Origin of the sequence: Corynebacterium lujinxingii, from assembly GCF_014490555.1 — a bacterium.
GTDB lineage: Bacteria > Actinomycetota > Actinomycetes > Mycobacteriales > Mycobacteriaceae > Corynebacterium > Corynebacterium lujinxingii.
The window spans coordinates 1583747-1641417 of record NZ_CP061032.1 but is presented as its reverse complement, the minus strand read 5'-3'; the positions used below and the strand labels follow the sequence as shown (position 1 = coordinate 1641417).

The 57671-nt window shown below is 65.0% G+C and carries 51 protein-coding genes, 1 pseudogene and 1 riboswitch (1 of these 53 cut by a window edge); of the genes and pseudogenes, 41 read left to right on the top strand and 11 right to left on the bottom strand.

Annotated elements, in window-relative coordinates:
* Nucleotides 1–40: 40 nt before the first annotated feature.
* Nucleotides 41–2077 (bottom strand): 2-oxoglutarate dehydrogenase, E2 component, dihydrolipoamide succinyltransferase, encoded by a 2037-nt coding sequence (sucB, locus tag IAU68_RS08145; RefSeq protein WP_171192809.1) that lies wholly within the window; start codon nucleotides 2075–2077, stop codon nucleotides 41–43.
* 122 nt (nucleotides 2078–2199) lie between these two features.
* Here sucB and IAU68_RS08140 point away from each other — a divergent pair, with 122 nt between their 5' ends.
* On the top strand, nucleotides 2200–2595 hold the full coding sequence (locus IAU68_RS08140; RefSeq protein WP_171192808.1) for an oxidoreductase: 396 nt from the start codon (nucleotides 2200–2202) through the stop codon (nucleotides 2593–2595).
* A 15-nt stretch (nucleotides 2596–2610) separates the two neighbouring features.
* Here IAU68_RS08140 and IAU68_RS08135 read toward each other — a convergent pair whose 3' ends face one another.
* A complete protein-coding gene (locus tag IAU68_RS08135) occupies nucleotides 2611–4092 on the bottom strand; it encodes a leucyl aminopeptidase (protein WP_171192807.1) in 1482 nt (493 codons plus the stop codon).
* Between the two features lie 73 nt (nucleotides 4093–4165).
* Between IAU68_RS08135 and IAU68_RS08130 the strand changes: the two genes are divergently transcribed.
* Nucleotides 4166–5272: a branched-chain amino acid aminotransferase gene (locus IAU68_RS08130; RefSeq protein ID WP_171192806.1), complete on the top strand. Its 1107-nt coding sequence runs from the start codon at nucleotides 4166–4168 to the stop codon at nucleotides 5270–5272.
* On the opposite strand, the gene IAU68_RS08125 is transcribed toward IAU68_RS08130, so the two are convergent.
* Entirely contained in the window at nucleotides 5269–6237 is a 969-nt protein-coding gene (locus IAU68_RS08125) for a nicotinate-nucleotide--dimethylbenzimidazole phosphoribosyltransferase (RefSeq protein WP_171192805.1), read from the bottom strand. The genes IAU68_RS08130 and IAU68_RS08125 overlap by 4 nt on opposite strands.
* Before the next feature lie 3 nt (nucleotides 6238–6240).
* The gene (locus IAU68_RS08120) at nucleotides 6241–6951 is read right to left on the bottom strand and encodes a DUF3043 domain-containing protein (protein WP_171192804.1); all 711 of its coding nucleotides are present in this window, start codon (nucleotides 6949–6951) and stop codon (nucleotides 6241–6243) included.
* Nucleotides 6952–7089: 138 nt separating this feature from the next.
* On the opposite strand from IAU68_RS08120, the gene IAU68_RS08115 reads away from it, so the two are divergent.
* Nucleotides 7090–7434 carry a HesB/IscA family protein gene (locus IAU68_RS08115; RefSeq protein ID WP_070422162.1) on the top strand — a complete coding sequence of 115 codons (345 nt, stop codon included), beginning with the start codon at nucleotides 7090–7092 and terminating at the stop codon, nucleotides 7432–7434.
* A 67-nt stretch (nucleotides 7435–7501) separates the two neighbouring features.
* On the opposite strand, the gene IAU68_RS08110 is transcribed toward IAU68_RS08115, so the two are convergent.
* Together IAU68_RS08110 and asnB are read right to left on the bottom strand one after the other, a co-directional pair.
* The gene (locus IAU68_RS08110) at nucleotides 7502–8485 is read right to left on the bottom strand and encodes a S41 family peptidase (protein ID WP_171192803.1); all 984 of its coding nucleotides are present in this window, start codon (nucleotides 8483–8485) and stop codon (nucleotides 7502–7504) included.
* A gap of 74 nt (nucleotides 8486–8559) precedes the next feature.
* Complete coding sequence (asnB, locus tag IAU68_RS08105) at nucleotides 8560–10482, bottom strand: asparagine synthase (glutamine-hydrolyzing) (RefSeq protein WP_171192802.1); 1923 nt, start codon at nucleotides 10480–10482, stop codon at nucleotides 8560–8562.
* Nucleotides 10483–10890: 408 nt separating this feature from the next.
* Between asnB and ctaC the strand changes: the two genes are divergently transcribed.
* From ctaC to IAU68_RS08035, 14 genes are all read left to right on the top strand, one after another.
* Complete coding sequence (ctaC, locus tag IAU68_RS08100; RefSeq protein WP_231698999.1) at nucleotides 10891–11985, top strand: aa3-type cytochrome oxidase subunit II; 1095 nt, start codon at nucleotides 10891–10893, stop codon at nucleotides 11983–11985.
* 18 nt (nucleotides 11986–12003) lie between these two features.
* The gene (ctaF, locus tag IAU68_RS08095) at nucleotides 12004–12435 is read left to right on the top strand and encodes an aa3-type cytochrome oxidase subunit IV (RefSeq protein WP_171192800.1); all 432 of its coding nucleotides are present in this window, start codon (nucleotides 12004–12006) and stop codon (nucleotides 12433–12435) included.
* A gap of 421 nt (nucleotides 12436–12856) precedes the next feature.
* The gene (gene ctaE / locus IAU68_RS08090; RefSeq protein ID WP_171192799.1) at nucleotides 12857–13477 is read left to right on the top strand and encodes an aa3-type cytochrome oxidase subunit III; all 621 of its coding nucleotides are present in this window, start codon (nucleotides 12857–12859) and stop codon (nucleotides 13475–13477) included.
* 62 nt (nucleotides 13478–13539) lie between these two features.
* Entirely contained in the window at nucleotides 13540–14388 is an 849-nt protein-coding gene (qcrC, locus tag IAU68_RS08085; protein WP_171192798.1) for a cytochrome bc1 complex diheme cytochrome c subunit, read from the top strand.
* Nucleotides 14385–15605, top strand: coding sequence for a cytochrome bc1 complex Rieske iron-sulfur subunit (gene qcrA, locus IAU68_RS08080; RefSeq protein WP_171192797.1), 1221 nt, complete (start codon nucleotides 14385–14387; stop codon nucleotides 15603–15605). Before qcrC ends, qcrA begins: the two co-directional genes overlap by 4 nt.
* A complete protein-coding gene (gene qcrB / locus IAU68_RS08075) occupies nucleotides 15605–17236 on the top strand; it encodes a cytochrome bc1 complex cytochrome b subunit (RefSeq protein ID WP_171192796.1) in 1632 nt (543 codons plus the stop codon). The genes qcrA and qcrB overlap by 1 nt, the downstream gene beginning before the upstream one ends.
* Nucleotides 17237–17622: 386 nt before the next feature.
* A riboswitch (cyclic di-AMP (ydaO/yuaA leader) is annotated at nucleotides 17623–17764 on the top strand.
* A gap of 13 nt (nucleotides 17765–17777) precedes the next feature.
* Nucleotides 17778–18530 (top strand): C40 family peptidase, encoded by a 753-nt coding sequence (locus tag IAU68_RS08070; RefSeq protein ID WP_171192795.1) that lies wholly within the window; start codon nucleotides 17778–17780, stop codon nucleotides 18528–18530.
* A gap of 186 nt (nucleotides 18531–18716) precedes the next feature.
* Nucleotides 18717–19742: a C40 family peptidase gene (locus tag IAU68_RS08065; RefSeq protein WP_231698998.1), complete on the top strand. Its 1026-nt coding sequence runs from the start codon at nucleotides 18717–18719 to the stop codon at nucleotides 19740–19742.
* Nucleotides 19743–19749: 7 nt separating this feature from the next.
* The gene (locus tag IAU68_RS08060; RefSeq protein WP_171192794.1) at nucleotides 19750–20865 is read left to right on the top strand and encodes a glycosyltransferase family 4 protein; all 1116 of its coding nucleotides are present in this window, start codon (nucleotides 19750–19752) and stop codon (nucleotides 20863–20865) included.
* Nucleotides 20866–20900: 35 nt separating this feature from the next.
* A complete protein-coding gene (locus IAU68_RS08055) occupies nucleotides 20901–21863 on the top strand; it encodes an ROK family protein (protein ID WP_171192793.1) in 963 nt (320 codons plus the stop codon).
* Nucleotides 21864–21876: 13 nt separating this feature from the next.
* Nucleotides 21877–22620: a lysophospholipid acyltransferase family protein gene (locus IAU68_RS08050; protein ID WP_171192792.1), complete on the top strand. Its 744-nt coding sequence runs from the start codon at nucleotides 21877–21879 to the stop codon at nucleotides 22618–22620.
* Nucleotides 22617–22829 carry a hypothetical protein gene (locus IAU68_RS08045; protein ID WP_171192791.1) on the top strand — a complete coding sequence of 71 codons (213 nt, stop codon included), beginning with the start codon at nucleotides 22617–22619 and terminating at the stop codon, nucleotides 22827–22829. Before IAU68_RS08050 ends, IAU68_RS08045 begins: the two co-directional genes overlap by 4 nt.
* A 1-nt stretch (nucleotide 22830) precedes the next feature.
* Entirely contained in the window at nucleotides 22831–23343 is a 513-nt protein-coding gene (locus tag IAU68_RS08040) for a polyadenylate-specific 3'-exoribonuclease AS (RefSeq protein WP_171192790.1), read from the top strand.
* A 78-nt stretch (nucleotides 23344–23421) separates the two neighbouring features.
* The gene (locus IAU68_RS08035) at nucleotides 23422–24810 is read left to right on the top strand and encodes a class II 3-deoxy-7-phosphoheptulonate synthase (protein ID WP_171192789.1); all 1389 of its coding nucleotides are present in this window, start codon (nucleotides 23422–23424) and stop codon (nucleotides 24808–24810) included.
* Between the two features lie 97 nt (nucleotides 24811–24907).
* On the opposite strand, the pseudogene IAU68_RS08030 reads toward IAU68_RS08035, so the two are convergent.
* Nucleotides 24908–26203, bottom strand: a pseudogene (locus IAU68_RS08030) (protein kinase domain-containing protein); the annotation flags it as partial.
* Nucleotides 26204–26228: 25 nt separating this feature from the next.
* Between IAU68_RS08030 and IAU68_RS08025 the strand changes: the two are divergent.
* Nucleotides 26229–26591, top strand: a complete 363-nt coding sequence (locus tag IAU68_RS08025; protein ID WP_171192787.1) for an Rv2175c family DNA-binding protein — start codon at nucleotides 26229–26231, stop codon at nucleotides 26589–26591.
* Here the strand turns inward: IAU68_RS08025 and IAU68_RS08020 are convergent.
* From IAU68_RS08020 to IAU68_RS08010, 3 genes are read right to left on the bottom strand one after another with little or no spacing between them, the layout of a single operon-like run.
* Entirely contained in the window at nucleotides 26560–28026 is a 1467-nt protein-coding gene (locus IAU68_RS08020) for an alpha-(1->6)-mannopyranosyltransferase A (protein ID WP_171192786.1), read from the bottom strand. The genes IAU68_RS08025 and IAU68_RS08020 overlap by 32 nt on opposite strands.
* Nucleotides 28026–29114, bottom strand: a complete 1089-nt coding sequence (locus IAU68_RS08015) for a polyprenyl synthetase family protein (protein ID WP_231698997.1) — start codon at nucleotides 29112–29114, stop codon at nucleotides 28026–28028. The genes IAU68_RS08020 and IAU68_RS08015 overlap by 1 nt, the downstream gene beginning before the upstream one ends.
* Before the next feature lie 43 nt (nucleotides 29115–29157).
* Nucleotides 29158–29736 (bottom strand): GNAT family N-acetyltransferase, encoded by a 579-nt coding sequence (locus IAU68_RS08010; RefSeq protein ID WP_171192784.1) that lies wholly within the window; start codon nucleotides 29734–29736, stop codon nucleotides 29158–29160.
* A gap of 155 nt (nucleotides 29737–29891) precedes the next feature.
* On the opposite strand from IAU68_RS08010, the gene IAU68_RS08005 reads away from it, so the two are divergent.
* From IAU68_RS08005 to IAU68_RS07895, 23 genes are all read left to right on the top strand, one after another.
* Nucleotides 29892–30326 (top strand): SAV_6107 family HEPN domain-containing protein, encoded by a 435-nt coding sequence (locus IAU68_RS08005; protein ID WP_171192783.1) that lies wholly within the window; start codon nucleotides 29892–29894, stop codon nucleotides 30324–30326.
* Nucleotides 30327–30409: 83 nt separating this feature from the next.
* Nucleotides 30410–30802 carry a DUF3040 domain-containing protein gene (locus IAU68_RS08000; protein WP_171192782.1) on the top strand — a complete coding sequence of 131 codons (393 nt, stop codon included), beginning with the start codon at nucleotides 30410–30412 and terminating at the stop codon, nucleotides 30800–30802.
* Between the two features lie 421 nt (nucleotides 30803–31223).
* Complete coding sequence (mraZ, locus tag IAU68_RS07995) at nucleotides 31224–31658, top strand: division/cell wall cluster transcriptional repressor MraZ (RefSeq protein ID WP_171192781.1); 435 nt, start codon at nucleotides 31224–31226, stop codon at nucleotides 31656–31658.
* A gap of 176 nt (nucleotides 31659–31834) precedes the next feature.
* Entirely contained in the window at nucleotides 31835–32836 is a 1002-nt protein-coding gene (gene rsmH, locus IAU68_RS07990; RefSeq protein WP_171192780.1) for a 16S rRNA (cytosine(1402)-N(4))-methyltransferase RsmH, read from the top strand.
* Between the two features lie 21 nt (nucleotides 32837–32857).
* The gene (locus IAU68_RS07985; protein ID WP_171192779.1) at nucleotides 32858–33562 is read left to right on the top strand and encodes a hypothetical protein; all 705 of its coding nucleotides are present in this window, start codon (nucleotides 32858–32860) and stop codon (nucleotides 33560–33562) included.
* Between the two features lie 117 nt (nucleotides 33563–33679).
* Nucleotides 33680–35641 (top strand): peptidoglycan D,D-transpeptidase FtsI family protein, encoded by a 1962-nt coding sequence (locus tag IAU68_RS07980; RefSeq protein ID WP_407928709.1) that lies wholly within the window; start codon nucleotides 33680–33682, stop codon nucleotides 35639–35641.
* A 15-nt stretch (nucleotides 35642–35656) separates the two neighbouring features.
* Nucleotides 35657–37162, top strand: a complete 1506-nt coding sequence (locus IAU68_RS07975; protein WP_407928708.1) for a UDP-N-acetylmuramoyl-L-alanyl-D-glutamate--2,6-diaminopimelate ligase — start codon at nucleotides 35657–35659, stop codon at nucleotides 37160–37162.
* Nucleotides 37159–38679, top strand: a complete 1521-nt coding sequence (locus IAU68_RS07970; RefSeq protein WP_171192777.1) for a UDP-N-acetylmuramoyl-tripeptide--D-alanyl-D-alanine ligase — start codon at nucleotides 37159–37161, stop codon at nucleotides 38677–38679. The genes IAU68_RS07975 and IAU68_RS07970 overlap by 4 nt, the downstream gene beginning before the upstream one ends.
* 41 nt (nucleotides 38680–38720) lie before the next feature.
* On the top strand, nucleotides 38721–39827 hold the full coding sequence (gene mraY / locus IAU68_RS07965; protein ID WP_171192776.1) for a phospho-N-acetylmuramoyl-pentapeptide-transferase: 1107 nt from the start codon (nucleotides 38721–38723) through the stop codon (nucleotides 39825–39827).
* Nucleotides 39797–41218, top strand: a complete 1422-nt coding sequence (murD, locus tag IAU68_RS07960; RefSeq protein ID WP_171192775.1) for a UDP-N-acetylmuramoyl-L-alanine--D-glutamate ligase — start codon at nucleotides 39797–39799, stop codon at nucleotides 41216–41218. Before mraY ends, murD begins: the two co-directional genes overlap by 31 nt.
* A 43-nt stretch (nucleotides 41219–41261) precedes the next feature.
* Nucleotides 41262–42635: an FtsW/RodA/SpoVE family cell cycle protein gene (locus IAU68_RS07955; protein ID WP_171192774.1), complete on the top strand. Its 1374-nt coding sequence runs from the start codon at nucleotides 41262–41264 to the stop codon at nucleotides 42633–42635.
* Nucleotides 42636–42647: 12 nt separating this feature from the next.
* On the top strand, nucleotides 42648–43721 hold the full coding sequence (locus IAU68_RS07950) for a UDP-N-acetylglucosamine--N-acetylmuramyl-(pentapeptide) pyrophosphoryl-undecaprenol N-acetylglucosamine transferase (RefSeq protein ID WP_171192773.1): 1074 nt from the start codon (nucleotides 42648–42650) through the stop codon (nucleotides 43719–43721).
* Between the two features lie 2 nt (nucleotides 43722–43723).
* Nucleotides 43724–45145: a UDP-N-acetylmuramate--L-alanine ligase gene (gene murC / locus IAU68_RS07945; protein ID WP_171192772.1), complete on the top strand. Its 1422-nt coding sequence runs from the start codon at nucleotides 43724–43726 to the stop codon at nucleotides 45143–45145.
* Complete coding sequence (locus tag IAU68_RS07940) at nucleotides 45145–45786, top strand: cell division protein FtsQ/DivIB (RefSeq protein ID WP_171192771.1); 642 nt, start codon at nucleotides 45145–45147, stop codon at nucleotides 45784–45786. Before murC ends, IAU68_RS07940 begins: the two co-directional genes overlap by 1 nt.
* 132 nt (nucleotides 45787–45918) lie before the next feature.
* Nucleotides 45919–47130: a cell division protein FtsZ gene (gene ftsZ / locus IAU68_RS07935; protein ID WP_171192770.1), complete on the top strand. Its 1212-nt coding sequence runs from the start codon at nucleotides 45919–45921 to the stop codon at nucleotides 47128–47130.
* Between the two features lie 14 nt (nucleotides 47131–47144).
* On the top strand, nucleotides 47145–47870 hold the full coding sequence (gene pgeF / locus IAU68_RS07930; protein ID WP_231698996.1) for a peptidoglycan editing factor PgeF: 726 nt from the start codon (nucleotides 47145–47147) through the stop codon (nucleotides 47868–47870).
* Nucleotides 47863–48549: a YggS family pyridoxal phosphate-dependent enzyme gene (locus IAU68_RS07925; RefSeq protein WP_171192769.1), complete on the top strand. Its 687-nt coding sequence runs from the start codon at nucleotides 47863–47865 to the stop codon at nucleotides 48547–48549. The genes pgeF and IAU68_RS07925 overlap by 8 nt, the downstream gene beginning before the upstream one ends.
* Before the next feature lie 36 nt (nucleotides 48550–48585).
* On the top strand, nucleotides 48586–49068 hold the full coding sequence (locus IAU68_RS07920; RefSeq protein ID WP_171192768.1) for a cell division protein SepF: 483 nt from the start codon (nucleotides 48586–48588) through the stop codon (nucleotides 49066–49068).
* Between the two features lie 22 nt (nucleotides 49069–49090).
* Nucleotides 49091–49399 carry a YggT family protein gene (locus IAU68_RS07915; RefSeq protein WP_171192767.1) on the top strand — a complete coding sequence of 103 codons (309 nt, stop codon included), beginning with the start codon at nucleotides 49091–49093 and terminating at the stop codon, nucleotides 49397–49399.
* A gap of 121 nt (nucleotides 49400–49520) precedes the next feature.
* On the top strand, nucleotides 49521–50483 hold the full coding sequence (locus IAU68_RS07910) for a DivIVA domain-containing protein (protein ID WP_171193002.1): 963 nt from the start codon (nucleotides 49521–49523) through the stop codon (nucleotides 50481–50483).
* A 217-nt stretch (nucleotides 50484–50700) separates the two neighbouring features.
* Nucleotides 50701–53865 carry an isoleucine--tRNA ligase gene (gene ileS, locus IAU68_RS07905; protein WP_171192766.1) on the top strand — a complete coding sequence of 1055 codons (3165 nt, stop codon included), beginning with the start codon at nucleotides 50701–50703 and terminating at the stop codon, nucleotides 53863–53865.
* A 222-nt stretch (nucleotides 53866–54087) separates the two neighbouring features.
* Nucleotides 54088–55407 (top strand): HNH endonuclease signature motif containing protein, encoded by a 1320-nt coding sequence (locus IAU68_RS07900; RefSeq protein ID WP_171192765.1) that lies wholly within the window; start codon nucleotides 54088–54090, stop codon nucleotides 55405–55407.
* 27 nt (nucleotides 55408–55434) lie between these two features.
* Nucleotides 55435–56817 (top strand): DNA polymerase IV, encoded by a 1383-nt coding sequence (locus IAU68_RS07895; RefSeq protein ID WP_171193001.1) that lies wholly within the window; start codon nucleotides 55435–55437, stop codon nucleotides 56815–56817.
* Here IAU68_RS07895 and IAU68_RS07890 read toward each other — a convergent pair.
* A protein-coding gene (locus IAU68_RS07890; protein WP_171192764.1) for an asparaginase crosses the window boundary here: on the bottom strand, nucleotides 56806–57671 show its 3' portion. 28 nt of this gene lie beyond the right edge of the window; only the last 866 of its 894 coding nucleotides appear in the window; its start codon lies beyond the right edge, outside the window; its stop codon occupies nucleotides 56806–56808. The genes IAU68_RS07895 and IAU68_RS07890 overlap by 12 nt on opposite strands.

The following is a 57671-nucleotide window of genomic DNA, read 5'->3' as shown; positions in this document are numbered from 1 at the left end:
GCACTGACGTTTTGTCAGTACCGGGTTTTGCTCGGTGGGGTTAGATGTCGAGGTCAGCCTCGAAGTCGCCCTGCTCGATGCGGTCCTTGATCGTGGTGACGAAACGGCCCGCGTCCGCACCGTCGATCAGCTGGTGATCGTAGGTGAACGGCAGGTAGCACATCTGGCGGATCGCGATGGAGTCGATGCCGTCCTCAGTCACGATGACCGGGCGCTTCTCAATCGCGGCCGTGCCCAGGATGCCGGCCTGCGGCGGGGTGAGCACCGGCGTATCAAGCAGCGCGCCCTCGGAACCGATGTTGGTCACCGTGAAGGTCGCACCCGTCAGGTCGTCCGGACGCAGCTTCTTGTCGCGTGCGCGGCCGGCCAGGTCGGTGATCGTCTTCGCGATGTCCGCGAGGTTCATGTCCTGTACCTGCTTGATCACCGGAACGAGCAGACCCATCGGGGTGTCGACAGCGATACCGATGTTGACGTCCTCGTGGTAGGTGATCTCCTTCGCGTCAGCGTCGTAGGACGCGTTCACGTTCGGGTGGGAGACAAGCGCCTCAGCCGCAGCCTTGATGAAGAAGGCCAGGTAGGTGATGTTGGCGCCGTGCTTCTCGACGAACGCCGGCTTGACCTTCTTGCGCAGCTCGGCGATGCGGGTGACATCGACTTCCTGCACGTGGGTGAGCTGCGCGGAGGTCTGCAGCGACTCGACCATCTTCGCGGCGGTGATCTCGCGGATGCGGTTCACACGCTGGGTGGTGCCGATAAGTTCCGCCTTCGCCGGATCCACGGACTTGGTGGACCAGTTTGCGCGCGGACCCTTCGGCTGCTCCGCCTGCTCCTTCGACGCAGACGAGGAAGCAGCGGATGCGGCTGCAGGGGCGCCGCCCTCTACTGCGGCGAGCACGTCCTGCTTGCGGATGCGGCCGCCAACACCGGTGCCCTCGATGGTGTTCAGGTCGACGCCGTGCTTGTCGGCGAGCTTGCGCACCAGCGGGGTGACGTACGGGACGTTGCCGCCGTTATCCACCTTTGCGGAAGCGTTCTTGGAGTCAGCCTTCTTCTCGGCCTTTTCCTCCTTCTTCGGCTCCGGCTTCTTCTCTTCCTGCTTCGGTGCCGGCTTCTCTTCCTCGGCCGGCTCCTCAGCCTCGGCTGCGGCGTCAGCGTCGCCGATGATCACGATGACATCGCCAACCTCGACGGTGTCGTCTTCCTCAGCCAGGATCTCCAGGATGGTGCCCTCGACCGGGGACGGGATTTCGGTGTCGACCTTGTCGGTGGAGACCTCGAGCAGCGGCTCGTCGACCTCGACACTGTCGCCGACTTCCTTCAGCCAGGTCGTGATGGTTCCCTCGGTGACGGACTCGCCGAGCTCCGGCATCTCAACCTTGGTGCCAGCGCCCGAGCTCTTCTTCGGTGCAGCCTTCTCTTCCTGCTTCGGTGCAGGCTCTTCCTCTGCGGCCGGCTCGTCGTCCTCGTCGTCATCGGATGCGGCGACAGCGTCAGCGTCGCCGACGCGAGCGATCACGTCGCCGACCTCAACCGTGTCGTCCTCCTCAGCGAGGATCTCGATCAGGGTGCCCGCAACCGGGGACGGGATCTCGGTGTCGACCTTGTCGGTGGAGACCTCGAGCAGCGGCTCGTCGACCTCGACCTCGTCGCCGACTTCCTTCAGCCAGGTGGTGATGGTGCCCTCGGTGACGGACTCGCCCAGTTCCGGCATCTCGACGTCGGTTGCGTCGCCGGAACCGGAGCCGGAGGACTTCTTCTCTTCCTTCTTCGGAGCCTCTTCCTTCTCCTCAGCCTTCTCGGCCTTGTCGGAGTCGTCGGAAGAAGCCGGTGCCTCGCCTTCGTCGCCAATGACCACAATGACATCGCCGACCTCGACGGTGTCATCCTCTTCAGCCTTGATCTCCAGGATCACGCCGGCAACGGGGGACGGGATTTCGGTGTCGACCTTGTCGGTGGAGACCTCGAGCAGAGGCTCGTCGACCTCGACAGTGTCACCGACTTCCTTCAGCCACGTGGTGATCGTGCCTTCGGTGACTGATTCGCCCAGCTCGGGCATCTCAACTGAGTGCGCCATGTTTTAAAGTCTCCTCATCGAAACGTTGGAAGCTATACGCAATAGAGCGTACCTGTTGCGAGCCACTCTCGTGGGCCAAGGGGTGACCTAAGTTTCTCGACCAGCCCCGTATGATGTGCAACGTGTTCAACCTGTTCGGCAAAGGCAAGAAATCCACGACGTTCAAACCGCCGCGGGCCCCGGGTGAAACTATCCGCCCTGACGACGCACAATACCTGCGCGAATGGGTAGCTGGCAGGGCGTTTGTGGAGGGCTTTGTTGAGCCCGAAACGATGGTCAACGAGATGTCGGTCGTGCTTGTCGACGAGCAGGGAAACTACACCCGACGTCGCATCGGCGGGCCGAAAGGCATCGACATCGTCGCTAACGACTTGGGTATCATGCTCTACGACGTCGAGGAGACAGGCTACCCCGACCGCATGCGCAAGAAGATGGAGCAGGAGCGCATCCTGCGCAAACGGGAAGAGCAGCGCGAACGCCGCGCCAAGTTCGACCGCGGCGAAAACCCGTACTCCTAGTCTGTAGGTGCGCCCCTACTTCGCTGCCACCTGCTGCAGCGTCTCGACGATGGTGCGCACCGGGGCACCGGTGGCGCGCTTCGGGGTGTAGCCCCAGGCACCGCCGCCGTTCCAAGCAGGCCCAGCGACATCGATGTGGGTCCACTCGACGTCTTCCGGGATGAAGCGGGACAGGTAGAGCCCGGCGAAGAGCATGCCGCCGGTTCGCGCGTTATGGGTGTTGCGGATGTCGGCGATGGGGGACTTGAGCTCATCTTCCTGCTCCTCGAGCAGCGGCATGGCCCAGGCCTGTTCGCCGACGCCGCGGCCGGCCTCGGCCACGAGGTCGCGCAGCTCGTCGGAACCCATCACGCCGGCGGTGCGGTTGCCCAGGGCGACCAGCTGCGCGCCGGTCAAGGTGGCGGTTTCAACGAGGTAGTCGGGGTTGTCCTCGCAGGCGCGGGCGATGGCGTCTGCAAGCACTAGGCGACCCTCCGCGTCGGTGTTGATCACCTCGGAGGTGATGCCGCCGTAGTGCGTGATCACATCGCCCGGGCGGGTAGCGGTGCCGGAGGGCATGTTCTCGGCCAGGGGCAGCCAGGCGTCGATACGCGCTGGCAGGTTGAGGCGCGCGGCGGCGGCGATGGCGCCGAGCTGCGCTGCGGAGCCGCCCATGTCGGAGATCATGTCCTCCATGCCGGAGCCTGGCTTGAGCGAGATGCCGCCGGTGTCGAAGGTGATGCCCTTGCCCACGAGCGCGACCTTCTTCGTCGCACCCTCGGGCGCCCAGGTGAGGTGGACCAGGCGCGGGCTTCTCGACGACCCGCGGCCGACCGTAAGAATGCCGCCGAAGCCCTGCTCCTCGAGTGCGTTTTCGTCGAGCACCTCGATGTCCAGGCCCGCGGTCTTAGCAACCTCGCCCATTACCGCGGCGTAGGTCTCGGGGTAGAGGAAGTTCGCCGGGGTGTTGACCAAGTCGCGGGCGAGATTGACGGACTCGGCGATCGCCACAGCCTGCTCGAACTCAGTTTCGTCGGCGCCGACCACGGTGACTTCGGTGGTTTGGGGCAGCTCGGCGTCGGTGTTGTCATCATCAAGCGTGGCGCCGGCAGACTTCAGGCCGTTGTAGACGTAGCCGCCGAGCAGCAGCCCCTCGACAACCGGGCGGACGCCGAACTCCGTGGAGATCGTGGCCTTGTCCAGGCCGTTGAGCGTGCGGGTGGCGTTGCCGACGGCGCGGCGTACGGCCTCGTCGTCGATGTCGGCGGCGTCGCCGAGGCCGAACGTGATGACGAGGGTGTCGTCGACAAGCACGCGCGTCACCTCACCCGTGGTGCCCTTCGCGCCGACAGCGACGAGCGCCTCCAGAAGACCTTGCGGTGCAAGTTGAGTCACCGGCACCTCGATTCCGTCCTCACCGGAAGCGACCGGCACCAACGCCGCAGCTCCGGCAGGGGCGGAACCGGTGACCGCGCGGACGGTCGTGCCGCGGGCGGGAAGCGAGACATCGAACGACATAAACAACACCTTTCTGGCGAAACGGACAGGATTGTCTACCGAGGGTACATAGACACCGAGTAACGTGGACCACATGGCTAACCTCGAATTTGCAATTACCCCGTCCGAAAACCCTGCGTCCGACGCGGAACGCGAGCAGATCCTGAAAGACCCCGCGTTCGGCCAGGAGTTCACCGACCACATGGTCTCCATCGAGTGGAACGAGGAGGACGGCTGGCACAATCCGCAGGTCCGCGCCTACGAGCCGATCTCGCTCGACCCGGCGTCCAACGTCTTCCACTACGGCCAGGCCATCTTCGAGGGGCTCAAGGCCTACCGCCACGCCGACGGCCGGATCACCGCGTTTCGCCCCGAGCAGAACGCGAAGCGCCTGAACAACTCCGCCAAGCGCATGGCGATGCCGGAGCTGCCGGAGGAACTGTTTTTGGAAGCGGTGCGCCAGATCGTGGCCATCGACGAAAAGTGGGTCCCCGAGGCGGGCGGCGAAGCTTCGCTGTACCTGCGCCCGTTCATGATCGGCACGGAAAAGACGCTGGGTGTGAAGCCATCGTCGAACTTTTCGTTCTACATCATCGCCTCCCCGGCCGGCGCATACTTCTCCGGTGGGGTGAAGCCGGTCAGCGTCTGGATCTCCGAGGACTACGTGCGCGCGGCCCCGGGCGGCACCGGCGACGCGAAGTTCGCCGGTAACTACGCCGCATCGCTCATCGCGCAGCAGGAAGCGGCGGCAAAGGGCTGCGACCAAGTTGTATTCCTCGACGCGTGCGAGCGCGAGTACATCGAGGAGATGGGCGGCATGAACCTCATGTTCGTCGAAGGCTCGGGCGAGACCGCGAAGATCATCACCCCCGAACTGACTGGCTCCCTGCTGCCGGGCATCACTCGCAAGTCGTTGCTGCAGGTGGTCAAGGACTTGGGCTACGAGGTGGAGGAGCGCAAGATCACTGTCGACGAATGGCGCACTGGCGCTGAAGACGGCACCATCTCCGAGACCATGGCGTGCGGCACCGCGGCCGTGATCACCCCGGTCGGCCGCGTGCTGAGCAAGCACGGCGAATTCACCATCAACGGCGGTGAGGCCGGCGAGATCACCATGGCGATGCGCGAGCGCCTGCGCGGCATCCAGACCGGTGACGTGGAGGACACCCACGGCTGGAACACCACGCTGATCGAGGCTTAGTTTCCCATCGCCTCGCCGACCAACTCGGCGGCGAGGTTCAACTGCGGCAACGCGGCCAGGGCACCAGCGCCCTGGCCCGTTTTCATATCCAGGGTGAGCACTGGTGTGAGCCCGAGCGCTTCGAGGCAGCCAGCATGCGCGGGTTCCTCGGTGAGCTGCGCCGCCAAGATCCATTCCTTCGTGCCGGGGGCCAGGCGCTCGGCGACGTATGCGGCCACAGCCGCGTAGGTGCTGTCGATGAGCAGAGGCGTGCGACGTGCCGCGGACTGGGCGATGATGCCGGTCAGACACGCCAAATCCGGGCCGGACAATTCCGCGCAGACACGCTCTGTGTCGTTGCGAAAGCCGCGGACCCGAAACATCGCGTCACGGATCGCGGCGACTTTCACCTTCCACACCTCGTCGTTGATTCCGGAGCCGCGCCCGATTGCGTTGACCGGCTCTGTGCGGGTGAACGTGCCGTACACGGCGGCGGCGACAGTCGTGTTCGCCACCCCGATGTCTCCCGGGATAATCAAGTCTGCGCCGGCGTCGATCTCACTGTCGGCGATCTCCGCGCCGGCGGCGAGGGCAGCGGCCCACACGTCCTGGCTGACCGCCGGCTCGGTGTCGATGGCGCCGGTGGGGGTGGCCAAGTAGTCGTCGATAAGCCTGATGCTCGCGCCCGACACGCGCGCAGCCGCGCTCGCCGGACCAGCACCGCGGCGCAGCTGCTCGGCCTGCGCCTCCGCAGCGTCAGATGTCCACGCGGACACCCCGCGCGCGGCGATGCCGTGGTTGCCGGCGACAACAATCGACCGGGCGCGAGTGAACGGCTGCGGCATGTCGCGGCCCTGCGCGGAAGCGACCCACGCGCCGAGCGCCCCCAGCCTGCCGAGTGCGACGCCGCTCGTGGCGCCAGCGAGCGCATCCGCCACCGCGCGGGCATGGGCGCGCTTCGGCGGCTCAACCGGGGGAAAACGCATGGCCTAGACCTTTTCTCCGAGCGCCACCTGCGGCTTCGGCGAGCGCCAGTTGCGCGGCTGGGTCGCGCGCGAGAACGCGTACATGCCCAGGCTGAAGCCGGTCTTGGCGTCTGGGAACTTCTGGCGCACGCGACGGTTGACGCGGAAACCGATGACGAAGCCTTCGATGAAGATCGTGAGGATGAACAGCAGCGTTGCAATGGAAAGGGCAGCAGCCAGACGCGGTAGCCACGTACCCAGGAACATCACGACGACCAGGATCAGCGCGACCGGCATGACGTAGTTGTTGAAGAAGCGCTGGGAATCCACCCAGTCGCGCACGAAGCGGCGCACCTCGCCCTTGTCGCGCTCCATGAGGTAGCGCTCGTCGCCGGAGTCCATCTTCGCCTGCAGTTCGCGGTTGCGAGCGCGGTTTTCGGCGCGGACCTCCTTCTTGTGCGCCTTCCACTCCTCCTTGGACATGGTCTTCTTCAGCTCTTTTTCACGCTGGCGCATCTGCGCGGGGCTGGCGGCGTTCGGGTCGCGCACCACGCCACGCTTGATCTCCTGGTCTAGACGCTTCGGAGTCGGACGGCCCTTCGGCGGGGTGTATCCCTTCGGGTACTGCTTCTCTGCGGGCTCGGCTACCGCGGGTGCATCGTCGCGGCCGGGGAGCTCAATTTTCGACGAGCCCGAGCCGCCCGCCTCTTCATTTTTCTGCCAGGGAAGTTTCACGCCATATAGGCTACAAGGCTGCCGCGACATTCCAATAACCAGTGGGAATACATTGCGCACCGGAGCTGTTACACCGGGCGTGATGGGTAGGCGCGTAGCATGGGCGCCACTCGAACGCGTAGCACGAAGGAGTACCCAATGACTGCACCTACTTCCGCAACCGGTGTGAACCTGACCGAGGCCGCGGCCGCCAAGGCGAAGGCGCTGCTGGACCAGGAGGGCCGTAACGACCTCTCCCTGCGTATCGCTGTCCAGCCGGGTGGCTGCGCTGGCCTGCGCTACCAGCTCTACTTCGACGACCGCGACCTAGACGGCGACAAGGCCGACGAGGTTGGCGGCGTGCGTCTCGTCGTGGACAAGATGAGCGTTCCGTACCTCATGGGCGCCACCATCGACTTTGCCGACACCATCGAGCAGCAGGGCTTCACCATCGACAACCCGAACGCTGGTTCCGCCTGCGCCTGCGGCGACAGCTTCAACTAAGCGCCGTTCGCTTAGCGACGATGAAAGCTCCGCACCATCAACGGTGCGGAGCTTTCTTCTTGCCTTGTTACCGGCAGCCATGCTCCTCGGCGAGCCACGCCAGCGCGTCTGCTTCACCGCCCTCGGTATCGGGACGGATGGGATCCTCCGCGAACGTTTCGCCGGTGCGGGCGCGATCCTTCGCGATGGTGAGCATCAGGTTGCTACCGTCTGGAAAGTCGTAAACCATGTTGGCCGAGGCATAGCCGGCCGTCGGTTCACCGAAGCTGCGCGAGTGCTCCAAGCCGCGGAACGACAACATCGTTGCCTCACCGGACGAGGCGGTGTATTCGTCCACAAGCACAGCGGTCGGCGCGTCCCATTTGCCACCCGCGGTTTCCAGGGCGGTCCCTCCGCCGTCGACCGCGTTACCGCTGACGTTGACCGGCATCGAGCTGCTCGCTGTAACAAATTCGAGCACCTCACCGTCCGGAAGTAGAGGTGAGAGCCCCGCGAGCATTGGGCCCATATCGCCACCGTAGTTACCGCGCAGGTCCACGATAACTCCGCAAACCCCATCGTCCCGGGCTTGGATCAGGCCGCTAGTGAGGGTGTCCGCGTAGGCCTGAACGTCGGCGTGGCGGTCCACTCTTGGCACCGTCGCAACCGCGACGCCGCCACTGACCGCCACGCCGACAGTCTTCGTTTCAGCAACCTCGTCATCGTCGCCAGTGGCTGGCGCGAACAGTTTGGAGTGCTTGCCTCCAGCAGCCTGCACGGCCTTGTTGAGTGCGGGACGGATGTCGTCGAGCGTTTCGGCGTTCTCCGCGGCTTCTCGAGCAGCGGTGCTGGCCTCCGCAAACTCCGCAGAGTCTGCGTAGATGCCCTGGCTGGCGAGATCGAGCACCGTAGAGGTGTAGCGCTTCGGGGTGTCCGTGCCAAAGAACCGAGCGGTGCCGGTGTACATGGCGGTGGCAGTGGGACCGTAGACATACAGGGCGGTAACCGCTGCGAGAGTGAGCGCGACCATTAGGCCGCCGACCGTGAGGAGAACTTTGCGTGCTGTTGACATGCATCTCATCCAACCCGCACACGGGTCGCGGCACCACACCCCTGGCGCTACATTTGAGGTAGTGCAGGCGCTACCTAGAGCTCGACCGGGTAGTCCTTGTGCTCGATCTGCGGGTCGATGCGGTGCTCGACGAAAATGCCGTGCCAGACCATGAAGGCCAGCACCGTCCACAGGCGGCGGGAGTGGTCGGAGACACCGTCGCGGTGCTCCTTGAGCATCTCCAGGACCTGGTCCTTGGCAAAGATGTCGTCGGTAAGCGACTCGCGGATCGTGTCCTGCGCCCAGCCGAAGAGCTCGTCGCCGGCGAGCCAGTGGCGCATCGGAACCGGGAAGCCCAGCTTCTTGCGGTGCAGCACGTGCGGCGGGACGATCTGCTCCATCGCCTTGCGTAGCGCGTACTTGGTGGTGCCATTCGCGATCTTTTGATCGAAGGGGATCGTCTGGGCGACCTCGAAGACCTCCTTGTCCAAGAACGGCACACGCAGCTCGAGCGAGTTCGCCATGTTCATCTTGTCGGCCTTGACCAGAATATCGCCGCGCATCCAGGTAAACAGGTCGAGGTTTTGCATGCGCGCCACCGGGTCCATGTCGGTGGATGCGGCGTAGATCGGCGCTGTGACCTCGCGGTGGTCCCACTCGCGCTTCGCCCACGGCAGCACACGCTGGAGCTGATCGAAGTTAAAGGAGCGGGCGTTGCCGTAGTAGCGGTCCTCCATCGGGGTCGTACCGCGCTCGAGTAGGCTCTTGCCCTTCATGCCATCCGGCAGGACGCGGCTCAACCGATTCAGACCCTTGTTCAGCGCGCTCGGCAGCTTCTCAAAGGGCGCGAGCGACAGCGGTTCTTTGTAAATGGTGTAGCCGCCAAACAGCTCGTCGGCACCCTCACCGGAGAGCACCACCTTCACATGTTTGCGGGCCTCTTGCGCGACGAAAAACAGTGGCACCAGCGATGGGTCTGCGACCGGGTCGTCGAGGTACCACATGATCTTCGGGATCGCGTCCGCGTACTCCTCGGGGGAGACGATCTTCACGATGTGCTCCACACCGATCGCCTCCGCCGACTCCGCAGCCACGTCGACCTCCGAGTACCCCTCGCGCTCGAAACCGGTGGTGAACGTCAAAAGATTCGGGTTGTGGCGCTTCGCCAGTGCGGCAATCGCGGTGGAATCGATGCCGCCGGAGAGAAAGGATCCGACGGTGACGTCGGCACGCATGTGCTTTTCCACGGAACCCTCCAGCGCGCGGGCGATCCTGTCGTAGAGGTCCTGCTCCTTGCCCTTCGGCACCGGCTGGGAATCGAAATGCGGCTCGAAGTAGCGGTCGGAGTGGACCTTGCCGCCCGGCTTGATGGTCACCGTGCAGCCGGACTCCACGCGGCGGATCTCCTCGTGCAAGCTTTCCGGCTCCGGCACGTACTGCAGATCCACATAGTGCTCAATTGCGCGGCGATCAAGGCCCAGGCCTAGACCGAGCTCGTCTGCCATCTCCAGAATCGACTTCTTCTCGGAGGCGAACACAGTGCCCTTGTCGGTGGTGGCGTAAAACAGCGGCTTGATACCGAACTGGTCGCGCGCGGCAAACATCGTCCTCGTCTCGGTGTCCCAGATGACGAAAGCGAACATGCCGCGAAGGTGCTCGACCACGTTCGCGCCCCAGTGGTGGTAGCCGACCACAATCGGCTCGCCGTCGCCCTCGGTGTTGAAGGCGTAGCCGGCGGCCTGGAGCTCTTCGCGCAGCTCGACGTAGTTGTAGATCTCGCCGTTAAAGGTCAGTGCGTAGCGTTCCGGATTGTCGGCCGGTCCCCAGCGCAGCGGCTGGTGGGAGTGCTCGATATCGATGATCGCCAACCGGTTAAAGCCGAACACGGCGTCGCCGTCGTTCCAGGTGCCCGCGGCATCCGGACCGCGGTGGTACATGCATTGCAGCGAGCGACCCACAGCGTCGGTGAATTCGGGGGCGTCGCCGCGGGCAGTCAGCAGGGCAAGAAGGCCGCACATTCTGTTTAAGAACCTCTCCTATATATAAGGTGCGCCGGCGCTCACGCGCGCGGCACCGTAACGTCCATCTCAACAATAGGGTTTTGGTCCGAAAACCCGTGAACCGCGCACGGTGCGGGGTGTCCATCTTTTGCCGTGCCCCATAAGGGGGCCAACTAATGGATGAAGAATTACGGGCTCCACACGTGCGACACTTGGGCCCACTCCGAAGTGGAACGTAATGCCCAGTAAGCGGGGCTGATTAAGGCGTCGGGGCGAAGGGCTGGGGTGCAGGGGGTCGTCGAGAAGCGTGAATGGCTCCGGGATTGAGTGGGGGAGAACTGTTTGAACTATTCTGGCCCCGTAGGAATGTTCTGCCATCGGCATGGGCATTCGATGGTTCTAGTGTGGACAGGAAGGCAAACACACGTGGAAAAGGAAGTTAAGCGCGGATTCGCCAAGAAGGCTGCCGTCGCCGGTTCGCTGCTCCTCGGAAGCTTTGCGCTGACGGGCTGCGACGTTGCACCCCCGGAGTCGGTCGCGCGCATCCTCGACATGGGCTGGCCGGACCCGGTCACCCCGGAAGGTACCCAGATGTACAACTTCTGGGTGTGGGTCTGGGTCGCGGCCTGGATCATCGGCATCATTATGTGGGGCCTGTTCCTCATGTCCATCGTGCGGTGGAACCACAAGGCCCGCACGAAGCAGGGTGCAGGCGAATTCCCGAAGCAGCTGCAGTACAACGTGCCGCTCGAGCTCGGCCTGACGATTCTCCCGATCATCATCGTGATGGTCCTGTTCTTCTTCACCGTCCAGGCCCAGACGCGCACCACGGCGCTGGATAAGGACCCGAAGGTTACCGTCGACGTCACCGGCTACCAGTGGAACTGGAAGTTCGGCTACGCCGAGGTGGCAGGCGACCTGACCGCCAACGGCCAGGACTACGACGGCTTGGACGCCGAGCGTCAGGCCATCGCCGAGAAGACTAAGACGGATCCGGAGGACATGCACAACGCGAACCCGATCCACGGCTCCTCGATGGGTGACCTGTCCTACCTCAACTTCAACGAGATCGAGACCGTCGGTTCCACCGAAGAGGTTCCGGTGCTCGTGCTGCCGACCGACACCCCGATCGCGTTCCGTCTGGCCTCCGGCGACGTGAACCACGCGTTCTGGGTTCCGGAGTTCCTGTTCAAGCGCGACGTCTACGCGCACCCGGAGAACAACCAGCAGCAGCGTGAGTTCCAGATCGAGCGTATTGAGGAAGAGGGCGCATTCGTCGGCCGCTGTGCCGAGATGTGCGGTACCTACCACGCGATGATGAACTTCGAGGTCCGTGCCGTGAGCCCGGAGAAGTTCGAGCAGTACATCGAGTACCGCCGCCAGAACCCGGAGGCCCCGAACTCTGAGGCGCTCAGCTCCATTGGTGAGGCACCGTACGCAACCTCCACCCGCCCGTTTGTTACCGAGCGCGACGGTTCGCGCGACGGCAACAACACCGTCGATCCGAACGCGACCGTTTAAGAAAGAGAGAACGTAGCCATGGGAACCGGTTCAAAAGTTTTCTACGCCATTGGCACATTCCTTGCCCTGATGGCAGTGTTCTACATCCTCGCAACGGCGTGGATCGGCGAGGACGCCTACCTCTTCGGCGTCGAGTGGATTGGCGCCGTGGGCCTCGTGCTCGCAGCGGTGTTCTCCTTCATGCTCGGCGGCTACCTCAACATCACTGAGGCCCGCCAGGACGTCCTCCCCGAGGACTGGGAGGAAGCCGAGATTGAAGACGGCGCTGGCGTGCTGGGCTTCTTCTCGCCGAGCTCGATCTGGCCGTTCACGATGGCTGCCGCGATCTGCTTCCTCGGCCTCGGCATCGCCTTCTGGCAGCTCTGGCTGATCGCCTTCGGCGCGATCATGCTGATCTGGGCTACCGCACAGCTCAACCTGCAGTACGGCATCCCCAAGGAAAAGCACTAAGTGACGAAACCCCGTGACCTTCCCGGGGTGCAGCCGAGAACGCCCCTTCCGGAACATCCCGGAGGGGGCGTTTTCGTGTGCAAATGGGCCGGGGGTCAATCGAAAGTTTAGGTCCGAAGCGGGGGACGGCTGGCGGTGTGAGTTCGGCCACATCCGGGAACTATTCTGACGCGGTGAGCGTCGCTTCAAACGCGCGGTTTCGGTGATTGAAATGACGACCGAAATCGGGCGGAGTTGTGAGACGACGCAATGACCTGCGTCGATAAGTGTCGGATGTGAGGGTGAAAAAGTTCCCGCAATTTCAAAAAAGTTTTTGCGTACACCTTTGTTTGTGAACTGCGCAGGTTGAGCGCGCGTTCACAGGGAAAAGGCGGGGGTGAGTGAGATGAATATCAGGGACAAATAGGGGATAATCGCATCCGTGACGACCGCAATTTCAAACCCAAATACGGCGAGCCCGCAGAATCGCCTTCCGGCGCTGAACCGGCCAAACATGGTCAGCGTCGGAACGATCGCGTTCCTCGCCCAAGAGCTCATGTTCTTCGCCGGCTTGTTCGCGATGTACTTTACGTCGCGCGCAAACGGCCTCGCCGCAGGTGACTGGAGCAATCAGACGGCCCACCTGAACGTCCTGTTCGGTGGCATCATCACCGTCGTCCTGATTGCTTCCTCGTTCACCTCTCAGTTCGGCGTGTTCGCTGCAGAACGAGGTGATGTCTTCGGCCTGCGCAAGTGGTTCACCGTGACCGTTGTGCTGGGCGTCATCTTCCTCGGCCTCGTGGCCTTCGAGTGGACCGAGATGGTTACGGCCGGCGTAACGCCGCAGTCCTCCGTCTTCGGCTCGGTGGTGTACATCATCACCGGCTTCCACATGGCGCACGTGACCGCGGGCATCATCGCGTTCATCATCGTTCTGATGCGAGTGTCCAAGTCGAAGTTCACCCCGGCGCAGGCAACTGCCGCCATGGTGGTTTCGTACTACTGGCACTTCGTCGACGCGATCTGGGTCGGCGTGTTCATCACCCTGTACCTCGTCCAGTAGCCCACACCCCGGGGAACCCCGGGTAGCAGATGTGTTCTGAAAACTCGTAAATAAGGAACAAAATGGAAAACTCACCAAACAAGAAGCGTCGCGCACGGAAGACGCAGCGCACCCTTGCTGGTGCCGCTGCGTTGACGCTGGGCTTGTCCGGCGCGGGTCTGCTCGCTTCTGCGCTGACCCCGAACGCTCAGGTGGCCACCGCACAGCGTGACGACCAGGCCCTCGTCCAAGAGGGCAAGGAGATTTACGACGTTGCCTGCATCACGTGCCACGGCGCGAACCTGCAGGGCGTCGCGGACCGCGGTCCGTCGCTGATTGGTACCGGCGAAGGCGCCGTGTACTTCCAGGTCAACTCCGGCCGTATGCCGATGATGTCCAACGACGCGCAGGCCGAGCGCAAGCGCCCGCGTTACACCGAGAACCAGGCCCTCGCACTCGCTGCGTACGTCGCAGCGAACGGTGGCGGCCCGGAGATCGTGTACAACGACAAGGGCGAAGTGGCCAAGGAAGAGCTCCGCGGCAAGAACTACGACGGTCAGATCCAGGCTGAGGACGTCGCCCGCGGTGGCGAACTGTTCCGCTTGAACTGCGCGTCCTGCCACAACTTCACCGGCCGCGGCGGCTCGCTGTCCTCCGGTAAGTATGCGCCTCACCTTGATCCTGCCAATGAGCAGGAGATCTACCAGGCCATGCTGACCGGCCCGCAGAACATGCCGAAGTTCTCCGACCGCCAGCTCTCCGCCGACGAGAAGAAGGACATCATCGCCTTCATCAAGTCGACGAAGGAAACCCCGTCGCCGAGTGGCTGGTCCCTCGGTGGCCTCGGCCCGGTTTCTGAAGGTATGGCGATGTGGATGATCGGTATTTCCCTGGTCGCCGCCGTTGCTATGTGGATTGGATCCCGTTCATGAGTGAAGTGAAGAAGAATTACACGACTGAAGAGCTAGACCGCATGAACAATGCGGAGCTCGCCGCACTTGGCACGGAGCTTGACGACGTCACCGTCGCCTACCGCAAGGAGCGCTTCCCGGTCGAGGGCGATCCCCGCGAGAAGTCCGCAGAGCGCGGCATCAAGATCTGGCTGACCCTGGCCGTTCTGTCTGCAATCGCGTTCCTCGGCGTTTACCTGTTCTGGCCGTGGCACCCGAAGTTCCACGGCGACGAGGGCCTGTTTGTTTACACCCTTTACACCCCGCTGCTGGGCCTGACCGCCGCGTTGGCGTTCTGCTCCCTCGGCGTGTCCATCGTCCAGTACGTCAAGAAGTTCGTGCCGGAAGAGATCGCGGTGCAGCGTCGCCACGACGGCCGCTCCAGCGAGCTTGACCGCCGCACGACCACCGCGCTGCTGAACGACGCGTGGGAGACTTCGACGCTTGGTCGTCGCAAAGCCCTGAAGGGTCTGCTCGGCACCGCCGGCGTGCTCACCGGCCTCATGGTCATTGCGCCGCTGGGCGGCATGATCAAGAACCCGTGGAAGGTCCGTCACGAGCTGGACTACCACGGTGACGGCACCCTGTGGACCCACGGCTGGACCATCCAGGACAAGGGCGTGAAGGTCTACCTGGGCCGCGACACCGGCGCGATCGCCGAGCTGCACAAGGGGGAGGCCGGCTCGCACTACAGCACCGCTGGCGTGTCCCGCCTGGTGCGTATGCGTCCCGAGGACCTCGCAGCCGCCGCCATGGAGACTGTCTTCCCGCTTTACCCGGAGGACGTCAACGACGGCGCGGAGTACGACCCGAAGCGCGACGTGTACGAGAACCACATGCACTCGATCCACGGCCCGCGTAACTCGGTCATGCTCATCCGCCTGCGCTCGCAGGACGCCAAGCGCGTCGTCGAGCGTGAAGGTCAGGAAGATTTCCACTACGGCGATTACTACGCCTACTCCAAGATTTGCACGCACATCGGTTGCCCGACCTCGCTGTACGAGGCTCAGACCAACCGCATCCTGTGCCCGTGCCACCAGTCGCAGTTCGATGCCCTGCAGTACGGCAAGCCGATCTTCGGTCCGGCCGCCCGTGCTCTGCCGCAGCTTCCTGTGACGGTTGACGAAGACGGTTACCTCATCGCCAACGGGAACTTCATTGAGCCCGTCGGCCCGGCATTCTGGGAGCGTCAGTCCTAATGAGTACGAAACTTGCACAAGCCGCGGACAACGCGGATTCCCGCTACACGATCGCGGGCGTGCTGCGCCCGCAGCTCAACAAGGTCTTCCCGACCCACTGGTCGTTCATGCTCGGTGAGATGGCGCTGTACAGCTTCATCATCCTGCTGCTGACCGGTGTCTACTTGGCCTTGTTCTTTGACCCGTCGATCACCAAGGTGATTTACGACGGCGCCTACTTGCCGCTCAACGGTGTGGAGATGTCTCGCGCTTACGCAACCGCGCTTGATATTTCCTTCGACGTGCGCGGCGGCCTCTTCGTTCGTCAGATGCACCACTGGGCTGCACTGATGTTCATGATGGCCATGTTCGCGCACATGATGCGCATCTTCTTCACCGGCGCGTTCCGTCGCCCGCGTGAGGCGAACTGGCTCATCGGTGTCACCCTGGTGCTGCTCGGCATGATCGAGGGCTTTATGGGTTACTCCCTGCCGGACGACCTGCTCTCCGGCGTCGGTCTGCGCATTATGTCCGCGATCATCCTGGGTCTGCCGATCATCGGTACCTGGCTGCACTGGGCGATCTTCGGCGGCGACTTCCCGTCGGATCTCATGCTGGATCGTTTCTACATCCTGCACGTGCTGATCCTGCCGGGCATCATCCTCGCGCTGATCGCAGCTCACCTGCTGCTCGTCTGGTTCCAGAAGCACACCCAGTTCCCGGGCCCGGGCCGCACCGAGAACAACGTTGTCGGTGTTCGCATCATGCCGGTGTTCGCTACCGAGGCAATCGGCTACATGATGTTCGTGTTCGCAGTGCTCGCTGCGATGGCTGGTCTGACCACCATCAACGGCATCTGGAACATTGGCCCGTACAACCCGTCGCAGGTCTCTGCTGGTTCCCAGCCGGACATCTACATGCTTTGGACCGACGGTGCGGCGCGTGTCATGCCGGCGTGGGAGCTCTACATCGGCAACTACACCATCCCGGGCGCCTTCTGGGTTGCCCTGCTGTGTGGCCTGCTGGTCGTTCTGCTGTTTACCTACCCGTTCATCGAGAAGAAGATCACTGGCGACGACGCGCACCACAACCTGCTGCAGCGTCCGCGTGACGTTCCGGTGCGCACCGGTATCGGCGTCATGGGCCTTGTCTTCTTCCTACTGCTGACCATCTCGGGTGGTAACGACCACGTGGCGCACTTCTTCCAGATTTCGCTGAACGCGATGACGTGGTTTGGCCGCATCGGCCTCATCGTTCTGCCGCCGCTGGCGTTCTTCATCACCTACCGTCTCTGCATTGGCCTGCAGCGCTCCGACCGTGAGGTGCTGGAGCACGGCATCGAGACCGGTGTGATCAAGCGCCTGCCGAACGGTGCGTTCGTCGAGATTCACCAGCCGCTCGGCCCGGTGGACGCAGACGGCCACCCGGAGCCGCTCGAGTACGCGGGTGCCCGTGTGCCGAAGCAGATGAACCAGCTCGGTTTCGCAGACTCCGAGACCATCGGCAAGTTCTCGCCGGCAGAGCTCGGTGTCACCGAGCGTGTCCGCGACGCAGAGGAGCAGAAGCACCACGAGGCCGTCGAGACGCTGCGCGCGCTCGAGGCCACGAAGGACCGCTCCGACCGCGACGCCACGCACGACAACGCTGAGTAAATAGCGGTCGCGAACGCCCTTTCCCGGACGCCGGGAAAGGGCGTTTTGCTTTGTAACAAACTGGTTACCAAGGCGGTGTGTGGAAGGTCACAGAGAGTAACCCTTTGGGGCTGCCTCTAGTTTTACGTCCCGGTGCGATCGTTTGCGCTGGTCGACAAAGGCCCAGGTAGCGATGTGTAAACGGCGGCATATGTCGTGGAGCACGCGTGTGTCGTCGTCAAGGAAATGGCCACTGATTCAACAACGATTTGTTGATAACGGATTTGTAACGGCGTGTTGGTTGGACACCTTCGTTGCCGTTTCGTAACCTGTTCGAGACATTGCGACAACAGCCGTTGGAAGCATGGATCGAAAACAACATATGAGCCGTAACCCAGACGCGGAGATCGCACAGCGCGTTCGAGGCCGATAGGGGACCGGGGAACCGCAGCGGAGGCCTTCCTCCCGTGGGGCGTGTGGCCGATTCGGCCAAGGGCTAATTCTCAACACCCCGCCCGACAGCTAACCCGGTTGGCGAAGAGAAGATATGGAGAAACCTAAAGTGGCAAAGCACCGTCGCCAGACCAACACCGCAGCACGCGCTGCAGCGGCAACCACCGCTCTCGCAGCTGGCGCTGCGCTCATCGCGCCGGCCGCCGCCTCCGCAGCAGAGGTCCGCGTCCCCAACACCCCGATCGCAGTTCAGGTCCCGGGTATCGAGACCGTTCCGGGCATCGCAGCCATCCCGGGCATCGACGCGTGGGTCCCGTCCCTCAAGGGTGCTTCTGCGGACGGCGATGTCCGCGCAGCGATCGCACGCGTTAAGGCGCTGCCGGGCGTGAACAACGTCCCGGGCTTCAATGACTTCATCGCGAACGTCGAGAAGCAGGTTCTGCCGGCTCAGGCAGCGACCAGCTACTCCGCACCGGCCGCTGCGCCGAAGCCGAAGCCGGCTCCGAAGCCGCAGCCGTCTTTCGGCGAGCGCGTCGTGTCCATCGCGCAGTCCAAGATCGGCTCCCCGTACGTCTACGGCGCAGCTGGCCCGAATGCCTTCGACTGCTCCGGCTTCACCTCCTGGGTTTACGCGCAGGCCGGCAAGTCCATCCCGCGTACCTCTCAGTCCCAGGCGTACTCCGGCCAGCAGGTTTCGCTGTCCAACATCCAGCCGGGCGACATCGTCGTGTACTACGGCGGCGCATCCCACGTCGCGATCTACGCCGGCAACGGCCAGATCATCGACGCGCTGAACTCCGGTATCCCGGTGGGTTACCGCGATCTGCACATGATGCCGATCCACTCCGTGGTCCGCTTCTAAGCGCATCCACATCGTGCCCCGGTTCCGCCTCGCGCGGGTCGGGGCGTTTCGCATTTCGGAGCACTTAGGTCACGCCAGTCACACCTGTTACGACCTGGAGGGAAGCATGGGCATATTGCTTGGCGACGACCCCTCCACCCGCTATAGTTTTCTTGTTCTCACACCTAGCGCGAAGAGGTTTTGACCGTGGGTAAGCATTCGAAAACATCCCGACGTTCCCACTCTGGGAAGTGGGCCGCAGCTGTCGCTGCCGGCGCCGTCCTGTCCAGCGGTATTGTCCCGGCGCACGCCGATGACATCGATGCGCTGATCGACGAGATGGAAGAAATCTCCCACGAGGCCACCGCGAAGGCCGAGGAGATCAAGGGCCTGGAGGACAAGATCGCCGCCTCCGAGAGCAAGGTCGACGACGCGAGCAAACGTGCCGCTGATGCGAAACGCGAACTCGCTGATATCCAGACGGTCAGCGATGCGAAACGGAAAAACGTCGGGGATATTGCGCAGTCTCGCTACCGCATACCGAAGTCCGAGGCGATTTTGACCACGCTCGACTCCGGCAACCCGCAGGAAGCGATTGACCGTTCGGCGTACCTCGGTGCGCTGACCCGGAAGTCGCAACAGGCTCTGAGCGATCTCGAAAACGCCAACCGTGCAGCTGCCGAGAAGTCGAACTCCGCCAACATTGCCGTGGCCGAGGCCCACCACGTGCGCAATGAACTGCAGAACCAGCGCAAGAAGCTGGAGCGTGAGCGCGAGGACCTGGACCGCAAGGTCGAAGACATCGAAGCGCGTGTCGACGCCCTGAGTGAAGAGGACCGCCAGCGCTGGATCACTAAGGACAACCCCGTCAGCGGCGCAGATCTGCCGGGCGTGGACTCCGGCGTTGTGGCCGCGGCGATGGCGCAACTGGGCAAGCCGTACGGCTGGGGTTCGGCTGGCCCGGATGCATTTGACTGTTCCGGCCTGATGGTGTGGGCCTACGCGCAGAACGGCATCGGCATTCCGCGCACCTCCCAGGCACAGTTGGCCGGTGGCACCCCGGTGTCGCTGGACGCGCTGCAGCCGGGCGACATCATCGGCTATTACCCGGGCGTAACGCACGTGGGCATGTACATCGGCGATGGCATGGTGGTGCATTCCTCGGACTACGGCATCCCGGTCCAGGTGGTGCCGGCGAACTCGATGCCGATCCAGGGGGCCGTGCGCTACTAGCGAAGACATGACCACCCTGCTGGTAACCAACGACTTCCCGCCGACTGTCGGCGGGATTCAGTCGTATTTACGGGACTTTGTCGACGAGGTCGTCCGCCGCGGAGGCGCAGGCACCATCGTGGTGCTCGCCTCCGTGCAAAACGCCGAAGTGGTACGGGCATGGGATGCGGCGCAGCCTTACGAGGTGATCCGGTACCCACGCAAGGTCATGCTGCCTACACCCGCACTGAAACGCGAAATGGTGCGCATCATCAAGGAACGCGGCATCGACACCGTGTGGTTTGGTGCGGCCGCACCGCTTGCCGTCATGGGCAAAGCAGCGAAGCAAGCCGGCGCGCGACGTGTTGTGGCCACCACCCACGGCCACGAGGTCGGCTGGGCGAAGTTGCCAGTCGCACGCGGGGTGCTGCGCCAGATCGGGCGCCACGCGGATGTGGTCACGTACATCTCGCGCTACACCATCGACCGGCTTCGCCCCGTGATCGGCGACGGACTCGAGTACGTCAATCTGCCCTCCGGCGTGGACACTGATTTCTTCGCACCCGCCACCGCGGCCGGGCGCGCCGCAACGCGCGAGTGGCTTGGCGTGGGTGACGCGCCGCTGGTGGTGTGCTCGTCGCGCCTGGTCGCGCGCAAGGGACAGGACGTGTTGATCGGTGCGCTGCCGGGGATTCGTCGATATGCGTCAGGTGCTCATTTAGTCATCGTGGGGGAGGGGCCGTACGAGGCGCGGTTGAGGCGCCTCGCCGCTGCGGTGCCCGGGGTGGCATTCACGGGCCGGGTGCCGCGCGAGACGTTGCGCGACATCGTCGCCGCCGCCGACGTGTTCGCCATGCCAGCGCGCACCCGCCTCGGCGGTTTGGACGTGGAGGGGCTCGGCATCGTCTACCTCGAGGCGCAGGCCTGCGGGGTGCCGGTCGTCGCCGGCCAGTCGGGCGGCGCACCGGAGACGGTGACAGATGGCACGGGCATCGTCGTCGACGGGCGCGACACCGCCGCCGTCGCCTCCGCTATCGTGCGGTTGCTTGACGACGACACCCTCCACGCCGGCAGAGCCCACGTCCAACAGGCGTTTTCCTGGGATGTCCTCGGCGACCGGCTGTACGGCGCGCTGACGGGTTAGTGCCCGCGCATGTGTGGGGCATAAGCTGTGCGCTTATGACAACGCAACGAGGAGTAGGGCCACTGACAGTCGGCTTCGACATCGGCGGCACCAACGCCCGCGCGTCGGTGGTGGCACCGGACGGGTCAATCCTCGACTCGGTGAGCACCCGCACCCCGCACGACGGCGACGGGCTGACCCGCACCATCGTGGAGATGGTCGGCGGGCTGCGTCGGAACTACGACATCGACGCCGTCGGCGTGGCCGTGGCGGGCTTCCTCGACCCCGAGTGCGAGATCGTGCGCTTCGCCCCGCACTTAGCGTGGCGGGACGACCAACCAGTGCGGCGCGACCTGCAAGACGCGCTCGGGTTGCCCGTGCGCCTCGAGCATGACGCGAACGCCGCGGCCTGGGGCGAGTACAGATTCGGGGCGGCGCGCGATGCCGAGACGTGGGTGTTTTTCGCCGTCGGCACCGGCATCGGCGCAACACTGATGAACAACGGCGAGATTTACCGCGGCGCGTTCGGCACCGCACCCGAGTTCGGCCACATCACCGTCGTGCCGGGCGGGCGCGTGTGCTCGTGCGGCAAGCAGGGATGTCTCGAACGCTACGCGTCCGGCACGTCCCTGGTCGATTGCGCCATCGAGATCGCGGGCAACGGTGGCTACAGGGGGTCGGAGCTGTACCGTGCGGTCGTCGAAAAGCGGGCGAGCGGCCACGACATCATGGCGGGCGCTCGCGACGGCGACGAGCTGGGGCTGGCGGCGTTGGACAGTTTCTCCGCGTGGCTCGGGCGCGGCCTGGCAATGGTGTCCGACATTCTCGACCCGTCGCTCATCGTGCTCGGCGGAGGCGTCAGCGAGGACGCGGACCTGTTTCTCGACGACGCTAAGGCATCGATGTCATCCAACATCGTCGGCGCCGGCTACCGCCCGCTGCCCGAGGTGGTCTGCGCGGAGCTGGGGGCTCAGGCGGGTATGATCGGTGTCGCTGATTTGGCCCGCCAGCTGCGATAAAGACGGAGAACTGATGCAAAACAAGTGGTATTCGCTGTTTAAGGCCATCTTGGGCCCGCCGCTTCTGGTCTGGAACCGCCCGCGCATCCACGGCGCGGACAACATCCCCGACGAGGGCGCCGCGATCCTGGTCTCCAACCACCAGGCGGTGATGGACTCGTTCTACCTGCCGTTGATGGTGCGCAGGCAGCTGACCTTCCCAGCGAAGAAGGAGTACTTCACCGGCACCGGCATCTCCGGGCGGATCCAGAAATTCTTCTTTTCCTCGGTGGGCCAGATCCCCGTCGACCGCAGTTCGAAGGACGCCGGCGACACACTCCAGGACGCCGCCGAGTCGGTGCTGGCGCGCGGCGACCTGTTCGGTATCTACCCGGAGGGCACCCGTTCGCCGGACGGCCGGGTGTATAAGGGGCGCACCGGCATGGCACGCATCGCTATGGCGACGGGCCAACCGGTGATCCTCGTCGGTATGATCGGCTCGGGCAAGGCCAACCCGATCGGCACGACGATCCCGCGCCCTGTGAAGGTGGAGATCAAGATCTCGAAACAGATCGACCCGCACGCGTGGGCGGCCGACAACGGCTACGACCCGGACTCGCGCGAGGTCATGCGCCCATTTACCGACTACTGCATGCGGCACCTCGCCGAGCTGGTCGGTGTCGACTATGTCGATGTCTACGCCTCAGACGTGAAGAAAACGCTCGCGGAAACCGGCGCATACCCCGCCGGCGCGGAGCCGAAGGAGTCGTCGCTGTGAATAAACCGCTGCTCATCCGTGTCGGCCTCGTGTGCCTTGTCGTCGCGGTCTACCTCGTCGCCTCGGAGCAAGGGTGGTACCCGAAACTCGCCGGTCCGCTCGCCGTGCTCGCCGTGGCCGCCGTGATGTTCTGGCCGCGCCGAGGCGCCGACAAGGGGCCGTCGAGACGCGAAATGCTCGAGGACATTCGGGCTGAGGAGCGTCAGTAGGGTGCGGTTCTTCTACGACACGGAGTTCATCGAGGACGGCCAGACCATCGAACTGGTCTCCATCGGCATCGTCGACGAGGACGGGCACGAGTACTACGCCGTGTCCAACGAGTTCGACGCATCACGCGCGAACGCGTGGGTGCGCGCGCATGTGCTGTCGAAGCTGCCGGCGAAGACCCACCCGGCGTGGAAGCCGCTCGACCGGATCCGCACCGAGGTCTACGACTTCCTCACCTCCGGCGAGACAAAGCCGGAGCTGTGGGCCTGGGTCGGCGCCTACGACCATGTGGTGCTGGCCCAATTGTGGGGCGACATGTCCGGTCTGCCGAAATCCATGCCGCGGTACACGCGCGAGTTGAAGCAGTACTGGCAGATGGCGGGTAAGCCGCGGCTGCCGAAGATTCCGGACGGCAACCACGACGCGCTTGTCGACGCCCGCCACAACCTGAGGAAGTTCCGTGCCTGCCACGAGGCGCTTCCCTTGGGGCGGGACGGCGCTGTATCCAGATCGTGAGACGAAATAACCGTCTCGTGAGAAATTGCAGGTTAGAAACCCTGTACCGAACCAACAATCCGTGCTAAAACTGGAACGGTGAGTTGGACAATTGATATCCCCAAAGACGTACTGCCCGATCTGCCCCCGCTTCCGGGTGATATTAACGAGCAGTTTCAGGACGCGATCTCCCGCGACGCGAAGCAGCAACCTTCCTGGGACCCCACCCAAGCGCAGTACGTGCGCAAGATCCTCGAATCCGTGCCGCCAGTCGTGCTCGCACCCGAGGTCGAGGACCTCAAGCGTCACCTCGCCGATGTAGCAAACGGCAAGGCGTTCATGCTGCAGGGCGGCGACTGTGCCGAGACCTTCGAGTCCAACACCGAGCCGCACATCCGCGCCAACGTGCGCACCCTGCTGCAGATGGCAGCGGTGCTGACCTACGGAGCGTCAATGCCAGTGGTGAAGCTGGCGCGAATCGCCGGCCAGTACGCGAAGCCGCGTTCCTCCGACATGGACGGCAACGGCCTGCCGAACTACCGCGGCGACATCGTCAACGGCGTCGAGCCAACGGAAGAGTCGCGCCGCCACGACCCGGCCCGCATGGTCCGTGCGTACGCGAACTCGTCGGCTGCGATGAACCTCGTGCGCGCGCTGACCTCGTCCGGCACGGCGGATCTGCACAACATCAACAATTGGAACCGCGAGTTCGTCTCCAACTCGCCGGCGGGCGCGCGCTACGAGGCACTCGGCCGCGAGATCTCCCGGTCGCTCGCGTTCATGGACGCCTGCGGGGTGAGTGACAACAACCTGCGCACCTCCAACGTGTACGCCTCCCACGAGGCGCTGCTGGTGGACTACGAGCGCGCCATGCTGCGCCTGGCCACCGACTCGCAAGGCGAGACGAAGCTTTACGACCTGTCTGCCCACCAGCTCTGGATCGGCGAGCGCACCCGCGGTATCGACGACTTCCACGTCAACTTCGCGGCCCTGATCAACAACCCGATCGGCATCAAGCTGGGCCCGACAACGACGCCGGAGGAAGCCGTCGCCTACGCCGAGAAGCTGGACCCGAACCGCGAGCCGGGACGACTCACCATGGTCATCCGCATGGGGCAGGACAAGGTCCGCGATGTGCTGCCCGGCATTGTCAAGGCTGTCGAGGCGTCCGGCCACAAGGTGGTCTGGCAGTCCGACCCGATGCACGGCAACACGTTCACCTCGTCGAACGGGTACAAGACCCGCCACTTCGACAAGATCATCGACGAGGTGCAGGGCTTCTTCGAGGTGCACCGCGAACTTGGCACGCACCCTGGCGGCATCCACATCGAGTTGACTGGCGAGGACGTCACCGAGTGCCTCGGCGGCGCGCAAGACATTACCGACGTCGACCTGCCGGGCCGCTACGAGTCGGCGTGCGACCCGCGCCTGAACACCGAGCAGGCCCTCGAACTGTCGTTCTTGGTCGCGGAAATGCTGCGGTACTAAAAGTCGATATCGACTTTTATCGCGACCGCTGAAGTGTGACCTGGGGGTTTGCTCCGGCCGCCGCCCTAAAAGTCGATATCGACTTTTAGGCGGGGACGACAATCTCCGGGACCTCGCCGTACATCCCGGAGCCGAACCACCACGCGCCGAGGCCGACGGCGACGACCACGCCGATCGCCACCAGCGTGTACACCGCGACGCCAACCGGGGAGCGGTTCGACACCGGTTTCACCGCGCGGCGCGGCGGGGCAGGTGTCGGAGCCGGTGCGGGGGCCGGCGGGCGCGCAGGCCTAGCCGGGGAAGGCGCTGGCGCTGGCGTAGGCCCGGCTGCCGGCCACTGCCCGCGCGCCGGTGTTGCAGGTGGTCCGGCCGGGGCAGCCGGTGCGGCGGGAGAGACGCGCGTCGGGGCGTCGTCACCGGGGAAGAGTCGACGCTCGGCGGTCGACGAAGAAGAAGCGGCGGGAGCAGCCCCGCCTGCAGACGCTGCGCGCCCGAAGTTCGTCGGGTGGGCGGCGGCGCGCGTAGCCGCGGCGTTGCGCGGCACGGGCACGGTGTAGTCGGGCAGCCCCAGTTCGGCGGCGACGTCGTCGAGCGCGGCGAGGAACTCGGCGGCGTCGCGGAAGCGGTCTTCGGGCCGGCGTGCGGTTGCGGTGGCGACGAGTTCGTCGAAAAGCTTCGGTACACCTGCGATCAGCGACGACGGTGCCGGCACATCTGAGCGCAGCCGCGCGTAGGCGTGGGCGATGGGGGTCTCTCCGCTAAACGGCGTCCGGCCGGTGAGGAGCTCGAACAGCACGATGCCGGCGGAGTACACATCCGACGCTGCGGTCAGCGTACCGCCGTCGACCTGCTCGGGGGAAAGGTACGCTACCGTGCCCACGATCTGATCGGTGGACTGTGTGGTCTCGGCGGCTGCGCGCACGAGCCCGAAGTCGGAGAGTTTGACGCGGCTGGAGGCGTCGATAAGCACGTTGTCCGGCTTGATGTCGCGGTGAACCATGCCCTTGTCGTGCGCGACGGACAGCCCGGTGAGCATGCCCCGCATCACCTCGGCTGCGGCGTGCGGGGGCATCGGCCCGCGCTCGGCGAGAAGTTCGCGCAGCGTGCCGCCGGTGATCAGTTCCATAATCAGGAACACGTTTTCGCCCGCGGCGAAGTCGTACACGTTGACCAGGTTCGGGTGGCTCAGTTGCGCCATCGCCCGGGCTTCGCGGCGAAAGCGGTCGCGGAAGACGGGGTCGTGCACGTACTGGTCGTGCATCACTTTCGCCGCCACTTCGCGTCCCAGGCGCGAATCCACGCAGCGGTACACCGTGGCCATGCCGCCGCGCGCGATGGCGCGGTCCACGACGTAGCGTCCGTCGAGGGTTGTGCCTGGAGCGAGTGGTGCCATAGCTCCCAGGGTAGAATCGCCGACCGTGAGCGCACAAACGAATCTCGAGCAATTGCTTAGCGACGAAACCCTGCTGGCCCTGCCCGACGCCGCCGACATCCTCGGCGTGCCGGTGACCCGGGTGCACGACTTTGTCGGCGCCCGCAAACTCGTCATGTACGTCCGCGACGGCAAGAAGTTCATCCCGGCGCGCCTGCTTGGTGACGACGGGCTGAGCAAGTTCGTCTCCGGCGCGATCACGGTGCTCGCCGACGGCGGGTACAACGACGAGGAGATCTTGGCGTTCCTGTACACCGAAGACGACACGTTGCCGGGGCGTCCGATCGACGCACTGCACGGGCAGAAGGCCCGCGAGGTTATTCGTCGCGCGCAGGCGATGGCGTTTTAGCTGGATCCTCGAACACCGAAGTCACCGCTACCACTGCGGTTATGGCTGCGGCGGCGAGGAACCACATGTCGTACAGGCGGTGGTTGCCGCTGCCGGTAAACGCGAGCGCGACCACGACTGAGGCGCCGGTGGCGAGTTTGCCCACCCACGCGGGGGCGCGGAACGTGCCGGTGAGCGACAGGATTGATGCGTAGTACCACGGCAGTGTGACCGCGTTGGTGGCAAAGGCTGCGGCGTAGGCGGCGGTCGTGCCGGCGAGCAGGCGCGGCGCGTAGTCACTGTCACCCCCGTCGCGCTTCGGACGGAACCACCACCAGGCGGCGACCAGTCCGACGAGCATGAGGATGCTGAAGATGGGGCGGGTGGCGGCGAGTGCTTCGTTGTAGTGGAAGTCGTCGTCAAGCAACTGCACGAGCGGCGTGATCAGTTCGGCGGCGAGGGTGGGCCCGGCCAGCGGGTTGATCACCTTGGAGTTGCCGGTGATCTCGGCGAGCCAGCCCCAGGTCGAGCCACAGATCCACGTCACCGCCTGGATGACGGCGACGGTCACGGCAACAGCCCAGGTGCCCGTGACGAGAAGCGCGACGAACCGCTGCCTGGCACCCGTGCCACGCGCGCGGCGGGTGACCATGAGCCATACGACGAACGGCAACGCGAAGGCTGCGGTGGCTTTGAGCGATACCGCGCACGCGATGAGCACGATGCCGGGGGTGCACCACTCGCGCCGCAGGCACGAGTACAGGCCCAGGCACACAAGTCCCACCATGACTGCTTCGTTGTGCATGCCGCCGACGAGGTGGAGCAGCATCACCGGGTTGGCAACGCCGATCCAGGTCGCGAACGCGGGGTCGCCGCCGGCGTAGTGCGCGAGGCGCGGCACTGACCAAGCAATGAGCGCGAAGCCCGCCAGGGCGATGAGCCGGTAGGCGATGAGGCCAGCTGTGACATTGTCGCCGACGATGCTGGTCACCGCTTTACCGATGCCTAAGTGCAGTGGGCCGTATGGGGTGGTGGTGTTGCGCCAGTCGTGGGAGACCTCCCACAGGTACGGCCCGGGGTTGATCGCGGCACCTTGCGAGTACGGGTCGAAACCGTCGCGCAGCATCGCGCCCTGCATGAGGTACGAGTACACGTCGCGGGACATGATCGGCACGCTCAGCGCGAGTGGGGCGGCCCATGCCCACACTGCCTTTTTCGTGGTGGTCGCCGACGGCCGCGTGCGCCACAGCCATACCCACGCTGCCACGAGCAGGATCACGCCCGCAGTAAGGATCACGTCCATCACGCTGCGGCCGTGGCCGTAGGCCAAGAACTCCAGGTCCAGCTCGCGCAGCACGCCGCCGCGGTATCGCGTCGCGCCCGCCCCGAACGAGCCGATCGCGATAAGGACGGCCGCGAGGGCGCCGACGGGCAGCGGTTTGAGAAAACGTGCCATCACATGCGGCGGTCGGTGGCCTTGCGGGCCATCACGGTCAGGGCATGCTTCGCTTCGTCCGAGATCCCGGCGTGATCCAGATGAGCCAGGCCGGATGCGGTGAGGCTGGAAATGCGCGCTTCCACGGCGTCTTCTGCGCCGCTGCCACGGATCAAGGCTGCCAGGCGCGCGATCTCTTCCGGCTCAGTGGCGGTGCCGACGCCGGCACGCAGCTCGGCTGCCGCGTCGCGATCGAGCAACTCCAGCGCGGTGGCGAACAGCACGGTGCGCTTGCCCTCGCGCAGGTCGTCGCCTGCGGGCTTGCCGGTAATGGCGGGGTCGCCGAAGACGCCGAGGAGGTCGTCGCGAAGCTGGAACGCGATGCCGATGTCGCGGCCGTACCCGCGGAACGCGCTGATGGTCGCATCGTCCGCGCCAGCTACCGCCGCACCCAAGTGCAGTGGGCGCTCAATGGTGTAAGCGGCGGTTTTGAACCGGTTGACGCGGTCCGCCAGATCCACTGATTCACTGCCGCGGCCCTCCAAAGAGATGTCCAGCAGCTGTCCGCCGATGACTTCGGTGCGCATGCCCACCCACGGCTCGGCGGCGCGGGTGAGCGCTTCCAGTGACACGCCTGAGTAGCGCCACATGTCTTCTGCCCAGGCGAGCGCGAGATCGCCGAGCAAGATGGCGGTGTTGATGCCGTACGCGGTGGCGTCGCCAAGCATGTCTTGCTTGCGGTGCTGCGCCTCCACACTGCGGTGCACGGTGGGGTTGCCGCGCCGGGTGTCGGAGGCATCGATGATGTCGTCGTGGACCAGCGCGCACGCTTGAATCAGCTCGAGCGAGCTCATCGCGCGCAGGACCGCGTCAGGGTCCTCGCTGGTTGCAAGCCCGCCCGCGCCGACGAAGCCAGCCCACCCGTAGCGGGGGCGCACCCGCTTTCCACCGCCGAGCACGAAGGCGCGCAAATGGGCGACGGCCTCGGCGACGGGTTCGCCGATCGCGGAAATCGCCGGGCCGCGCTCGTCGAAAAATTGCGCAAGGTGCTTTTCGACGATCCCGGGCACCGCATCCAGGTCGCCAATCCCCAACTCGTGTCCGGCCACGCTGCTCCTCACGTCTGTTCCCGAAATGTATCCGCCAAGTACCCTAGTCAGCCGACGCATTCGCCGGTGATCCCGCCAGGTCGAGCGCGAGAATCGCGAAGGGGCGCGCGTCGCCCTCGTAGAGAAAACCGCGCGCGACATCAGTAAAGCCGAACTTCCGGTACAGCCCGAAGGCGTTGTTCGCCTCGCCGTCGACCTCAGGTGTGGACAGGATCGCCCACTTCGCCGTTGTGGTGTCGAGCAGCGCCTGCAGTAGCGCGGCACCGATGCCGTTTCCCTGGAAGCGGGGGTCGACATGGACTTCGGCGACTTCGAAATAGTCGCGGATCATGGCCTGGTCTTCATCAGTCAGCGCCCGCTGCTGGCGCAGCGCCTTAATGAGCTGCTTGTCCCACCAGCGCTCGCGCGCGCCGAGAAACCCGTAGGCCACACCGACGACCTGGTCGTCGAACACCGCCGCCACCGCGGCGAACCCGGGCCAGACGACTTCAGTGCGCCAGACCCGCAAACGCTGCGCGCGCATCGCGGGGGAGTAGCCCATCGCCTCGATATAGATATCGACGAGGCGCGGCGCGAGCAGCGAAAACTCGGCCTTGGTTAGGCGGCGGATCTCAACATGCACCCTTCCATCGAACCATCCCGCCTGCCCGGGTGGGGCGAAATGGTGGGAATCCGTCAACGTGTTCGAAAAGGTGTTCTAATTTTTGGGTTGTTTGTCGGGTGGGGCTTTTACGGTCGACGGCAACAACGGACACAGGCAATGAAAGGGGAAGTGTCATGGGCAGCGTAGTTTCAGCGACAACGGGTAGGGCGTACGGGGACTTTGCCGCGCCGCGCAAAGCTGACACGTTCCTCTTTGCGGCGGAGACGTTGCTTGCCGACGCGCACAAGGAGTTCTCCGCAGGGCATTACGACCTCGCGTTGGAAAACGCCTACCGTGCCGCGTTGCGTATCGCAGGTGCCCGCAACGCTCAGAGCGCAGTGCTGCGCAAACGCAAGCGCTTGCCGACGAATGCCTGGGACAAACTCGCGCTCACCGGCGACGACGGCGCGCGCTGGGCGCAGGAATTTTCTGCCTACTCCGCTCAGCGAGGCCGAGTCGCCTCCGGTATCGAGGACAACCCCTCGCCGGTTGTCGTGTCCGGTCTTATCGGCGCAGTGGAAGAGTTCTACCTCGAGACAACCGGGGGAGGCGGTGCACTGGCAGCGTAGATGGCTCCGGGAACAATGCCGGTACGATGTTCGTTGTACCTATATCAACGTTCATCTGAAGCTGGGATCTGGAGATTACGTACGTGGCTCTTTCTGAACAGGAAATGCGCGCACTGCGCGAGATCGAGCAATCGCTCCTCGCTGACGACCCGAAATTCGGCGCGTCCGTTGCACCCGCATCCGGCGGCGGTGCAACGCAGCCGACCGGGCGCCTCACGATGCGTAGCTTCGCGCTGATCGTCCTGGGGCTTGTGCTGCTCCTCGGCGGCGTGGCGCTGGCATCGATGAGCCTGTGGACCGTGCTGCTGAGCATCGTCGGCTTCGGTGTGATGCTCTACGGTGGCATCATGGCGCTGCGCACCCCGGCAAAGCCCGGCGGCGCGATGCAAAACGCGCAGTCTCGTGCGCGGACTCGTTCGCCGCGCAGCATGAGTATGGAAGAGAACTTCCGTCGCCGCTTTGAAGACCGGCAGTAGAGAGCTTCAGTGCATCGCCTCCCCGTTTGGAGAGGCGATTTTTTATGCCCCACTTCGCCCCACATGCCCCACTTTGTCCCACCAGGGCGCTGACGACCGCGTTTTTTCCAGTTTGCATCCCGTGTTGATGCCGGGGCTGTCGCGTCTCAACGTGTCTTATGGGGTGTTGTGTGACTGTTGTGGCGCCGTTTTATGGTGGGGAGTGGGTATTCTCCCCACGTTTTTCATCCCGGTTAACCTGCAGTTTCTTTAAAGTTTCGCGAATTGATACGCCGGAGTGTGGCGTTTGTGGGTGAAAGTGGGTTAAAGTGGGGCGCAGCGGAGCACCGTGGCACGCATCTTGACTACGTGCGTGGGACGGGGCGAAGCCGAGAAAACTGCACAAGCCGATTTCTGAAGGTGAAGGAAGGTAGGTCGCCGGATGTTTCTGGGAACCTACACTCCCAAGCTCGACGACAAAGGTCGCCTGACGCTGCCCGCGAAGTTCCGCGAGGACTTGGCGGACGGGCTGATGGTGACCAAGGGACAGGACCACTCGTTGGCGGTGTACCCGCGCGATGAGTTCGCTGCCCGCGCCCGCAAGGCCGCGGCGGCATCGCGGACCAACCCGAAGGCGCGCGCGTTTATCCGTAACCTGGCTGCCAGCGCGGATGAGCAGACGCTTGACGGTTCGGGCCGAATCACCCTGTCACCGGCACACCGGGAGTACGCAAACCTGTCCAAGGAATGCGTGGTCATCGGTTCGGTGGATTTTCTCGAGATCTGGGACCTCGAGTCCTGGAATAAGTATCAAGAAGAAACGGAAGCCGCGTTCTCCGCGGCGGACGACGACGACATTCTCTCCGGTCTGCTGTAGGACTGACTACCCCGCGGCAGGCAACCACTCGGAGAGTGTGTACGGACTCTGTCCGGGGCGTGAAGCGTTCTGGTGTACTTCCCCGACATCAGAACAGCCGCCCCGGGCAGGGCTCTACATACTCCCCGGTTACATGGCGGAACAACGACACAGAAACGCGAGGGGGTGAGCCCGGGATGGTGCACCGCACACACGCTGACGATCCCCACGGCCACGTCCCGGTGATGCGCGACCGCATGGCCGAGCTCCTCGCGCCCGCAGTTGAAGCGTTCGGCGCGAACGCGGTGCTTGTCGACGGCACCCTCGGTGCCGGCGGCCACACCGAGCACTTTCTCACCGTGTTCCCGCAAGCCCGAGTCATTGGCGTCGACCGCGACCCGAACGCGCTTGAGCAAGCCACCGAGCGCCTCGCGCCGTTCGGGGAGCGCTTCACCCCGGTACAAACCCGCTTCGACTACATCGGCGACGAGATTGCTGCGGGGGAGGGCGACACTTTCAATATCGTGCGCGAGCACGGCGTAGCAGGCGCACTGTTCGATCTGGGCGTGTCTTCGATGCAGCTCGACCAGGAGGAGCGCGGCTTTTCCTACCGCGGCGATGCACCGCTGGACATGCGCATGGACCCGACGACTGGAATTACCGCGGCGGAGGTGCTCAACACCTACTCCCACGGCGATCTTGCGCGGGTGCTGAAGTCCTATGGCGACGAGCGCTTTGCCGGCAAGATCGCTTCTGCAGTGATCAAAGAGCGCGAGCGTGAGCCTTTCGACCGTGCGGACCGGTTGGTCGAGCTGCTTTACAGCACCATCCCGGCCGCCACCCGCCGCACCGGTGGCCACCCCGCGAAGCGCACGTTTCAGGCGCTGCGTGTGGAGGTCAACCGCGAGCTTGAAGCGGTGCAGCGGGTCGTGCCGGTCATCGCGGACCTGCTCGGGGTTGGGGGCCGTGCGGTGTTCATGAGTTACCAATCGCTGGAGGACAAGATCGTCAAATCCGCATTCGCGGAGCTGACGTCGTCGAGGACTCCGGCCGGCCTCCCTATGGACCTGCCGGGAACGGCGCCTGAATTCACATTGATCACTCGCGGCGCAGAAAAGGCTCCCGACGCGGAGGTCGAACGCAACCCGCGTGCCGCGCCGGTTCGGGTGCGCGGCATCGAGAAACTTCCAACCAATTAAGACGATCCAAGGACGGACACCATGGCAGCACGAGATACACGGGGTGGCTCCCGCGCTACGACGCTGACGCGCGACGGCAGTGCCCGTACCAACCGAACGGCAAAACCACAGCGACGCCGCACGTGGCCTGGCGTGAAGCCACACGTGCCGCACTCCAAGGGTCGCGGCCGTTTGGGGTCGCAGCAGGTGGTCTCGGTCCGCGGCCGACGCGTAGGTACTGTTTCGGCGCCGTCGCGCTTTTCTGCGGTGTCTGTGATCGCGTTGCCACTTCTGGTTATCGGCATTGCCGTGGCCATGCTGCTGTCGGGTGTGGCCACGTCGCAGACGTTTACCATCCAGAATTTGCAATCCAAGGAGCGGGAGCTGGCCAACGAGGTCGAATCGCTCAACCGCGATTTGGAGGATCGCCGTTCGTCGGCAGCTATCGCGCAGCGCGCGGCGGAGGCCGGCATGGTCGTCGCGAATGAGCCCGGCGTGATGGAGGTTGTGGACGGCCGTGCCGAGGAGCGCCGCCCGTACAACCCGGAGGCGTCGTCGAAGATTGTGGACGTCAACGGCGATGCGCTGCGGTCGGGCCGCGCGAGTTCCGACGACCGCGCCACCCGCGAGCTCGCCGACGCGCTGACCCAGCGCCCGGGCGGCAACCCATTCGCCGCCCCCGACCAGCCGGCGCCGCAGGTAGCCAACCTCGCGCCGTATCAGCCGAACGTGCCCGCCGGGCAGTAACGGCCACGATGATGAAGGTTGCGCCGTCTCCGCAGTGTGGCGCAACCTTTTCTCGCCTTTTGGCGGGGCATGATGGATGAGACGTAGAACAGCGATACAGGTAGGTGAGGAGGCCACGTGACATCCACGGGCACATCCCGGAAGCGCCCGGGGCCGCGTAAGAACCAGCGCCACATCACCAACCACCGCGTGTTCGTGCTCACGCTCGTGTTCCTCGGTGTCGCCGTGTTGCTGATCGGCCGGTTGTTCTGGGTGCAGGTGGTCATTGGCGACGACCTACGGCAGGTCGCTAACCAGCAGCGCCAGCGCGAATACGTTGAACCGGCGCGCCGTGGCGAGATCCAGGACCGTGACGGAAGGCTGCTCGCCTACACCATGCAGGCGCGTTCGTTGACTGTCTCGCCGAAGCAGCTTCGCGACGAACTGCGCCAGCAGCAAGAACTGCAGATGCGTGTCGACGGCCTGAGCCAGGCCGACATCGACGCCCAGATCGACGCCCGCGTTGAAGACGTGCTGCGCACCATGGCCAACGAAATTCCGGGCATGATCGGCGGAGAAGATGCGCAGGCCACCCCGGCGCCGTCGGATAGTTCTGCGGAACCGACGCGCACCGTCGGCCACGTCAGCGCCAAGGAGATTCTGGACAAGCTGCATGCCGACTCCTCCTACGAAGTGCTCGTGCGCAACGTCGACCCGGATGTGGCGGCGGAGGTGGCCAAGGCGTTCCACGGCGTGGCGGCGGACCAGCAGGACATCCGCCAGTACCCGAACGGTTCGGTAGGCGAGAACATCGTGGGCAAGGTCTCCATGGACGGCCACGGCCAGTTCGGTCTGGAGGCCTCCAGTGATGCGACGCTGACCGGCATCGACGGCCGCTCGACCGAAGATGTCTCCGCCGGCGGGCAGTCCATCCCGGGCACGTTGCGCGATGTCGTGCCGGCCGTGGCGGGCTCGCGCATTGAGCTCACCGTGGATCTGGACCTGCAGACCTATGTGCAGCAGGTACTCGAGCAGGCGAAGTCTAATTCGCTGGCCAAGCAGGCCGAGGCGGTGGTTCTCGACGCGCACACGGGTGAGGTGCTCGCGATGGCGAACACGGACACGATCAACCCGAACGGCGACTTGGAAAAGCAGCTGCGCCAAGGCAAGGATTTTGAGAATAAGTCGATCTCGCACCCGTTTGAACCGGGCTCGGTGGCCAAGGTGATCGCAGCCGCCGCTGCAATCGACCAGGGCCTGACCGATCCGTACGAGGTGCATCAGGTGCCCGGCTCTATCGACATGGCGGGGGTGACGGTCAACGACGCGTGGCAGCACGACGTGTTGCCGTACACCACCGCCGGCATCTTCGGTAAGTCCTCCAACGTGGGTACGCTGCAGATCGCGCAGCGCCTCGGCGAGGAACGTTACTGGGATTACCTCAACCGTTTCGGCATCGGCGCGGCGACCGGCATCGAGTTGCCCAACGAATCGCCGGGTCTTCTGCCGGTGCTCGAGCAGTGGTCGGGCGGCACGTTTGCCAACCTGCCGATCGGACAGGGCATGAGCTGGACCACGCTACAGATGGCGAGCGTCTACCAGGCTCTGGCCAACGGTGGCGAGCGTATCCAGCCGCGCATCATCGAGCGCGTCGTCGGCCCGGACGATCAGGAGATCCCGCAGGACGAGCCGCAGCGCAACCGCGTGGTCAGCGAGGAAACCGCCCGCACGACGGTGGACATGTTCCGCTCCGCATTCCAGGACGACCCCAACGGCAACCAGTCCGGCACCGCCGCCGGCAACGGGCTGGAGGGCTACCAATTTTCCGGCAAGACGGGCACAGCCCAGAAGGTGAATCCGGAAACGGGCGCGTACTCGCAGAGCCAGTACTGGATCACGTTCGCGGGTATTGCCCCGGCGAACGATCCCCGTTTCGTCGTCGCGATTATGTTGGACGAGCCGCAGCGCGGTGTGCTCGAGGGCGGGGGCGGCGGCCAGTCGGCTGCGCCGGTGTTCCGCCAAATCGCCAGCTGGATGTTGGACAAGGAGAACATTCCGCCGAGCCCGCCGGCCAAGCCGTACGAATTGCAAGCCCCGTAAATGGAAGGAAACGCATTGTCTGCAGCGCCTACGCTTCAGCACCTCGCCGAGCTCGCGGGGGCACGCATCGTCAACGAGCCGTCTACCCCGACCCCGGTGACGTTTATCGGCCTTGACTCGCAAAACATCGAGCCGGGCGGGCTTTTCGCAGCGCTTCCCGGCACGCGTGTGCACGGCGCGAAGTTCGCGTTCGATTCTGCTGCCGGGGCGATTCTTACCGACGACGCCGGCCTGGCCATTATCGAGCAGACCTCCGACCGCCGCCCGGTGCTCGTCGTCGATGACGTGCGCGCAATTTTGGGCCACGTCGCCGCCGAGGTCTACGGGCACCCGTCCCGCGATTTCACGCTCCTCGGCGTCACCGGCACGTCGGGCAAAACCACCACGACGTACATGCTGGAGCGCGGTCTTTCCGCCGCTGGCTGCAAGGTGGGGCTGATCGGAACGACCGGCAGCAAGATCATGGGCCGCGACGTGGCCACGGAGTTGACCACCCCGGAGGCGCCGATGCTGCAGCGCCTGTTTGCGCAGATGCGCGACGAGGGGGTCACGCACGTGGTCATGGAGGTCTCCTCGCACGCGCTGATGCTGGGCCGCGTCACCGGCGCGGAGTTCGACGTCGCAGCCTTTACCAACCTCTCCCAGGATCACCTCGATTTCCACCCGACGATGGAGGACTATTTCGAGGCGAAAGCGCTGTTCTTCGACCCGGGAAGCGACCTGCGCGCCGGCCGCAGCGTCATCTGCGTCGACGACGAGTGGGGCCGCAGGATGGCGCAGCGCGCGGAGCACCCGGTCACCGTTGCCACACGCGGCGAGGAAGCGGATGTCACCGCGGAGCTGTTGCGTATCGACGACACCGGCACCCAGCACATCTGCCTGAACACCACCAACACGCAGCTGGAGTTCGACCTTCCGATGCCGGGCGCGTTTAACGTGGCCAACGCAGCGCTCGCCACGGCAGTCGCTGACGCAGCCGGCGTGGACGTGACCACGTTCGTGCAAGGTCTCGAACAGGCAGCGGTGCCGGGGCGCATGGAGCGTATCGACGAAGGCCAGGACTTCGTCGCCGTCGTCGACTACGCGCACAAGCCAGCCGCCATCGCCGCTGTGCTGGAAACGCTTAAAGGCCAGGTCGATGGCCGCATTGGTGTGGCAGTTGGCGCTGGCGGCGACCGCGACTCGTCGAAACGCCCGCTCATGGGCGCGGAAGCGGCGAAGGCGGCGGACTTCGTCGTGGTCACAGACGACAACCCGCGCACCGAGGATCCGGCGACGATCCGCGCGGCGGTGCTCGAGGGAGCCCGTGGCGCAGAAACGACGGCCGAGATCGTCGAGGCCGACTCGCGCGCGCAGGCCATCGATGTGCTCGTCGAGTGGGCAAAGCCGGGAGATGCCATCATCGTGGTGGGCAAAGGCCACGAGGTGGGTCAGATCATCGGTGACACTAAGCACCACTTCGACGATCGCGAGGAGATGCGGCGCGCGTTGCGCGAACACGCTGAGAAGGGGAAGGCATGATTGCACTTTCATTGCGGCAGATCGCGGAGATCACCGGCGGGCGTTTGAGCCCGGAGGCAGACCCGAACGCGCAAGTGACCGGGTTTGTGGAATTCGACTCGCGCAAGATCGGCCCCGGCGGGCTGTTTGTCGCGTTCCCGGGGGCGAAGGTGGACGGCCACGATTTTGTGAACAAGGCCGACGCGGCCGGTGCTGCGGCGTCGTTGACCACGCGTGAGGTGGGTAGGCCGGCGGTGGTCGTTGATAAGCGCCCGCCCAAAGAGGGCGACAATTCGGATTTGGCCGCAAACGATCCGGACGGCTCGGCCGCGGGCGTGGTCGACGGGATGTCGCGGCTCGCGCGCCACGTGGCCACGGAGCTCAGCGCCAATGAGGGCCTGCGAATCATCGGTATTACCGGCTCGGCGGGTAAGACCTCGACAAAGGACTTGATCGCCGCGGTGCTCAGCCGCGCCGGCGAAACGGTCGCGCCGCCGGGCTCGTTCAACAACGAGATCGGCCACCCGTATACGGTGCTGCGTTGCACTGAAGAGACGGACTTTTTGGTGGCGGAGATGTCCGCGCGCGGAATTGGCCACATTGCGCACCTCGCCACGATCGCCCCGCCGCACATCGGCGTGGTGCTCAACGTCGGTTCGGCGCACATCGGCGAGTTCGGCTCGCGCGAAAACATTGCGCAGGCGAAGGGCGAGTTGGTCGAGTCGCTGCCGGATGACGGCATTGCGGTGCTCAACGCCGACGACGATCTGGTTGCCGCGATGGCCTCGCGCACGACCGCGCGCGTGGTCACGTTTTCCGCGAACGGCAACCCTGCCGCCGACTACTACGCCACGGACGTGGTGCTCGACCCGGTCGCGCGGGCGTCGTTCACCATGCACACCCCGTCGGGCGAAACCCAGCCGGTGCGCCTCAACGTCTTCGGCGTACACCAGGTGGGAAACGCGCTCGCCGCAGCCGCTGTGGGCATCGAATCTGGCATGGACGCCACCACCGTTGCCGCCGCACTGTCGGAGGCGCACTCGGTGTCGGTCAACCGCATGGACGTCAACACCCGCGCCGACGGCGTAACCGTGATCAACGACGCCTACAACGCCAACCCGGAATCCATGCGCGCTGCGATCGCTGCCCTCGGCTACACGGCTGCTGCACGCCCGGGTGTGCGCTCCGTCGCCGTGCTCGGCGAGATGGGCGAGTTAGGCGCGGGCGCCGAAAACGAGCACGCGCTGCTTGCCGACGAACTCGCGCGCTACCGCGTCACCGACCTGATCACCGTGGGCGACAACCCCTCCATGGACGCGTTGGCCCAGCGCGCAGGCGACTTCGGGATCCGCACGAGCAGTGTCGCAGATGCCGACGCCGCCGCCGAGGCGGTTCGCCGGTTGCTCGCGCAGGCTCCGGCGGGGGAGGACAACTGGTACTCCCGCACCGACCGCGACGTGGTCCTGGTGAAAGCCTCGAACGCTGCCCGGCTGTGGGCGGTGGCAGAAGAGCTTCTGCAAGGGCATACCCTTAGGTAGCAAAACGATGAGCAACGACACAGCAGCGAGGTAGCACGAACATGGTTCAAGTCATCTGCGCCGGGATTATTAGTTTCCTGGTCTCGATTTTTGTGACCCCGCTGCTCATCAGGTACTTTCACCGCCGGGCGATGGGCCAGGAGATCCGCGAGGACGGCCCGAAGTCGCACGCCCGCAAGCGCGGCACCCCGACGATGGGCGGCATCGCGATCCTGCTCGCAATCGCACTCGGCTACCTTGGTGGCTCGCTCGCCGCGCTGGCAACGGGCCACAGCGCCTTTACTGCCTCCGGTCTTATCGTGCTGTTCCTCACGCTCGCGCTCGGCCTGGTCGGCTTTGCCGACGACGGCATCAAGCTGTTCATGCAACGCAACCTGGGCCTGAACAAAACGGCGAAGCTTATCGCGCAGTTTCTCATCGCGATCGTGTTCGGGCTGCTTATCTTGCGGTTCCCGGACGAGCACGGTCTCACCCCGGGCTCGCCGTTCTTGTCGTTCGTGCGCGACATCGACACCATCGACTTAAACCTCGGTGGCGGCGTGGCCGGCACACTGGTGTTCCTCGCGTTCATCTATATCTTGCTCGCTGCGTGGTCGAACGCGGTGAACCTCACCGACGGCCTCGACGGACTGGCCGCCGGCACCACTGCACTGGTCATGGCGGCCTATACGGCAATTACGTTCTGGCAGTTCCGCAACTCCTGCGATGCCGTCGCCACCGCCGGCTGCTACTCCGTGCGTGACCCACTAGATCTGGCGATTCTGGCTGCATCGGGCCTCGGCGCCTGCGTGGGCTTCCTGTGGTGGAACGCCGCCCCGGCGAAGATCTTCATGGGTGATACCGGTTCGCTCGCGCTCGGCGGTTTGGTCGCAGGCCTGTCCGTGGCGTCGCGCACTGAGTTGCTCATGATCATCATCGGCGCGCTGTTCGTCCTCGAGGCCGCCTCGGTGGTCATTCAGGTCGCGTCCTTTAAGACCACCGGCAAGCGCGTGTTCCGCATGGCGCCGTTTCACCACCACTTTGAAAACGGCGGCTGGCCCGAAACCGCAGTGGTGGTGCGCTTCTGGATCATCTCCGCCATGTCGGTCATGCTCGGCCTTGCAGCCTTTTACGGTGAGTGGCTCTCCCAGAATGGGGCGGGCCAGTGACGCTGCCCGACAACGTGCTTGTCGCCGGCGCCGGGGTCTCCGGCATCGGCGCCGGACTCCTGATCACGCGCGCAGGTGCAGGGTGCACGATTGTCGACGATAACCCCACCGGTCGCGCCAATGCCGAAGCGCAGGGGCTCGAGACTTGCACAAGTGATGAGGCACGCGCGCGTTTCGCGGACACCGGTCTGGTGGTCACTTCGCCCGGCTGGCGCCCCGACAACCCGTTTCTCACCGACGCCGCTGCAGCAGGCATCGAGGTGATCGGCGACGTCGAACTGTGCTACCGCCTCGACCAGGTCGGCGTGTTCGGCGCGCCGCGCACGTGGCTCGTCGTCACGGGCACCAACGGGAAAACCACCACGACGGGCATGCTCGCCCGCATGATGGAAGAAGCCAGCCGCGACACCGGGCGAACCGCCATCGCGTGCGGCAACATTGGCGTCGCCGTGGGCGAGGTGCTGCTTGCCGACGAGCGCGTCGACGTCCTCGTCGCCGAACTGTCCAGCTTCCAACTGCACTGGTCCTCTCAGCTCGTGCCTGACGCGGGTGTGCTGCTCAACCTGGCCGACGACCACATCGACTGGCACGGTTCCTTTGCCGAGTACGCGCGCTCCAAGGCGAAGGTGCTACAGGCCCCTGTCGCAGTCGCGGGTGTCGACGACACCGAGGTGCGCCGCATCGCCGCGGGCACCGGACGCGATGACATCATCGGTTTCACCCTGTCCGAGCCTGCCGACAACGAGGTTGGCGTGGTGGGCGATAGGATCGTCGCCAAGCTGCGCGGCGAGGTCGTCGATGTTGCAAGCGCGGACGGCATCGAACCGGCTGGCGCGGCGGGAGTCCTCGACGCGCTCGCCGCCTCTGCGGTGGCGCTGACGCAGGGGGCGACACCCGAACACATCCAGCGGGCGCTGGAAAGTTACCGCGTGGAGGGCCACCGTGGAGCCGTCGTGCACTCCGGCGGCGGGGTGGACTGGGTGGACAACTCCAAGGCCACCAACCCGCACGCGGCGGACTCGGCGCTCACCGGCGCCGGCACCGTCGTCTGGGTCGCCGGCGGACAGTTGAAGGGCGCTGCGGTGGACGCTGTGGTGAAAGCACACGCGGAGCAGTTCCGCGCGGTGGCGCTGCTCGGCGTGGACCGCGAACTCATCCGGGCATCGGTGGGGCAGGTGGTTCCGGATGTGCCGGTGTTCGTCACCGACGAGACCGACCCCGAGGCGGCGATGGACGCTGTCGTAGCCTGGGCCGTCACCCAGGCCCAACCCGGCGACACGGTGCTGTTGGCTCCGGCGGCCGCAAGTTTGGACATGTTTTCCGGCATGTCGGCGCGTGGCGACGCCTTCGCGGCCGCTGCAATGCGACACTGGGACCCAGACACCAAGTAAGCTCAACTTCACGTTGAGACTTTTCGAGTAGAAGGGCAGCTGCATGGCGGTGCAACAGGGGACGACGCGGCGCGCCCCGCGTCCAGCAGAACCGGCATCAAAAATTGCCACGGCGGTGCGCAAGACCGGGGAGTTCCTCGATTCGCGCCCGCTGGCCGACTACACGATGATCCGCAGCATCGTTCTGATCCTCGCCGGGCTTGGCGTGATCATGGTGATGTCGTCGTCAATGGCGATCTCCTTTGCCGCAAACGACAGTGTGTGGGCGCTCGCCGCGCGCCAGACCGTCATGGTCATCCTGGGCCTCGGCGCGTTCTGGTTTGCGCTGAAAACCCCGCCCGAGCGGCTGCGAAACTTTTCCGCGGGCCTCATGCTCGTCTCGGTCATTTTGCTCGTGGCCGTGCTCACCCCGCTCGGCACGGGGCGTGAAGAGGTCGGCTCCCAGTCCTGGCTGGTCCTCGGACCGCTGCGCCTGCAGCCTTCCGAGGTCGCCCGCGTTGCCATCGCAATGTGGGGCGCGAAGGTGCTCGAGCACAAGAACCCGCGTCGCCTGTTGCAGGCGAACAACGGCTTCCTCGCGTTTTTCATCGTCTCCACAATCTGTATTGCGCTGATCGCGGCGCAGGGCGACATGGGCATGGCGCTGTCATTTGCCGTCGTGGCCGGATTCATCCTCATTTTCGCCGGCGTGTCCATGAAGGCCGTGGGCTACCTCGCCGCCGGCGTGTTCGTCTCGCTGATCATCGCGTTCCTCTCCGGCGGCTTCCGCTCCGCGCGCTTCCACACCTACTTCGACGCGCTGCGCGGCGATTTCGAGGACACCCAGGGCACCGCGTTCCAATCGCACCAAGGCTTCCTGTCCCTGGCGGACGGCCACGTCTTCGGTGTTGGACTCGGTCAGTCCCGCGCGAAGTGGTTCTATCTGCCGGAGGCCCGCAACGACTTCATCTTCGCCGTCATCGGCGAGGAGCTCGGCCTCTGGGGCGGCGCACTGGTGATTTCCTTGTTCGCCCTGCTCGGCTTCTTCGGATTCCGCACCGCCCGACGCGCGCAGTCGCAGTACCAAACGCTCATGGCGGCGGCCTTGACCGCGGCGGTGGTCTTCCAGGCGTTCGTGAACATCGGCTACGTCGTCGGCTTGCTGCCGGTGACCGGCATCCAGCTGCCCATGCTGTCCGCCGGCGGCACCTCCGCGGTGATCACGCTCGGCGCGATGGGTGTGCTGGCGAACATTGCCCGCCACGAGCCGGACGCCATCTCCGCGATGCAGAATTACGGCCGCCCGGGTTTCGACCGCGCTTTGTTCATCCAGGAGCCGCGCGCCCTGCGCACCTCGCGCGCAGCTGTCGCACGCAACCACCGCCCGACCGCGCCGGTGCGCCAGGCCACGGGCAGCCCGCGCCGCGCCCGCAGATAGCAGGAGGGATCAATGTCTGAACTCAACGTTGTCGTCGCCGGCGGCGGCACCGCCGGCCATATCGAGCCCGCACTTGCCGTGGGCGAGGTGCTTCGCGACGACTACAACGCTAAAGTCGTCGCCCTCGGCACCGAACGCGGCCTCGAGACCACGATCGTGCCCGCGCGCGGCTTCGAGCTCGCGCTGATCGACCCGGTGCCGATCCCGCGCAACAAGCCGTGGAAGCTGGCCGCCGTGCCGCTGAAGCTGCGCCGCGCGGTGCGCCAGGCGAAGCAGACGATGAAATCGACCGGTGCGCAGGTGGTGCTGGGCACCGGCGGCTACGTCTCAGCGCCCGCGTACCTTGCAGCAAAGTCGTTGAAGTTGCCGTTTTTTGTCCTGGAGACCAACGCCCTGGCCGGTATGGCCAACAAACTCGGCGTGAAACTCGGTGGCGTGGGGCTCAACGCTGTGCCGAACTCCGGCATGGACGGCGATGTTGTCGGCATCCCAGTGCGCCCCGGCGTGGGCGTGGACCCGGACGGGGCGAAGCGCGAGCGCGGCTTGCGCATGTGGGGCCTCGACCCCGAAAAGAAGACTGTGCTTGTCACGGGCGGTTCCCAGGGTGCGGTGCGCATTAACGACGCCCTCGCTGGCGCGGTGGAGCGCATCACCGGGGCGGGGCACCAGGTGCTGCACGCCTACGGCCGCAAAAACGACGCGCCCGCCAAGCACGACGGGTACGCCGCGGTGGCCTACATCGACGACATGGAGGCCGCCTACGCCGTCGCCGATGTCGTGGTGTGCCGCTCCGGCGCCATGACAGTGGCCGAGAACTCCGCCGCCGGTCTGCCCGCGATCTACATCCCGCTGCCGCACGGCAACGGCGAGCAGGGCCTCAACTCCGCGCACCTCGTGGCCACCGGGGCCGCGTTGCGTATCGACGACGCCGAGCTGACCGCCGATGCGCTCGTCGACAAGCTTTTGCCGTTGCTCGGAAGCGAGACCAAACGCGCCGAGATGCGCCAAGCTATCGCTCAATCCGGCGCCGGAAACGTCGCCGAGGACCTCGCGCGCCGCATCGCGGACGCCGCTGGAAAGGACTGACTATGACCGATCTCTCACGCGTGCACCTCATCGGTATCGGCGGCTCCGGCATGTCTGGTGTCGCGCATATCCTGCTGGACCGCGGCGCGACCGTGACCGGCTCCGACGCGAAAGATTCGCGCCCGGTCCGCGCGCTGAAAGCCAAGGGCGCGAAGGTGGCGCTCGGCCACGACGAGGCGAATTTGGAACTCGCAGGCGAGTTGCCCACCGCCGTGGTGACCAGTTTTGCGGCCATCCCGCAGGACAATCCGGAGCTGGTGCGCGCCAAGCGTGAGGGGATCCCGCTGCTGCGCCGCTCGGACCTCCTCGCCGAGCTCATGGAAGGCCGCACGCAGCTGCTCCTCGCCGGCACCCACGGCAAAACGTCTACGACGTCGATGGCGGTCGTCGCACTGCAGGCGGCGGGGGAGGACCCGTCCTTTGCAATCGGGGGCCAGTTGAACCGCGCCGGCACCAACGCGCACCACGGCCACGGCGACGTGTTCGTGGCGGAGGCCGACGAGTCAGACGCCTCGCTGTTGCGCTACTCCCCGGACGTTGCGGTCATCACCAACATCGAGCCTGACCACCTCGACTTCTACGGCACGCGCGAGAAGTACTTCCGGGTCTTCGACGACTTCGCGGACCTGGCGAAGAACGTGGTGGTCTGCCTCGACGACGACAACGCCGCCGCCTGCGGTGAACGCGCGATCGAGCGCGGCCTGACCGTCTACGGCTACGGCACCGCGGAGGCCGCGAAACGCCACCCCGGCATCCCGGCCGCGGCCGTGGTCACCGACGAGCGCCAGGAAGGCGAGCACACCTACGTCAAGGCATGCCTGAACACGCCCGAAGTCACTGGCGAAGTCGAATACACCCTGGCCATCCCGGGCCGCCACATGGTGCTCAATTCGGCCGCTGCGCTGCTGTCCGGCGTGCTCGTTGGCGCGGCCCCGGAGAAGCTCGCGCAGGGCTTAAGCGAGTTCACGGGCGTGCGACGCCGGTTCGAGTACAAGGGCAACGTGGGCAAGACACGCGTGTACGACGACTATGCGCACCACCCGACGGAAGTGGCCGCCGTGCTTACCGCCGCCCGCGAGAAGGTCGAGGCGGAGGGCAACGGCGCGCGCGTCGTGGTGTGCTTCCAGCCGCACCTGTACTCGCGCACCCAGGAGTTTTCCTCTGAGTTCGCCGAGGCGCTCTCGCTTGCGGACGCCTGCGTGCTGCTGGACATCTTCGGCGCCCGCGAAACCCCAGTGGAGGGCGTGACCTCGCGCATCATCAGCGACGAGATGACCATCCCGGTGCGCCTCGAGCCGGACTTCTCCACGGCACCCGCCACCGTGGCGTCGGTGACGCAGCCGGGCGACATCGTGCTCACCATGGGCGCGGGCAGCGTGACATTGCTTGCCGACGAAATCCTCACCGCCCTGGCAGGCGCCTAATGCAACGCCCGCCTGCCGCCGCGACCTCCGCCATGGTCGCGTTGTTTGCCGCCCTGTGCGCGACGATCCCGTTCACCCCGCTGATGAGCGTGGACGACATCGCCGTCGAGGGCGCGGTTAACCTGCCGGAAGAAGAGGTGCGCGACCTCGCCGGCATTTCCACCGGCACCCCGCTGGGCAAGGTCGACGCCCGCGGGGCAGCGCACAGCATCGCGTCGAACCCGTGGGTTGATTCGGCCACCGTCTCGCGCGACTGGCCCAACGGCATCGACGTGGCGATCACGGAGCACGAACCGGTCGCCTGGGTCGACATTGACGGCCAACCGCACCTCATCGACCGCGAGGGCAATGACTTCATTGTCGCGCCCCCGCCGCCGGGTGCGGTCGAGATCCGCACGGACGGCGAATTTGCTGACGCGGTGCAGGTGGCGTCGTCGATAAGCGATGTCGCCCGCCCGCGGGTCCGCGCGATTGAGGCGGACGGTGAGTATGGCTACAAGCTTTTGCTTGACGACGACCGCGTGGTGCGCTGGGGAGCACCCGTGGACAACTCCAATAAGGCGCTCGCACTCGAGACCGTGCTGCAGATGGAGGGCCGCGAGTTCAATATTTCCAACCCCGAGTTGGTGACGTCGCGTTAAAAACCCAGGTCACAACCCTAAAGTACAGGTTGAGGGTTGTGACACGCCGGGCTGGAACACAAAAATCGGCTCGCTTTCAAACATGATGGGACGCAACTGCACACCCGAGTTTTGAAAGGCGAGATCCACGCTATGACTTCTCCCGCCAACTACCTCGCCATGATCCGCGTCGTCGGTGTCGGCGGGGGCGGCGTCAACGCTGTTAACCGAATGATCGAGGAGGGGCTGAAGGGCGTCGAGTTCGTCGCCATCAACACCGACTCGCAGGCGCTGCTGTTCACCGACGCCGACACCAAGCTCGACATCGGACGCGAGGCCACCCGCGGCCTCGGCGCCGGTGCGAACCCGGAGGTTGGACGCACCTCCGCCGAGGATCACAAGCAGGAGATCGAGGAGTCCCTCAAGGGCTCCGACATGGTGTTCGTGACCGCCGGCGAGGGCGGCGGCACCGGCACCGGCGCCGCCCCGGTCGTCGCGGGCATCGCGAAGAAGATGGGCGCGCTGACCATCGGCGTTGTCACCCGCCCGTTCACCTTCGAGGGCAAGCGCCGCACCCGCCAGGCGCTCGAGGGCATCGAGAACCTCAAGGAAGTTTGCGACACCGTCATCGTCATCCCGAACGACCGCCTCCTGCAGCTCGGCGATGCCGAGCTGTCAATGATGGAAGCGTTCCGCGCGGCCGACGAGGTGCTCTACAACGGTGTCCAGGGCATCACGAACCTGATCACCATTCCGGGCATGATCAACGTCGACTTCGCTGACGTGCGCTCCGTCATGGCCGACGCTGGCTCCGCCTTGATGGGCGTCGGCTCGGCCCGCGGCGAGAACCGCGTCATGACCGCCACTGAGCAGGCAATCAACTCGCCGCTGCTCGAGACCACGATGGAAGGCGCCAAGGGCGTGCTCATCTCCGTCGCCGGCGGCTCGGACCTGGGCCTGATGGAGGTTAATAACGCCGCCTCCATCGTGGAGGAGAAGGCCGACGAGGACGCCAACATCATCTTCGGCACCATCATCGACGACAACCTTGGCGACGAAGTCCGAGTGACCATCATCGCCACCGGCTTCGACGAGAAGGCCAACGCCCGCCCGGCCGAGAACAACGGCTCCACCGCAGTCGCTGCCGAGCAACAGTCGGCCGTTGAACAGCGTCAGGAGACCGCTCCGCAGCAGCCGCAGCAGCCGCAGCAGCAGGAGACCTACCAGGCGCGCCACCGCTACGAGCCGAGCCGCGGCCTGTTCACCGACCGCGAGGAGTCTTCCCGACCGCGCCGCGACGACGACTTCGGCGGCGGGTTCGACAGCGGCTTTGACGACGTGGACGTGCCCGACTTCATGCGCTAGTTAGACTGACGGGCATGCCTGATCTTTCCAGCCGCCCCGTCCGCATGGTGTTCACCTCCCGTGCGGGCGGGGTTTCGCATTCCCCGTACGACTCGTTCAACTTGGGGACACACGTCGGCGACGACGCGACCGACGTCGCTGCCAACCGTGAACGCCTCGCGGGCATTCTCGGCCTGCCGCCCGAACGCTTCGTGTGGATGGAGCAACTGCACACCAACACTGTCACCGTCGTCGACGGGCCCGCCGAGGGGCCGATCGAGGCGACCGACGCGATTGTGACCCGCGAAAAAGATCTCGCCCTGTGCGTGCTCGTCGCCGACTGCACCCCGGTGCTGCTATCCGACCACACCGCGGGTGTGATCGCCGCAGCCCACGCAGGCCGCATGGGGGCGCGCAACGGGATCGTGCGCCGCACCGTGGAGCAGATGGTTGCACTCGGTGCCGCGCCGGAGCGCATCCAGGTGCTGCTCGGTCCGGCCGCGGCGGGGGAGTCCTATGAGGTCCCGGAAGCCATGGCCGGAGACGTCGACAAGCACTTGCCCGGCTCGCGCACGAAAACGGCGAAGGGTACCCCGGGCCTGGACATCCGCGCAGGTCTGGTGCGTCAGCTGATGAGCCTTGGCGTGACCCACATCGACGCCGACCCCCGCGATACCATCACCGATCACGATTTCTTCTCCCACCGCCGCGACGGCGTCACCGGACGCCAAGCCGGCGTGATTTGGATGCCACATGCATAACCTCGACACCGTTACCCAGCAGATCCGCGACGCCGAGCGCAAAGCCGGCCGCACTGAAGGCAGCGTGAAACTGCTGCCCGTGACCAAGTTCCACCCCGTGGAGCGCATCATCGAACTCGCCGACGCAGGCATCGACCTCGTCGGCGAAAACCGCGAGCAGGAAGCCCGCGCCAAGGCCGAAGCGCTCGACGGCCGCTGTGGCATCGCCATGATCGGCCAGATCCAGTCCAAGAAAGCCAACGCCGTGGCGCGCTGGGCGGCCGAAGTGCACTCGCTCGACTCGGTGAAACTCACGCGCGGCCTCGACCGCGGCATGGCGCTCGCCCTCGAGCGCGGCGACCGCACCACTGACACCTTGCCGTGTCTGATCCAGCTTTCCGACGACGGCGACACCGCCCGCGGCGGCGCCACCTACGACGACGTGCCCGCCATCATCGAAGCGATCGGCGAATCCGAGCACCTGCGCCTCGACGGCTTCATGGTCGTGCCGCCCCTCGACGCCGACCCTGAAGCAGTGTTTATCCGCGCGCGCTCGCTTGTCGACGACACCTCCAACGCCCTCGGCCGCACCCTCATCTTGTCGGCCGGTATGAGCGGGGACTTCGAGACAGCAATCGCGTGCGGTTCCGATCTCGTGCGTGTCGGAACTGCGCTGCTCGGACCCCGCCCCGTAGGCTGACCATCACCGCAAATACACCCCAAGGAGCCCTAACTTATGTCCTTTTTCGGCAGCGCCAAAGAGTTCTTCGGCCTCGGCCCGATCGAGAACAACGAAGACGACGCGTACTTCGAGGATTCCCGTTACCCGGAGTCCGGCTCCAGCGCCTACGACCGCGCTGAGCGCCCGAGCCGCATCGAGCGCCCGGAGCGTGTCGAGCGCCGCGAGGTGCCGTCGTCACGCCCGAGCTACCGCGCCACTCCGCGCATCGTGAACGCCGCGCCGCGCACCTACAACGACGCCAAGGAAATCGGCGAGCCGTTCCGCGACGGCGACGCCGTAGTCATGGACCTCACCGACCTGGACACCGCCGACGCGAAGCGCATCGTCGACTTCGCCGCAGGCCTGTGCTTCGCGCTGCGTGGCAGCATGCACAACCTGTCCCGCGGCGAGGAGACCACCAAGCGCCTGTTCGCCATCGTCCCGGAGCACGCCAACACGGACAAGGAAGCGCTCAAGCGGTCTGCCGGCCTGAGGTAGGCAACCTGTAGGGTGTGAACGCGTGGCACTTTTCGGAGCAATTCTTTACGCCGTCATCGGCATCTACTCGCTGATCGTTGTTATTCGCATCATCATCGAGATGATTCAGGCGTTTTCGAAGCGGTTCGACCCGCCGCACTGGTTCATCATGGTGGCGGAACCCCTGTTCAAGCTCACCGACCCGCCAGTATTCGGGCTGCGCAAGCTCATCCCGCCGCTGCGCCTGAATGGGGGAGTGGGCCTAGACGTGAGCGTCATCGTGCTCTTCCTCGCCCTTTCGCTGCTGCAGATGATCGTCCGCGCGACGATGATCGTCCCCGCCTTGAACTAGCTTGTGCGACACACGGGCGAAACAGTTACAATTCACCATACAAAACGAGTGTGTTCCCGTAACGTGGGACGCACTCGTGGCCCGCAGACGCGGGTGCGCTACAACGATGAAGGGAACGCAAATGCCGTTGACGCCAGCTGACGTGCACAATGTCGCTTTCAGCAAACCTCCGATTGGCAAGCGGGGCTACAACGAGGACGAGGTCGACCAGTTCCTCGACCTCGTTGAGGACGCGCTTGCTCAGCTCCAGGACGAAAACGACGAGCTCCGCGCTCGCGTCGAGGAGCAGGGTGCTGGCGTCGCTGCACCGGCGGCTTCTTCCTCCTCTTCTACCGACGAGGCTGCGATCCGTCGCGAGGTCGAGCAGAAGGTCCGCGCCGACTACGAGGCGCAGCTGCGTTCCGCGAAGGAAGCCAAGGAGAAGGCTGAGGCTGAGGCGAAGTCCGCGAAGGACGATGCCGCCAAGGCCCGCAAGCAGGCTGAAGAGGCTCGTGCGCAGGCTGACAAGCGTCCGGCCGAGGGCGTGTCCAAGCCGGTCAACGCAGTCTCCCAGCCGGCTGAGCCGTCCCAGGATTCCCACCTGCAGGCCGCCAAGGTGCTCGGTCTCGCGCAGGAGATGGCCGACCGTCTCACCAGCGACGCACAGGCAGAGGCGACCTCTATGCTTGCCGACGCCCGCAGCGCCGCCGAGCGCGAAGTCGCCGAAGCTGAGGCGAAGTCGAAGAAGCAGCTGCAGGACGCGCAGTCGCGTTCCCAGTCCCAGCTGCAGGAGGCCGAGTCCCGCGCCAAGCAGCTGGTTGCCGACGCCCAGAAGAAGGCGGAGGAGACCACCAACGAGGCGAACTCCCGCGCCGAGGCTCAGATCCGCCAGGCGGAGGAGCAGGCCAACAAGCTCAAGGCCGACGCCGAGCGCAAGCACACCGAGATCATGAACACGGTGAAGCAGCAGCAGACCGCGCTGGAAAACCGCATCGCGGAGCTGCGCACCTTCGAACGCGAGTACCGCACTCGCCTGAAGACGCTGCTCGAGTCCCAGCTTGAGGAACTCGAGTCGCGCTCCACGACTGCACCGAACGAGAAGTAGCAGTCACCGCCCGGAAGTGTATGCTTCCGGGCATACCGCTTTGATCCGGCCATCACCGGGGAGCGTTTCCGGAAGAACGGCATTTGCTTACTAGACCCGGACGTTAACCAGGGAAGACGTCACTTCCTTCACCACAAACGAAGTGGGGGCTTTGCCCCAAGCAGGGTGGTACCGCGCACCACATGCGTCCCTGCATCGAGTGTGTGGAGGAGTCCTTATGGTTGGCAACGTCTACCCCAAGGTCGACATGACCGGAGGCAGCGACAAGTTCCCTGATATGGAGCGTGTCGTCCTCGATTACTGGAACAGCGACGACACGTTCCAGGCGTCGCTCGAGCATCGCGAAGGCGCCGAAGAATACGTGTTCAATGACGGCCCGCCGTTTGCCAACGGCCTGCCGCACTACGGGCACCTGTTGACCGGCTACGTGAAGGACATCGTGCCGCGTTACCGCACGATGACCGGCTACTACGTTCCGCGCGTGTTCGGTTGGGACTGCCACGGTCTGCCAGCCGAGCTTGAGGCGGAAAAGCAGCTCGGCATCACCGATAAGGCCCAGATCGAGGATATGGGTCTGGAGAAGTTCAACGAGTACTGCGCCAAGTCCGTCATGCACTACGCGGGCGAGTGGGAAGACTACGTCACCCGCCAGGCTCGCTGGGTGGATTTTGAAAACGGCTACAAGACCATGGATCCCGAGTACATGGAATCAGTCATGTGGGCGTTCAAGGAGCTCTACGACAAGGGCTTGATCTACCAGGGCTTCCGCGTACTCCCGTACTCCTGGGCCGAGCACACCCCGCTGTCGAACCAGGAGACGCGTCTCGACGACTCCTACCGCGACCGCCAGGATCCGACCGTTACCGTCACGATGCCGTTCACCGGCGCTCGTGCAGGTTTCGCGGCAGAGAAAACCTGGGCGGAGCACCCCGAGCTGCACGACGCCGCCGCGATCGCATGGACCACGACTCCGTGGACATTGCCGTCCAACCTGGCGCTCGCCGTGCATCCGGATGTTGAGTACTCGCTGGTGAAGCCGGGGGCTGATGGGGTCGTCGACAAGCAATTGCTCCTCGCGACGAACCTCCTCGGCGCCTACGCCAAGGAACTCGGCGAGTACGAGGTTGTTGCGACGTTTACCGGTGCGGAGCTGGAGGGCCTCGAGTACGAGCCGGTATTCGACTACTTCCGCGACCAGGAAAACGCGTTCATGATCCTGAATGCGGATTACGTGACCACCGAAGACGGCACCGGTGTCGTCCACCAGGCGCCCGCCTTCGGTGAGGACGATATGCTCACCTGTCAGGAGTACGGCATCGGCTTAGTCATCCCGGTCGACGCCGACGGCAAGTTCACCTCGCTCGTGCCCGAGTACGAGGGCAAGCTGGTGTTCGATGCCAACCGTGACATCATCCGCGACCTGCGCGCCAAGGGCCGCGTCGTGCGCGACCAAACCATCGTGCACTCCTACCCGCACTCGTGGCGCTCGGGCGAGCCGCTGATCTACATGGCGCTGCCGGCGTGGTTTGTGAAGGTCACCGACATCCGCGACCGCATGGTCGAGCTCAACCAGGAGATCGACTGGATCCCGTCGCACATCCGCGACGGTCAGTTTGGCAAGTGGCTCGAGGGCGCGCGCGATTGGAACATCTCGCGCACCCGCTACTGGGGCTCGCCTGTGCCGGCCTGGGTATCGGACAACCCGGAGTACCCGCGTGTCGACGTCTACGGCTCCCTCGAAGAACTCGAGCGCGACTTCGGTCGCCGTCCTGAGTCGCTGCACCGCCCGCACATCGACGACTTGGTTCGACCGAACCCGGACGACCCAACCGGCAAGTCGATGATGCGTCGCGTGCCCGACGTGCTGGACTGCTGGTTCGAGTCCGGCTCCATGCCGTTCGCGCAGTACCACTACCCGTTTGAAAACCGCGAGGAGTTTGAGACCCGCCAGCCGGCTGACTTCATCGTCGAGTACTCGGGGCAGTCTCGCGGCTGGTTCTACGTTCAGCACGTGCTTTCCACCGCGCTGTTCGACCGCGTGGCCTACAAGAAGGTCGTCGCCCACGGCATTGTGCTCGGCTCCGACGGTCAGAAGATGTCGAAATCCAAGGGCAACTACCCGAACGTGATGGAGGTCTTCGACCGCGATGGCTCCGACGCCATGCGCTGGTTCCTCATGTCCTCGCCAATTTTGCGCGGTGGCAACTTGATCGTCACCGAGCAGGGCATCCGCGAGGGCGTGCGCCAGGCTCTGCTGCCGCTGTGGAACGCGTACACGTTCCTGCAGTTGTACTCGTCTGAGGAAGCACAGTGGTCCGTCGATTCCGACAACGTGCTCGATCGCTACATCTTGGCGAAGACGCATGACCTGGTTGAGTCCGTCGGCCAGGCGCTCGACGACACCCGCATTGCAGACGCCTGCGACGAGATCCGCCGCTTCGCGGACACCTTGACCAACTGGTACGTGCGCCGCTCCCGTGACCGCTTCTGGGAGGGCCAGGAGGCGCACCCGGAGGCATTCAACACCCTGTACACCGTGCTTGAGGTGGTCACCCGCACCGTCGCACCGCTGCTGCCGTACATCTCCGAGGTGATCTGGCGTGGTCTCACCGGCGGCCGTTCCGCGCACTTGGCGGACTTCCCGAAGGCCGCCGACCTGCCCGCGGACGCCGACCTGGTGGCCGCCATGGACGCGACGCGTGCGGTGTGCTCGGCGGCGTCGTCGGTACGCAAGGCGAACAAGCTGCGCAACCGCCTGCCGCTGCCGAAGCTCACCGTGGCCCTGCCGAATGCGGATCTGCTCGAGCCGTTCCGCTCGACCATCCGTGACGAAGTCAACGTGAAGGACGTCGAGCTGACCTCGGATGTGGATTCAGCCGGCTCGTTCGAGGTCGTCGTCAACGCCAAGGTTGCTGGTCCGACGCTGGGCAAGGACGTCCAGCGCGCGATCCAGAACGTCAAGGCTGGCAACTACGAGCGTCGCGGCGACGACGTTGTCGTCGACGGCGATATCGTGCTCACCCCGGAGCTCTACACCGAGCGCCTCGTCGCCGAGAACCCGGAGAGCACCGCGCGTGTCGACGCCGACAGCACCGTCGGACTCGTCGTCCTCGACACCACAGTCACCGAGGAGCTCGAGGCTGAAGGCTGGGCCGCCGACGTGATCCGTGGCCTGCAGGACGCCCGCAAGCGCGAGGGCTTCGAGGTCTCCGACCGCATCGCAGTCGTGCTCGCGGTGCCGGGGGACAAGGAAGAGTGGGCTCGTCGTCACGCTGAGCACATCGCCGCCGAAACCTTGGCCACCTCCTTCGACGTCGTCACCAAGCCGGTCGAGGGTCACGACATCATCGATGGTGTGACCGCAAGCCTGCGCAAGAACTAATCGTTCGCACTATGCCGCTGCATAGTTCGCTATGCAGCGGCATAGCTTTGCCTTCGGCCGCGCGGTTCCGACTTGGGTTGTCTGGACTATGCAGCGGCATAGTATTCGAACGATATTGCGTGTGTTGATGTCCAATATAGTGGACATCGCAGGTAAAACCCTTGACATGTTTCGTTTGCGTTTTATACTCGAACAAAACATCGAACTCACCGAGGGGGAATTATGGCGGTATTGACGGCGGAGCATCCAGTCGACGAGCTGGTGCGCGACATTAAGGATTTACAGATGTTTTCCACCCGCTACCGCGCACAATTTCTCGACGCGGTGGGGCGTTTCGACGAAGCGCAGATGGCGGAAGCCTATGGGGAAAGTTCGACCACAAAATGGCTGGTCCGAGAACTGAACTTGGCTGGTTCGACGGCGTTTGAATACGTGCGGATGGGTCGCGGCTTGCGCCAGTTTCGCCAGCTCTTTTCGGCCTTCGAAGACGGGGACCTAGCCTATTCGACGGTGCGGTTTCTCCTGCGCTTTATGACGTTGGAAAACGAAGGCGACCTTGTCGCCCTGGCGAAGTCGATGTGTTTCTCCGAGCTGCAGCAAACCCTCGCAGGAGCGGGTGATGTCGGCCGTGAGCCTGACGATCCCTACGTCCGCACGCGCACCAGGGACGACGGCATGGTCGAGTTTCATGCTCTGCTGCCTGCGGTCACCGGGCAGGAGACGCTAGCTGCGCTGAAACTCGCGCAATTGTGCAACTACGGCATTCCGGATGATGCTGGGGATCTTGATCAGGACGACATCGACCGGCTTCTGGGCGAGGCGCTTGCCGACGAAGAAACCTGCCCGGCCGAACAGATCGCAGCGCCTGACACGAAGCTTTCTGTGGAGAAAATCCTCGGCATGACGTCGCGCTTCGGGCCACCGACGAAAGACGAGTTGTATCCCGCGTTTTTGGCGATGGTGAATATTGTGCGCTCCCAGCCGTTGGACTCGTTGCGCTGCCCGGGGGCGCAGGTCAACATCATGGTCACCGAGGATGGGCGGGCCTGGATGCCGGAGAACCCGTCGGCGCCGTCGGAGACGGTGAAGGGGTATGTGGCGAATGCAGTCGCCCGCCTGCACGTGCTGGACCGCAAGGGGTTGACGCTCAATGTGGGGCGCAAACAGCGGTTTGCCACAGACGGTCAGATCCAGGCACTGCTGGCTGTCTGGGGATATCAATGTGCGATGCCCGGATGCACCCACGAACGGTTCATTCAGATCCACCACATCGAGGAGTGGGAACACGGCGGAGCCACTGATCTGGCAAACCTGATTCCGCTGTGCTCGAGTTGCCACTCGAAAATCAATCACGGCACCGCGTACGTCGAGGCCGCGGGCTCGGACTTGTACTTCAAGTTCAGTGACGGTTCCCAGTACATTTCTCGAAACCGCTCTCTGCCGGTGCGAACTGCGAACTTCACCGGCCCAATGCGTCCGAGTATCCGCGTGGAGGGCGATTCGTTCTCCGATGACATCGTCGCGGACGTGAATTGGAGCTAGGCGGGTGCACTCGTGCACAGTGAGGGTATGAACCGCTGGGTGCTGCACATCGACATGGACGCTTTTTATGCGTCCTGTGAGCAGCTGACCAGGCCCACTCTCAAGGGGCGTCCGGTACTGGTGGCAGGGGTGACCGGCCGCGGAGTGGTGGCGGGGGCGAGCTATGAGGCCCGCAAGTACGGGGCCCGTTCCGCAATGCCAACGCACCGGGCGGCCCGGCTGGTGGGTCCGAAAGCGATTCTGGTTGCGCCGCGCCGTCCGGTGTATACGACAGCGTCGCGGAGAGTGTTCGAAGTCATCGGCAGGCACGTAGACGTGGTGGAGCAACTTTCCATCGATGAGGCGTTCATGGAGCCCGCTGAATTGGTCGGCGCTTCAGCAGATGAGGTGCGAAACTGGGCGAACCAGTTGCGCGCGGCGATCAAAGAAGAGACGGGGTTGCCGAGCTCGATTGGGGCGGGCCCGGGAAAGCAGTACGCGAAGATCGGCTCCGGGCGTGCCAAGCCGGACGGGGTGTTTGTTATCCCGCACGATGACCAACTTGAGATCTTGCATCCGATGCCGGTCAACGAGCTGTGGGGCGTGGGCCCGGTGACGGAGGCGAAGCTGTCGCAGGCTGGCATCGAGACGATTGGCGACCTGGCGGCGCTGAGCGAAAAAGAGCTTGACATCGCCATCGGCGGCGCGGTGGGCAAGCAATTGTGGTGGTTAGCCCGCGGGGTGGATGAGCGTCCGGTGGCGCCACGGGCGGTAGCGAAACAGATCTCGTCGGAACACACGTACCCCAACGATCTGACGCAGCCGCCGGAAGTGGACGCGGCGCTTGAGCGGGCGGCGGCGGAGTCGCACCGGCGTTTGTTGAAGGACGGCCGGGGTGCCCGGACCGTGACGGTGAAGTTGCGGATGGCGGATTTCCGCATCGAGTCTCGCTCGGCGACGCTGCCGTACGCCACAGATGACGCGGAGACGCTCCTGGCCACGGCGTTCCGGCTGGTGCGCTACCCGGACGAGGTCGGGCCGATCCGGCTGGTGGGCGTGTCGTATTCGGGCCTGGAGGACGCGTTGCAGGACGTGTTGTTTCCGGAGTTAGACCAGGAGATCGTCAAACCTGCGCCGGTGACCACCGATTATGAAACCGGGGTGAGCGACCACGCGGTGCCGGCCGGGTTCGAGATGGTCACGGAGAACACCGATGCGCCGGGCACGTGGCGGGCGACGCAGGACGTCTACCACCCGGAGTTCGGCCACGGCTGGGTCCAGGGGGCGGGAAAAGGTTGGGTGACGGTTCGGTTTGAAACTCGCTCGACGGGCCCGGGCCGGATCAAGAGTTTGCGTAGCGACGACCCCGCGCTCACGCCGGCCGACCCCGTCGATTCACTGGCGTGGGAGGACTGGTTGTCACAGCAATGATCGCGGATCGACGCCGGTAGACAACGCGGTGAGCAACGCGATGCGCGCCTGGCCAGCGCTGAGGTAGCCAGCGGGCAGGGCCCCGAGGTCGCCGAGGGTGGAGCCGCCGCCGGCGCCGCCGTAGGCGAACGAGACCTCGCCATAGGGCACCGACGTGGCGACGACGACGGGAACGCCGCGGCGCAGCATCGCGGCGAGCGCCTCACCCATCGCTTCGGAGACGTTGCCCGCGCCGAGCGCTTCGACGACCACCCCGTCGGGCGATTGCGTGGCGACGACACGCGCAAGGGCCCCATCGTCGCCTGGCCAGGCCCGCAGGATCGGCACGTTCAGCCCCGCCAACGGCGCAGCGGGCACCGGCATGGGACGCCGTAACGGCACAGGGACGCGGAACGCGTCGACGTCGGCGGTGTCCATCTTGCGCAAGCCCCGGGCAGGCAAGGTGTGGCCGCCGAAGTGCACGAACACACCCTCGCCGTGGCGGGTGCCGGCCGCCTCGATCGCGCCACGCAGGTTGGCGGGCCCGTCGGGATGCGCGTGGTCGGCGGGTCGCATTGCGCCGGTGAGGACGACGGGGCGGGGGTCGCGGTGGACCAGGTCGAGGGCGAGTGCGGTCTCGGCCATGGAGTCGGTGCCGTGGGTGATGACGATGCCGGCGAGGTGGTCGTCGTCAAGCAAAGTGCTCGTGAGCGAGCGAATGTGGTCCAGCTCGGCAAGTCCCAGCGACGAAGAGTCGAGGCTTGCGATATCGGTGGTGCGCACATCACGGGTGGTGCCGCTGCGGGCGACGAGATCGGCGGCGCTGAGGGTGGGCACGAGCGCGCCGGTGGCGTCGGCGGTGGAGGCGATGGTGC

Coding starts and splice junctions, on each gene's coding strand:
- sucB (WP_171192809.1), bottom strand. CDS start 2,077: ATGGCGCACTCAGTTGAGATGCCCGAGCTGGGCGAATCAGTCACCGAA.
- IAU68_RS08135 (WP_171192807.1), bottom strand. CDS start 4,092: ATGTCGTTCGATGTCTCGCTTCCCGCCCGCGGCACGACCGTCCGCGCG.
- IAU68_RS08130 (WP_171192806.1), top strand. CDS start 4,166: ATGGCTAACCTCGAATTTGCAATTACCCCGTCCGAAAACCCTGCGTCC.
- IAU68_RS08125 (WP_171192805.1), bottom strand. CDS start 6,237: ATGCGTTTTCCCCCGGTTGAGCCGCCGAAGCGCGCCCATGCCCGCGCG.
- IAU68_RS08115 (WP_070422162.1), top strand. CDS start 7,090: ATGACTGCACCTACTTCCGCAACCGGTGTGAACCTGACCGAGGCCGCG.
- IAU68_RS08110 (WP_171192803.1), bottom strand. CDS start 8,485: ATGTCAACAGCACGCAAAGTTCTCCTCACGGTCGGCGGCCTAATGGTC.
- asnB (WP_171192802.1), bottom strand. CDS start 10,482: ATGTGCGGCCTTCTTGCCCTGCTGACTGCCCGCGGCGACGCCCCCGAA.
- ctaF (WP_171192800.1), top strand. CDS start 12,004: ATGGGAACCGGTTCAAAAGTTTTCTACGCCATTGGCACATTCCTTGCC.
- qcrC (WP_171192798.1), top strand. CDS start 13,540: ATGGAAAACTCACCAAACAAGAAGCGTCGCGCACGGAAGACGCAGCGC.
- qcrA (WP_171192797.1), top strand. CDS start 14,385: ATGAGTGAAGTGAAGAAGAATTACACGACTGAAGAGCTAGACCGCATG.
- qcrB (WP_171192796.1), top strand. CDS start 15,605: ATGAGTACGAAACTTGCACAAGCCGCGGACAACGCGGATTCCCGCTAC.
- IAU68_RS08060 (WP_171192794.1), top strand. CDS start 19,750: ATGACCACCCTGCTGGTAACCAACGACTTCCCGCCGACTGTCGGCGGG.
- IAU68_RS08055 (WP_171192793.1), top strand. CDS start 20,901: ATGACAACGCAACGAGGAGTAGGGCCACTGACAGTCGGCTTCGACATC.
- IAU68_RS08050 (WP_171192792.1), top strand. CDS start 21,877: ATGCAAAACAAGTGGTATTCGCTGTTTAAGGCCATCTTGGGCCCGCCG.
- IAU68_RS08020 (WP_171192786.1), bottom strand. CDS start 28,026: ATGGCACGTTTTCTCAAACCGCTGCCCGTCGGCGCCCTCGCGGCCGTC.
- IAU68_RS08005 (WP_171192783.1), top strand. CDS start 29,892: ATGGGCAGCGTAGTTTCAGCGACAACGGGTAGGGCGTACGGGGACTTT.
- mraZ (WP_171192781.1), top strand. CDS start 31,224: ATGTTTCTGGGAACCTACACTCCCAAGCTCGACGACAAAGGTCGCCTG.
- rsmH (WP_171192780.1), top strand. CDS start 31,835: ATGGTGCACCGCACACACGCTGACGATCCCCACGGCCACGTCCCGGTG.
- IAU68_RS07985 (WP_171192779.1), top strand. CDS start 32,858: ATGGCAGCACGAGATACACGGGGTGGCTCCCGCGCTACGACGCTGACG.
- IAU68_RS07970 (WP_171192777.1), top strand. CDS start 37,159: ATGATTGCACTTTCATTGCGGCAGATCGCGGAGATCACCGGCGGGCGT.
- mraY (WP_171192776.1), top strand. CDS start 38,721: ATGGTTCAAGTCATCTGCGCCGGGATTATTAGTTTCCTGGTCTCGATT.
- IAU68_RS07955 (WP_171192774.1), top strand. CDS start 41,262: ATGGCGGTGCAACAGGGGACGACGCGGCGCGCCCCGCGTCCAGCAGAA.
- IAU68_RS07950 (WP_171192773.1), top strand. CDS start 42,648: ATGTCTGAACTCAACGTTGTCGTCGCCGGCGGCGGCACCGCCGGCCAT.
- murC (WP_171192772.1), top strand. CDS start 43,724: ATGACCGATCTCTCACGCGTGCACCTCATCGGTATCGGCGGCTCCGGC.
- IAU68_RS07940 (WP_171192771.1), top strand. CDS start 45,145: ATGCAACGCCCGCCTGCCGCCGCGACCTCCGCCATGGTCGCGTTGTTT.
- ftsZ (WP_171192770.1), top strand. CDS start 45,919: ATGACTTCTCCCGCCAACTACCTCGCCATGATCCGCGTCGTCGGTGTC.
- pgeF (WP_231698996.1), top strand. CDS start 47,145: ATGCCTGATCTTTCCAGCCGCCCCGTCCGCATGGTGTTCACCTCCCGT.
- IAU68_RS07925 (WP_171192769.1), top strand. CDS start 47,863: ATGCATAACCTCGACACCGTTACCCAGCAGATCCGCGACGCCGAGCGC.
- IAU68_RS07920 (WP_171192768.1), top strand. CDS start 48,586: ATGTCCTTTTTCGGCAGCGCCAAAGAGTTCTTCGGCCTCGGCCCGATC.
- IAU68_RS07910 (WP_171193002.1), top strand. CDS start 49,521: ATGCCGTTGACGCCAGCTGACGTGCACAATGTCGCTTTCAGCAAACCT.
- ileS (WP_171192766.1), top strand. CDS start 50,701: ATGGTTGGCAACGTCTACCCCAAGGTCGACATGACCGGAGGCAGCGAC.
- IAU68_RS07900 (WP_171192765.1), top strand. CDS start 54,088: ATGGCGGTATTGACGGCGGAGCATCCAGTCGACGAGCTGGTGCGCGAC.
- IAU68_RS07895 (WP_171193001.1), top strand. CDS start 55,435: ATGAACCGCTGGGTGCTGCACATCGACATGGACGCTTTTTATGCGTCC.